Below are 57,671 nucleotides of genomic sequence, written 5' to 3' on the forward strand. Positions count from 1 at the left end.
TTTTTGCGCAATAGGAGTAATTTCCTTGGCACAAAAAGCCGCAACGGAATCACGCAGTGCAATGAGTGTTTCATCTAAACCGAAATTTAAGCTTTGTAGGGTCATTTCTTCATTCGTCCTATGAGTGTATTTATTGTTCCTGATAAAGCATTTTTGTTGTGCTTGATTTTTACAATACATCGAATTTTTAAAAAAGTGAACTAAAATTCACAAATTGATTTACAATTCATTTTATCTGGTTGAGAATAGAATTATGAGTTATAAAAGATCATCGTTGATGCAAGAACGAATGGAACAAAATCGTGAAGCGATTTTGCAATCCGCTCGTGAACTTATTGCTCAAGGGGGGATTAAAGACGCGCAAATTCAAGCAATTGCTGAACGCGCGGGTGTTTCGAGTGGTTTGGTGTATCGATACTTCGATAACAAAAGCCAAGTGTTAATTGAGGTTTTGTCTGAAGCCATACAGCATGAGGTGAAAATTTTAAATCACATTGCTGAAAGTGAGCTCTCGTCAAAACAGAAATTGGACAAGGCGGTAACCACGTTTGTGAAACGTGCCATGAATAGCCCCCAACTTGCGTATTCACTCATGTTTGAACCAGTCGATGCTGAGTTAGAACATGAACGTTTTCGCAGTAAACAGCTGATTAAACAGAGCATCAAAGAAATACTGGCCGCAGGGAAAATTAACGGTGAGTTTGGATTTGAAGATTTAAATACCGCAGCACTTTGTGTGGTCGGCGCCATGACTTTTGTGGTGATTGAGCCTTTAAATCCGTCTCGAAATGTGATGTTTGATCAAAACTATAAAGACTACTTTGTGAAACAAATTGCCGAATTTTGTGTCAATGCAGTTCAGGTTCAGGAGGAAAAATAGTAGCAGGTGTGAACACAAAGGCTTGGTGTTTGAAGGGAAGTAGTCATAGAACAATTAAAGTTGAATAACAAGATTACAATGAATCAAGGAGATCGATTCGATGACACAAGAACGGTTAAGTTATGCCTATGGAACGAGTAGTCAACCCCTATTAGGCATGACGATTGGTGAGAAATTTGATCAGGCTTGTCAGCAGTATGCGGAACAAGATGCTGTTGTCAGCCTGCATCAAAATGTCAGACTCACGTATAAGGAATTACAAGCTCAGGTCAATGCGTTTGCCTGTAGTTTACTAAAACTGGGCTTGAAGAAAGGCGATCGACTTGCGATTTGGTCACCGAACTGTGTGGAATGGACGATCACCCAGTTTGCTGCGTTTAAAGCAGGCATCATTTTAGTCAACTTGAACCCTGCCTATAAAAGTAATGAGCTCGAATATGTATTGAATAAAGTCTCTTGTAAGGGCTTGGTCATTGCATCGCAATTTAAAACCACGAATTATCAAGATATTCTAATGAAAATTGCACCTGAAATTAAAGGTGCTGAAAATAAAGTGTTAAAGGCAGAACGACTGCCACATTTGAAATATATTATTAAAATTGATGAAGAAGAGCATACGGGTTTGCATCGTTTTAGCGATTTGCTCACTCCCCCCAGCAAGAGACAGCTCAATCAATTAGAGCTCGTTGCAAGCGAATCGCAGTTTGATGAAACCATCAATATCCAGTTTACTTCGGGCACCACGGGTAACCCGAAAGGCACAATGCTGACACATAATAATATTTTAAATAATGGTTATTTTGTTGGTGAAGCCATTCACTTAAATCCAGCCGATCGAGTCTGTATTTCTGTACCGCTCTTTCACTGTTTCGGTATGGTGATGGGTAATTTGGCCTGTATTACGCATGGTTCAACCATGGTCTATCCATCGGCGGTGTTCAATCCTTTAGAAACGTTAAAAGCCATTCAGCAAGAAAAATGTACGGCTGCATTCGGTGTACCGACCATGTTCATTGCCATTTTAGAGCATGAACAGTTTGATGATTTTGATCTTTCTAGTTTACGTACAGGCATTATGGCGGGTAGTCCGTGCCCACGTGAAATTATGCAACGTGTTATTGATCGGATGCATATGTCTGAAATTACCATTTGCTATGGTATGACTGAAACGGCACCAGTCAGTGCACAAAGTTCAACATCAGATTCAGTTGAACAACGGGTCGGAACCGTAGGGCGTGTCCATCCACATCTTGAAATTAAAATTGTAGATGAACAAGGCAAAGTCGTACCACGTGGTCAGTTGGGTGAACTGTGTGTTCGTGGCTATTCGGTGATGTTGGGGTATTGGGAAGATCATGAAAAGTCGCAAGAAGTGATTGATTCAGCTCGTTGGATGCATACGGGCGACATCGCAGAAATGGACGAAGCCGGTTTTGTGAAAATTAAAGGCCGGATTAAGGATGTGGTCATTCGTGGTGGAGAAAACCTATTCCCGAAAGAAATCGAAGACTTTTTATATACCCATCCTGATGTTAGTGATGTCCAAGTCATTGGTCTGCCCGATGCACGTTATGGTGAAGAGTTGTGTGCTTGTATTATTTTACATGAGCATCATGAAATTACTGAAGAGTCGATCCGTCAGTACTGTGCGGAACATATTTCACACAATAAAGTTCCACGTTATGTCCGGTTTTTTAATGAGTTCCCAATGACGGCTTCGGGCAAAGCGCAGAAGTTTAAATTGCAGGAATTTATGCGTAATGAACTGGATTTGAAAGAAATCGCATAAGGTTGAAGACGGACTTTCCTTTGCTGGGTTAAAGCCAAAGGAAAGTCCGAAGTGAAAAGCAAAAGGAATAGCATATGCACCTGAGAAATGATTGGACTCGCGCTGAAATACAAGCACTCTACCAACAGCCTTTTTTAGATTTGGTCTTTCAAGCACAGCAAATTCATCGTCAGTACTTTGAAGCGAATGCCATTCAAGTCAGTACTTTGCTGTCGATCAAAACAGGAAAATGCCCTGAAGACTGCAAATACTGTTCACAGTCTGCGCGCTATGACTCAAAGCTTGAAGCTGAAAAAAGAATTGCGGTTGAAAAGGTCATTAGCGAAGCACAGCAGGCGAAAGCCTCGGGTTCTACACGGTTTTGTATGGGCGCGGCATGGCGAAATCCACATGAGCGCGATATGCCTTATGTCTTGGATATGGTGCGCGAAGTTAAAGCTTTGGGTTTAGAAACCTGTATGACGCTAGGCATGCTGAATGCTTCACAAGCCGAACGTTTAAAAGGTGCAGGACTCGATTATTACAACCATAACTTAGACACGTCTCGTGAGTACTATCCAAATGTGATTAGTACCCGTAGTTTTGTGACCGTTTGGATACCTTAAGTCATGTTCGAGAGGCAGGCTTAAAAGTGTGTAGTGGCGGGATTGTTGGCCTAGGCGAAGAGACCAAAGATCGAATTGGGTTATTGTTTGAATTGGCGACCTTACCGATACATCCTGAGTCTGTGCCGATCAACATGCTGGTTCCAATGCAAGGTACGCCTTTGGCAGAAGTTGACAAGTTAGATGTGACCGAGTGGATTCGTACTATTGCGGTAGCGCGCATTATTATGCCGAAAAGCTATATTCGTCTGTCCGCGGGACGTGAATCGTTGTCCGATGCCGATCAAGCTTTGGCTTTCATGGCAGGCGCAAATTCACTGTTTTCGGGTGAGAAATTGCTGACTACGCCAAATACGGCACAAGGCAAGGACCAACAGCTGTTTCAAAAACTGGGTCTACATGCAGAAAAAGCCAAACCGCAACTTGCTGAGTTAACAGTCGATGCCATGGCTGTGGCTTAAGTGCTAGAACTTGCGGTCATGAAAGTGTAGATTTAGGGCGACGATTAAAAGTAGATGAGTGAACAATAAAATGGCGAAAGACTTTCAGAGTCAAACTGTAGTGGATGGTTATGATCAACATATTCGTAAGCTCATTCCAGGTTATGAGTTGGTTCATCTGCAAATTCAAGCCATTTTAAAAACACATTTACCAGAACATGCGCATGTATTGATTGTGGGATGTGGTACAGGTTATGAGCTTTCATATTTGTTGGCGCAGCATCCGACGTGGAGTTTTACCGCTGTCGACCCGTCTTTGACTATGATTGAAAAAGCGCAACAGTTATTGAGCGAGACCCATAGAGATTTAACGCGGGTTCACTTTGTGCATGGTGATACGACGGCATTACAGGAAAGTGCACAGTTTGACGCCGCTTTAGCCATATTGGTGGCACATTTTATTCCACTTGAAGCAAAGTCATTCTTCTTTGCCGACATTTTACGCTGTCTTAAAGCACAAGCTATTTTACTGAGCTATGACCTGATGCGTTCTAGTGATGACACTGAACTCAAGGTTTTACAAACCTTATGTCAGAGCAATGGTTTGACGGTGGTACAGAGTGAAAAAATGATTGAGCGCCTACAACAAGATTTTTATTTGATCTCGGCCAGCCAGATGCAAGAGCTTCTGACTAAAGTTGGATTTCATGAAGTACGAACTTATAGTCAACTGTTGAATTATTATGGTTTTTTTGCACAAAAGTAAGAACCAATGGCAGTGAAAAGATACATTTTAAAGATAAAAATGAAGGAATACACATGGCAGCCTATTATCAACTTTTAAGTCGTGAACAGCACAGTGATGGGAGCTGTACGGCATCTTATCTTTCCAATATTCATGCACAAGGCGCATGGAATCCGCATGAACAGCACATGGCATCTGCAACAGGGGTTTTGTGTGCGGAGTTAGAGCAGTTTCAACCACGTGATGAGATGCGCATTGGACGCGTGAGTTTAGATATTTTTGGACTGATCGCTTTTGGTGAGTTTACCGTGCATACCCGTGTCATTCGTGCTGGAAAAACCATTGAACTGATCGAGGCGGAAATGCAGGCAAATGGGAAGACTTGTATTGTAGCCCGTGCTTGGAAAATGATGAAGCAAGATACCAGTGCAATTGCAGGGCTAGAAGATCAATCGATTGTACATCCTGAAACTTTGCCAGTATGGGATGGGATGAAATGTTGGCCGGGTGGTTATATTCAGAGTATTGAGACACGTGCGGCAGAAGGGCACCGTGCTGGTAAAGGCATTGTCTGGTTACATAATGATTTGGACATGGTGGAAGCTCAGAAAACATCAAGTTTTGTGCGCTTATTGGGTATGGTGGATACAGCCAACGGTATTGTCCCACGTCAAAATCCAGCATCTGGATGGGGCTTTCCCAATTTAGATCTACAACTGCATTTATACCGTTTACCTCAAGGGAAATGGTTAGGTTTGGAAGCGACTCAGCAATATGGTGATGATGGTATTGGCTTAACCAGTGCGGTTTTGCACGATGAGCAAGGGCCATTTGGCCGTAGTGAACAGATTTTGACTCTTCGTAAGTTTTAGTTAGTCAGTGTCAATTTAATAAAAAAAGGATGAATTGCTTCATCCTTTTTTTATTGGCATGCTGTAGGCACTTTAAAATAGTGAAATGAAGATGCGGATCAGTTTAATTGGAGCGGGGCGGGTGGCTCATCATTTGGCCAAAGCCCTGATGTCTCAGCATGAAATCGTCAATATTTATAGCCGAAGCTTCGACAAAGCTGCGGATTTAGCGCAAGTTGCACATGCAAAGGCGGTCAGTCATTTTAAGCAGTTAAATGCTGATGTGGATTTGGTGATGATTGCAGTAAGTGATCAGTCTATTCCGAGTGTGATTTTGGCCTTGACTGAATATCTGCCGAATGTGTTGATTGTACATACTTCGGGGAGTACAGCGCTTTCAGTTTTGTCTACGAAACATGCACGTGCAGGAGTTTTTTATCCCTTACAGACCTTTAGCTTAGAACGTGAAATTGATTGGTCAAATACACCGTTGTTTGTAGAAGCCACTGAAAATACGGATCTTCAAAGACTACATATACTGGCAGAAAGCCTGAGCCAACGCGTGTATAGCTACAGCTCTGCGCAGCGTCTAAGTTTGCATTTAGCGGCTGTCTTTGCCTGTAATTTTAGTAATTATTGTTATGACATGGCGAAACAAGTGGTGGATGCAGAGCAGGTCGATTTTAGTCTGCTACAACCATTGATCTTAGAAACCGCACAGAAAGCTATACAGAATGATCCGAAGCAGATGCAAACTGGCCCTGCGATGCGTCAGGATCAGAATATTCTAAAGATGCATCAACAGATGCTTGCACAAGCTCAACGAGCAGATCTTGCTGAAGTGTATGCTTTAATGAGTCAGCAGATTAGTCAACGTCACCGTTGACATTCAATATAATAAACGAAGAAATGAATCACAAAGAACAAGCAAAGCCACTGAAAACGTGGCTTTTTTTATGCCCTAAGATTCGGTACAGTGTTGCTTAAAATAAATACAAACAAATAGAGGGTATATGCGTTCACATTCATTATTAGAACAAGTGCAGTGGAAAGATCTCGTTCAGTTAGGCCGTAGCGATGTGATTAGTGAGTTATTTATCTCTTTACCGTGGTTGATCGTCTCTTTCATTTTTGCAGGTTTACAGTGGTATGTCTTGGCGCTGTTTTGCTCGTTTATGTTTTTTTTAACAGGGCTCAGACAGGTGCATAACGCCTTTCATTTTGCCTTAGGTATTAGTCGACCTGCGACCCATTGGGTCATGTTTGTTTTGAGCATCGTCATGCTCGGTTCGATGCATGCTGTACAAATTAATCACCTCCGCCACCATCAGCACTGTATGCAGGACGAAGATATTGAAGCAAAAAGTGCAACCATGCAGTGGTGGAAAGCTTTGCTTTTTGGCCCTGTTTTTCCATGGATGTTGCATAAAAAAGCCTTTGAGGTTGGGACTAAAACCCAGAAAAAATGTATGACTGCTGAGCTGGTTGCCAACGTCATTGTCTTGTTTTTGGTTTTTATGGTCTTGGATATCAGTATTTTAAAATACCATGTCAGTGCCATGTTGATTGGGCAATGTATGACGGCATTTTTTGCAGTGTGGACGGTGCATCATGATACGGAAGATCATGTCTATATGGCGCGTACTGTGCGTAATGAGTTTAAACGGATCGTGACCTACAACATGTTTTATCATGTGGAGCATCATTTGTTTCCCGCAGTGCCGACACGACGTTTACATATTTTGGCAAAACGTTTGGATGAACATGATCCAACGGTTGAAATTCGGCATGTGTTTTAAAACATCGGCCATAAAAATAGGGCTCTAGGCCCTATTTTTATGAGATCTAAAATTTATTTAATTTTCTTAAATAAGAAGTCGTTGATCTTATGACCTTCTTCGAGTCCACGACGTTCAAATTTAGTTTGTGGACACCAGTCTGGACGTGGGTAGCTGTTGCCTTTTCCTGCCATATTTTCAAGATTTGGACGGTTATCGAGTACATCAATCATCCATTCTGCATATGGTTCCCAGTCTGTCGCTGCGTGGAATGTGCCACCCATTTCTAACTTTTGCTCAACCAGTGGCATACGGTCATGGGATACGAAGCGACGTTTGAAGTGACGTTTTTTCTGCCATGGGTCTGGGAAGTACAGTTGCACAGCGTTGATGCTGTTATCTGGCATTTCACGTAATACTTGAATGGCATCTGCATCTAAAAGACGAAGATTGGTTAAGCCTGCAATTCCAGCTTCATACACACATTGCGCGATCCCTGGAACATGCACTTCAATCCCGACATAGTTACGTTCAGGGTTGGCCTGCGCCATCAAGACCAATGAACGTCCCATACCAAAGCCAATTTCAACCGTGAGCGGACGCTCTGGATGTTCAAACTGCTGACGTAAGTCGCCTACAGGATATTCCAAAATCATGTGACCATATTGTTCAAGCGCAGTGCGTTGCGAGGTGTTCAGCGGAGATGAACGACGCATAAATGTCACAATTTCGCGGTGTTCATTTAAGTTGTCTAGCTCGACGACTTGCTGGTCTAATTGATCATTCGTCATAATTTTGGCAGATGTAGAAATTCGAAAGCGGTATTGTAAGTCCTGAGCAGGACAAGTCAAATTTTTTACTCAGAATTTATCAAATTCAGCACGCTCTATTTTGATTAGCCTAAAAACTGTCATCATTTATTAATCATGATGTAACGAATAAAAATTAACCTGCCATACGATTTAACCAACTGATAAAAAAATGATGAAAAATTTTAAGCCACAGATATTAAGCCTGAGCCTGATTTTGGCGGGTTGTTCCTTTCCTGCCTATGCACAACTATTATTGAGTCAGTATGTAGATGGAAGCAAAAATAAGAAAGGGTTGGAAATTTATAATCCAGATCCGACGACGGTCAACTTGGCAGAATATCAGATCAAGCAATACGCAAATGGTGAGACCAGTGCAAATTTGACGGTGAATTTGACAGGGAAATTGGCGAGTAAGGCACACTATTTGGTCGGTTATCCTGATTTAAAAGCAGCTCTAGGTGATGCGGTGCAACAGCAGGCGAATTTAGCTTTCAATGGTGACGACACTTTGATTCTTTATCATAATGGCGTTGCGATTGACCGCTTTGGCACAGTGGGTGAACGCCCAAGCACTGGATGGGGTGGTGTTGCAAAGGGAAATAGCTTTAAACGCACTTTATTAAGCAATAATGTTTCTAGTAGGGGGATAGACGTTACCGCACCATTTGATTTGGCATCGGCATGGGAAAAATGGTCAGATCGAGATGCATTTTCCAGTTATCTGGCTGGAAATACGGCACCGCCGCTAAGCACCGTGAGCTGTAGTACGACAGCTACCCCAATTGCGGCATTGCAAAGTGCAGCGCAAGATGTGGAATATGTGGTGAAAGGCGTAATCACGGCAGATTATCGTTATAACAATGGTTTCTCAGGTTTCTTTGTTCAAACCCCAGATACTCAAGCCAAAGCCAATAGCAGTAATGCGGTGTTTGTCTATGTGCCTTCTTCAAGTAGCGTGACAGGTGGTCAAGTAGGGCAGGAAGTCATTTTCAAAGGCAAATTGAAAACCTATCAAAACCAATTACAGCTTCAAGATTTAAGCAGCGATATTAATGTCTGTAATCCTTCGGCGAGTGACTTGGTTAAGCCAATGGCGATCAATTTGCCCTTTGATAATTTGACTGAAATGTCAGGCCATGCACCGAAACGTTATCAGGGCATGTTGGTCAATATTCCTCAAACTTTAACTGTCAGTGAAAACTATGATTATGGGCGTTATGGTCAGTTGGCTTTAAGCCCTGCGCGTTTATATATCCCAACCAATTTATATCCAGCTCATTCAACCGAAGCCAAAACACTGGCACAACAGAATTTACGTTCTAAACTTATTTTGGATGATGGCTATAACAATCAGAACAGAACGCCGTGGTTGCCAAGTGCTTTTAGTGCAAAAAATACCCTTCGTACAGGTGCACAACTGCAAAATGTACAAGGTATTTTGGAATACCGCTATAACCAATGGCGAATTCAACCTGTGCTTGGGGCAACAGCGCCACAAGTCTTAGACGCGACAAACCCCCGTGCAAACGTTCCAGCAAAGGCCACACAACAAGTTCGTGTTGCAGCATTTAACGTACTGAATTATGACAATGGTTTGGCACAAGGTTTTCCGACGGAACGTGGTGCAAGTTCCGAAGCTGAGTTTAAAAAGCAACATCTGAAAATTGTCAGTGCATTAAAAGCGATTGATGCAGATGTTTATGGTTTGATGGAAATTGCCAACAATGGTTATGGCGAGCGTAGTGCAGTTGCATTTTTAGCCCAAGCGCTGGGGAGCGATTGGAAATATGTAACGCCTCCAAATGCTGACAAACTCGGAACCGATGCGATTGCTGTTGCTATTATTTATAATGCCAAGCGGGTCAAACCAATCAATGTTGCAGCGGTCTTTGATGACCAGAGCCAGAAAAACCGAGTCACGATGGCGCAGACCTTTCAAGCCTTATCAGGCGGGAAAACTTTTACGGTTATTCCGAACCATTTGAAGTCTAAAGGTAGCTGTCCAGATGATAAAACCTCAATAGAGGCAGATCAGGGCGATGGTCAAGGTTGCTGGAATCCAACCCGCGTTAAAGCGGTACAAGCGTTAATGCAATGGGTCGCGAAAAATCCAACACAGGTAAGTAAACCGAATGTCTTACTGTTGGGGGATATGAACAGTTATGCCAAAGAAGATCCAATTTTGGCGCTTGAACAAGCCAACTATAAAGTACTGTTGAATGATGAAAAAATTGGTCAGGGGAAAGCAGCTTATAGCTATGTTTTCGGCGTAGCCAGTAATACCCAAGGTTATGGTGGTGCAGGCAATTTAGACCATGCGATTGCTGATGCAGCACTTTATCCTTTGGTGAAAAAAGCATTTGCTTGGCATATCAATGCAGATGAACCGACGGCACTAGACTATAACGAAGAATATAAAACGGAGGAGCAAATTGCTGCATTCTATGCGGACGATGCTTACCGCTCTTCTGACCATGACCCTGTGATTGTGGATTTAGACTTAAACGATGCAGTGGTTAACGATGAGGATAAAACCAGTGCGGGAAGTACAGGGTTGTGGTCTGCATTAGGATTAATTGGTTTGGCCTTGTATGGCAGTCTAAGACGCCGTAAGCATCAGTCTTAATCCGCTTTATTGACAATAAAAGGGCGTCATCGCCCTTTTATTTTGTTTATGATTTGAAACCTTTTATGAGCTGATACGGTCAATGAGGGTGCTGCTGGCTTCATTTAAGCCTAACACCTCGACCACTACACCGTGGGCTTCAAACTTTTCAACTACCGCATTTAACATTTGGACTGAAGTCATATCCCAAATATGAGCATGGCTGAGTTCAATTTCAACCTTCTGAATGTGTTCGTTAAAGTCAAAAAACTGAAAGAATTTCTCTGAGCTGCTAAAGAAAATTTGACCACTCACCACATAGCGACGGGTATGGTTATGCAGTTCAGACTGAACATGAACCGCACTTTCCAGTTTATTGATGAAAAATAATGCGGACAGTAAAACTCCGACAAAGACACCCAAAGCAAGATTATGTGTGGCTAAGACAATGATCACCACACTCAACATCACTACATTACTTTGTAGCGGATGTTTAGAGAAGTTTTTAACCGAGTCCCATTGAAAGGTTGTAAATGCCACCATGATCATAATGGCAACCAAAGCTGCCATTGGAATATAAGACAGCCAGTCTTTAAAAAACACCACCAAACACAGTAAAAACACACCAGCCACTAAGGTTGAAAGCCGAGTACGTGCCCCAGAGCTGACATTAATTACAGACTGTCCAATCATGGCACAACCTGCCATACCGCCCATAAAACCGCTCACAATATTGGCCATACCTTGTCCGCGACATTCTTGATGACGGTCACCTTCAGTACCTGTGACTTCATTCACTACTGTGGTGGTCATCATGCTTTCAAGCAAACCGACGGTCGCTAATGTGATGGCGTAAGGGAAGACAATTTGCAGCGTTTCAAAGTTCAGTGGAATATCAGGCAGTAGAAAAATAGGTAAAGTATCGGGGAAATGACCTAAATCACTGACCATTCGCATATCTGTGCCTAAAAACAGCGCCAAAGCGGTCAGGACGAGAATACAAATGAGCGGTGAAGGAATGGTTTTCCCTACTTTAGGCAGATAGGGAAACAGATAAATTACAGCGAGGCCAAGAGCGATAAATGCATAACCCCAGTGATTCATTTGGCTGAGCTCTGGAAGTTGCGCCATGAAGATTAAAATCGCTAGTGCATTTAAAAAACCATACACCACCGACTGCGACACAAAACGCATCAGTTTGGCAACTTTAAAATATCCCGCAATGATCTGAATGACACCAGTGAGGATGGTTGCCGCCAGTAAATACTGTAAACCATGCTCTTTGACCAGCGTGATCATGAGTAGTGCCATGGCGCCTGTTGCTGCTGAAATCATGGCTGGACGACCGCCAAAAAAAGCAATGCTCACTGCGATACAAAAGGAGGCATACAGTCCAACTTGAGGGTCTACACCTGCAATTGCTGAAAAAGCAATAGATTCGGGAATTAGAGCAAGTCCTACCACTAAACCAGCAAGAACATCGGTACGAATGTTAGAAAACCATTCATCTTTTTTTAGGCTAATCACAGATCAAATTCATTTTAGAGTCAAGGGGGCTATGGTAAAACAACTCTGTTGCAAATTGCAGTGTTGTTACACTTGAAAAAAAATGTAAATTAGACAATATTCAAAAGGTAGACCAAAATTTTTCGTTTACGCTTTTTTGCAATTTACAGGTTTTGATCACTTGAAAGTTTGTTAGAAGCCATTTAAAACAGAGAATAGAGTTATAACAAGGATCAGATATGAAGCTTTATTATGCACCGGGTGCGTGTTCACTTGCGGCGCACATTATCCTCAATGAAATTAATGTTGACTTTGATTTAGTCCGAGTAGATTTAAAAACACATAAAACAGAAAAAGGTGCTGATTATTACGAAATTAATCCAAAAGGATATGTACCCGCTTTAGAGATTAATCCAGGTTTGATTCTGACTGAAAATGTAGCCATTTTGCCATTTTTAGCACAACATGATCCAAAACAAGATCTTATTCCTCCATCGGGTTTGGGGCGTGCCAAAGTTTTAGAATGGTTAGGTTATTTAAATTCTGAATTGCACGATGCTTATGCTGTTTTCTTTGGTGCGCCATTAGATGCTGCTGCCAAAGAAAAAGCCTATGCAGAGATTGATCGTTTACTCAGTTATATCGATAAACAAATTGGTGAGTCGGATCATGACTATTTGGTCGATGATAATTTTGGCCCCGCAGATGCGTATTTATTTGTCCTTACCAATTGGTCAAATGGTATCGAACATGACTTATCACCGTATAAAAATATTATCTTTATCCGTAATAAAGTGGCTGAACGTCAGTCAGTACAAATTGCAATGCGAGATGAAGGTCTAATTCCTTAATTTTGATGCATTGAAGAAGCGCCGAAAGGCGCTTTTTTTGTACTTTAAAATTTATTATTGATATTTAGTCAATAATATTTTGCATATTCACTACTTTTTAGCGCTGAACAGAGTCTCTATAGTGCCTACATAGATTTTGGCTTTTAGGCTCTTCCCATGAAAAATATTTTATTAGTTAACGGTGCGAAAACTTTTGCACACTCGAATGGTCAGTTAAACGATACCTTAACTGAACTTGCACAAGAGGTGTTGTTAGACTTAGGACATCAGGTTCAAGTGACACGCGCCGACAGCGAATATGATGCAAAAGCTGAAGTGGAGAAATTTCTGTGGGCAGACACCGTGATTTACCAAATGCCGGGTTGGTGGATGGGTGCACCATGGACTGTGAAAAAGTATATCGATGATGTCTTTACCGAAGGGCACGGTAGTCTGTATGCCAATGATGGTCGCTCACGTTCCGATGCTTCAAAAAAGTATGGTTCAGGCGGTCTGATTCACGATAAAAACTATATGCTGTCGTTGACGTGGAATGCGCCGATGGATGCATTTAACGACGCTGAACAATTTTTCCATGGGGTTGGGGTCGACGGAGTTTATTTACCTTTTCACAAAGCCAATCAATTTTTAGGAATGCAAACCTTACCGACGTTTATTGTCAATGATGTGATTAAAGCCCCTGAAGTTGAAGCCTATATGGCACAGTACCGTGACCATTTGACGCAAGTTTTTGCTTAATCGGGAGAAGTGACCATGTTAACTGTAATAGCTGAAATTATTTGTCATTCAGAGCAAGATTTTAAAACGGTTCTTGATTCATTCAACAACATCCGTGAGCAAGTATTACAAGAGCCCGGTTGCCATCTCTATGATGTGCATATCGACCATCCTGCTGTTGAGAGTGCATTACAAACCAAAGTACCGTTTTCAATCATGATGTATGAAAAATGGGAAAGCATGCAGCATTTAGAAACACATATGCACAGTGTCAATATGCAGCAACATGCTCAAGCAACTGAAGGTGCAGTTGCTCATGTACAAATTCGTATTTTAGAAGCGCAATAAGCTACGCATATGAGTTTGACCGCGCTTTTCTTCGCTCCGTTTATTTAAACTCCAGTGCTTCATTAAACTGAACCTGTTCGAGTTTCAATGCGTAGCGCTGTTTGAGTGTTGTCCATTGAACTTTGACAGGTTGTGTTGTTTCAGCAAACTCATTTTCACCTGTCGTACTTTTTACTTTACCTGTCATAAAGTTGATACTTCGCGCCGTGATGTCACCTGATGCACGGTGGAAATCGTTGACATCATAACCAATCAGTTTAAATGCACGGTCTTGGTATCGGAAGGTATACGTGTGATTGGTCACATACCACGAACCACAGCTTAACCAGTAGTGCAGATGAACTTTGAGCACGCCTTTTTGAATACTTAATGCTTCAGTCTCACCGAGTGGATCAGCGAGGCAAGGGGACTCTATATCGCCTTCTGTCGGCAAAGTAGTATTAGTCGCCGCAAGTTGATAACCATGCATTTGCTTCAATAAAACCAAAAGCTTTCGTTCATTGATATTGAGGACATCACTCCCTAAGCGATCATTTTTAACAAAATGTTCAGGATTGGTGTCTTCAATAATCAGGGCAATATCCGCTTGACCATCTTGGTTTAAATCGCCTTGGACTTTTTCTAAAATCTTCCAGTTTTTTGGCACAAAAGATTGGTAGCTTGTTTTGAGAGTCGGTTTTTCCTCTACTTTGGCCCAAGCATTGCTTGTGAGTGTTAGGAAAAATAGGGCATTAACTATGAGTGTTGGTCTGATCCATTTTTGCATGGGCATCGCTTCCTCTCATTTTTATATGGTTATAGATGTTTGAAAGTGTCATTGAGTGTATCAAAGCGTGTGGCGAAATGTCCCTACAAGCTAGGTCATCATAAAGAGCTGCCCTTGTGTTGAAATAAATAAAAAAGGACTCAGAAGAATCCTTTTTATCGCTTAAAACAGATTAAGAGATTATTTAAAGAAATAACCTGTTTCTGGTGAGCTTGCGTTGGCCATACGTTTGCGAGGCATACGACCTGCGAGGAAGGCTTCTCGACCTGCTTCAACGGCTTTTTTCATTGCAGAAGCCATTAAAATGGGATGTTGAGCGGCAGCAATCGCGGTATTCATCAACACGCCATCACAGCCGAGTTCCATGGCAATGGCTGCATCGCTTGCAGTTCCCACACCAGCATCTACCAACACAGGCACTTTGGCATTTTCTTTAATAATAGAAATCGTGTGTGGATTCAAAATCCCTAGACCCGAACCAATCAAACTACCTAAAGGCATGATGGCAACACAACCCATACTTTCAAGTTCTTGCGCCACAATTGGGTCATCGGAGGTATAGACCATGATTTCAAAACCATCGTCAATCAAGGTGCGTGCCGCTTTCAATGTTTCAGTAATGTTTGGATATAGCGTTTTTTCATCGCCCAATACTTCAAGCTTGACCAAGTTATGACCGTCTAATAATTCACGCGCTAACATACAGGTACGCACGGCACTATTGGCATCAAAGCAGCCTGCTGTATTCGGGAGAATCGTGTATTTTTCAGGTGGGACCACGGACAATAAGTTTGGTTGGTCGGGGTGTTGACCAATATTGACGCGACGAATCGCAACCGTCACGATTTCTGCGCCACTGGCTTGAATGGCCAAATCGGTTTCTTGCAGGTCCTTATATTTACCTGTGCCCACCAGCAGACGAGATTGAAATGATCTAGAACCAATGATGAGAGGGCTGTCTTGCATGTGAACTCCGTATTAACCGCCACCGACGGCATGAATAATTTCAATTCGATCCATTGCACAAATTGGGGTATGTTCCAATTTACTTTTACTAATAATGTTTTCATTTTGCTCAACAGCAAAACGTTTGCCTTCAAGTGCAAAGGTTTGCACCAGTTCAAGCAGGTTTTTACATTCGGTGTGCTGTAGTTCGCCGTTTAAATAAATCTGCATCGTGCTTATCTCTAGTTGTTTACTTGGCATATTTCATGGCATTCCATGCCAGAACCAACCAACCTGCAATCATCAATGCGCCACCAATTGGGGTAATCGCACCTAGGCCACGCGGTAAGCCCAATGCCATAACATAGAGGGAACCACAGAAAAAGAAGATGCCGATTTGAATCAGTAAAAAGCTGGTTTTGATGGGAAGCTTAGGAAGGACTTTGGCCAAAATGCCGAGCGCCAATAAACCAAGCGCATGGTAAAAAAAGTAATCAGTTGCAGTTTGCCACCAAGCCAATTGGGCTTCAGTAGCACGTGCTTTGAGACCATGTGCGCCAAAGGCACCTAATATAACGGCAAACGCTAAATTCAGCGCTGAAATCGCAATCCACATATGCAATGCTTTACTTATATCACTGTGCGCAACAAAGTAGCATATTTTGAAGAAAGGTTAAAAGACAAAAAGCCTCATTTATTGGTAAAAAGAAAAGGGCATTTCGCCCTTTTCTGTATTGGTATCATCTTAGTTCGATGACATCGCCACTTTAATTTTTTCCATGGCATTTTTTTCAAGCTGACGAATACGTTCTGCGGAAACATTATATTCAGCAGCCAGTTCGTGCAGCGTCGATTTTTCATCATCTAACCAACGGCGCTGTAAAATATTACGTGAACGATCATCAAGTTGTTCCATCGCATCATGCAGAGCATTGGTGCTTTGTTCTTCGTAATCTTCTTCTTCAGCCAAACGCGCTGGGTCGTAGCGGTTATCTTCAAGATAGAGCGCAGGTGCAACATGGGTTGAACCTTCATCGTCATCATCACCCTGAGCTTCAAATGCTGCATCATAAGCAGTTAAACGACCTTCCATTTCCAACACTTGTTCAGGTGTTACATTGAGGTCATTTGCAATCGATTGCGCTTCTTTTAGAGTGAGCTTTTTAGACGATTTTTTTAGACTACGTAAATTAAAGAACAGTTTACGTTGTGCTTTAGTCGTCGCAATTTTGACAATACGCCAGTTACGAATCACATATTCGTGAATTTCGGCTTTAATCCAGTGCACCGCAAAAGAGACCAAGCGTACGCCCATGTTTGGGTCGAAGCGTTTAACGGCTTTCATTAAGCCCAAGTTACCTTCTTGAATGAGGTCGCCTTGAGGTAAGCCGTAGCCTGCATAACTGCGGGCAATATGAACCACAAAACGTAGATGCGACATGACTAAAAGTTTAGCGGCATCTAGGTCTTGGTCATAATAGTAGCGTTCAGCTAGCTCTTTTTCTTGTTCCGCTGTCAAAATCGGGATTTGGTTGACAGTACTAATATAAGCGCCCAAGTTTACACCTGGTGCCGATAATGACAGGGGCATCAATTGATTGCTGCTGTCACTCATGTGTTCTCCTTAGGGATTTCATTTTTACCCAACAATTGAATTTATTTTAATCCAATCTTCCACTGAATAATGGAAAATTGGGTATAGAAATGTAAAATTTTATGCAAATGTGAATAGACTTAGTGTAATTGAAAAGAATTAAGATTCAATGAAGTAGTGAAATTCATGTTCATTAATTTGTTTCAAAACACAAGTTAAATGATGGATTTCGCAATAACGCGTGATATCGATCTGACTGTGCGGATCAGACGATTTTAATAGAAAATGCTGCGCCGGACTCTTCTTAAGTGCGCGTTTAAGCAACAACAGAGGCATAGGACATGGTTGCCCCATTGCATCAATAATGTTGGTATTTTGTTCGATATCACTCATATAGCTTAGTAAGGCTTCACAACATTCAGGATGATAGAAATAGTAGCAAATTCAGTGCCAAAACCCAAATATTTCATGTGTTATAGGCCTATAGTCGCTATATCTAAAATTACAAATAACTAGTTAAAAAATATGCTGAATTAAAAAGACGATTAATCAAAAAAAGGGTATGAATTGTTTTTAACCCATGTTAAGCTCGTCGCGTACTGGGATTTAACACAACCATAAATTGTTTTAAATCCTATTTTACAAATGGATGTAACCGGGATTTTGTTAATAGTTATACAGAATGATTACAAGCTTAGAAATAATAAATATTTTTAAACCTTGTTTGGTCTGCTGTTTGCAACACCGGGTGGTCCTTCTTTTAGATACAATGAGGATTAACTTATGACAGCTCGTGAACAAGGCGTAGTTAAATGGTTCAACGACACTAAAGGCTTCGGCTTTATCCAACGCAATGGCGGCGACGATGTATTCGTTCACTTCCGTGCAATCCAAGGCGACGGCCACCGTTCACTACGTGACGGCCAACGCGTTGAATTCAGCGTTGTAAAAGGTCAAAAAGGCTTCCAAGCTGAAGAAGTACAACCTTTAGACTAATTGTCTGAACGTACTTTAAAACGCCCCAATGTAAATTGGGGCGTTTTTGTTTATACTACAGATCAATTTTCGTGATTTTTCGTCAGAGCGCACTTATATGTCATCAGGTTTTGAAACCTTAAATTTACATCCTCAACTTAAACGAGCTATTGATGCTTTAGGTTTTAAGGATATGACGCCTATTCAGCAAAAGGTTTTAAAATTCACTTTGGCGGGACACGATGCAATTGGTCGTGCGCAAACGGGAACCGGTAAAACAGCGGCATTTTTGGTGAGTGTGATTAACGACTTGCTGAATAACCCAATTCAAGAGCAGCGCTACCGCGGTGAACCTCGCGCCTTGATTTTAGCACCGACCCGTGAGCTTGCACTGCAAATTGAAAGCGATGCGAAAGAACTCACAAAATTCTCAGATTTACATGTCGTGACGCTTTTAGGCGGCGTTGACTTTGATAAACAAAAAGCACAACTCGATAAAAAACCTGTCGATATTATGGTGGCGACGCCAGGTCGTCTGATTGACTTTGTTGAGCAAAAAGAAGTTTGGCTCGACCAAATTGAGTTTTTGGTGATTGATGAAGCCGATCGCTTATTGGATATGGGCTTTATTCCTTCAGTCAAACGTATTGTTCGTTTCTCACCGCGTAAGGAACAACGTCAGACTCTGATGTTCTCTGCAACGTTTAGTTACGATGTTTTAAATCTTGCACAGCAGTGGTTGTTTGAACCTGTAACTGTTGAAATTGAGCCAGAGAAGAAGACCAATGCAGATGTTGAACAACGGGTGTACATGGTCGCAAAGTCAGATAAATATAAATTGCTACAAGACATTCTGCGCGATGAGCCTATTGAAAAAGTGATGATTTTCGCAAATCGGCGCGATCAAGTGCGTAAACTCTATGACAACTTAAAGCGTGATGGCTATAAAGTGGTGATGTTGTCAGGTGAAATCGCACAAGACAAACGTTTGAAAATGCTAGATCAATTCAAAAATGGTCAACATAACATCATGATTGCAACCGATGTTGCGGGGCGTGGTATCCATGTGGATGGTGTATCGCATGTGGTGAATTTCACCTTGCCTGAACAGTCGGATGACTACGTACACCGTATTGGTCGTACAGGCCGTGCAGGTACAAGTGGTGTGAGTATTAGTTTTTTATCTGAAGATGATGCGTTCTATCTACCCGAAATTGAAAAAGCCATTGGGCTAAAACTACCACTGACACGTTTAGAGGGTTATTGCTAATCGTTTGACGTGATTGGTGTAAAAAAAACCGCTCAGATGAGCGGTTTTTTTATGGCATCTTTATTTTGCTTTACACGAAAAAGTCAGGATTGTTTGATAGTCACTGTCTTGATTAATGCCTGAGTTTGTACCCGAAATAGAACCCAGTACAGAAGCGGCTGCTTGGATCATTTTTCCAGTTTCATCGCTCACGACACCCTTTAAAGCACCTTGATATTCGGTTTTTTCATCACTCACAATCGCCGTTGCTTTAGAGCCACACGTTTTAGCTGCTGCTTCAATGGCGTTGTTTTTTGCAATCAATGCAGTTTTACCAATACCCGTAACTTCGTATTGATTGTCAGCTTTTTGGATCGCTAAAGAGTTGCTTGGTGTCGATGCACAAGCGCTTAGAAGTAGTGTTAGTGCTGCTGCTCCAGCAATAGCGATATTCTTTTTCATTTCATACCCCAGTCATGTTTTATTAAATCATTGTTTATTGGAACATAGCTTGTCGGATGAATCATGTAAGAAATGTATGAAAAATGCAGTCTTATCGAACAGTTTAAAAAGTGCTCAGGATTTTAAAATTAGTTTTGCTGAAACTGGGTATTTCATACTGAAGCGCTAGAGCAAACTTTTCAGAGTGTGCTACTCTAAAACGTATTGTTTAATTTGAAAGATTAAGAGCCTAATGACGGAACTCGCGGTAGATATCGTTCACCAGAATATGCATCAACGTCAATCGATTGGCCATTTGGTCGAGCCTGCTCCCAATGCAGAACAATTTGAGCGGGCATTTCAAGCCGCATTGACTGCACCAGATCATCATCGTTTAAAGCCGACACGTTTTATCGTAATTGCTGAAGATCAACGTGAGGCATTTGGTGAGTTATTGTCACAAGCCTTGGCTGATTTGGGCGAAACGGAATCGGCACAGTTAGAGCGTGTTAAAAATCATCCTTTTCGTGCCCCATTACTGGTTTTGGCACTGACTAAATTTCAATCGCATCCGAAAGTCCCTAATTTTGAGCAGACTTTAAGTAGTGGCGCTGCTATTCAGAATTTTATTTTGTCCTTACAAGCTCAAGGTTTTTCGAGTATGTGGCGTAGTGGGGCAGTGGTGGAATCGGTGCATTTCAAACAGGTTTTAGGCCTCAGTGCAGATGATTTGATCTCAGGTATTTTATATATTGGTACGGCAGTTAAAGCGATTCCGCCACGTGCTGAAATTCAAACCCAAGATTATGTAAGTTATTGGAATCAATAGTTCCATTTTAGGATATAAAAATAATGTCAGAGTTAAAGTTTTCAGATTTGGTTGAACCTGTAGCAGTAGATCAAAAAACGGCACTACGTATTACAGTTTTGGGTGGTGGTAGTTTTGGGACGGCCATGGCGAATACCGCGGTTCGTAATGGCTGCGATACCATGATTTGGATTCGTGATGAAGCCGTTGCAGCTGATATCAATGCAACGCATATAAATAAACGCTATTTGCCTGATTTTAAACTTGAAGATGGTTTACGTGCAGTTTCAAATATAGAAGAGGCTGTTCGTGATCGCGACATTATTTTGGTGGCGATTCCGAGTCATTCTTTCCGTGATGTCCTTAAACAAATTAAACCGTTTATTACTTCGCAAGCAGTGGTGTCTTTGACCAAGGGTATTGAAGCGAATACTTTTAGTTTTATGAGTGATATTATTCGCTCAGAGTTACCAGAAGTGCCTTATGGCGTGTTATCTGGGCCAAACTTAGCCAAGGAAATTGTGGCAGGACAACCGGCTGGGACGGTCATTGCAAGCCAGTCTGACTTAGTGCGTTACGCTGTACAACAAGCTTTGCATAGTGCCTTGTTCCGTGTTTTCGCCAGTGATGATGTGCATGGTGTAGAACTCGGCGGTGCGCTTAAAAACATTTATGCGGTTGCGATGGGAATGGCTGCTGCATACAAAGTCGGTGAAAATACCAAGAGTATGATTTTGACTCGTGCTTTGGCGGAAATGAGTCGTTTTGCTGTGAAGTTAGGGGCAAATCCACTGACCTTCTTAGGTTTGTCTGGTGTCGGTGATTTATTTGCAACGTGTAGCAGCCCACTCAGTCGCAACTATCAAGTCGGTTTTGCACTGGGGCAAGGCAAGAGTTTGGAACAGGCGACCACTGAATTGGGACAAACAGCAGAAGGCATTAACACCATTGTACAAGTCAAAGCACGTTCTGAAGAGCTAGATGTGTATATGCCGATTACTAGCGCTTTATACAGTGTTATTTTTGAAAATGCGCCACCAATGACAATTGCATTATCCTTAATGAAAAATGGACACCGCAGTGATGTGGAGTTTGTTTTGCCGCATCATGAGGTTTAAAGTCACTTAAAAACCGAAATAAAATGAGAGTTTAAGTGGATAAGATGACTGAATTGTCATAAAAATTAATTAAAATAATCAGGATTTGAATAAGGATTTTTTATGCAACTGACTTTGGTACGTCATGGCGAAGCTGCGCCACCGATCATGGGGAATGACACTAAACGTCCACTCACCGAACGTGGGCATGCACAGGCAGAGCAAACTGCTGACTTTTTAAAGTCACGCATCCAGCCTGATGTCTTTGTGGTTAGCCCATTGCTGCGTGCGCAGGAAACATTGGCACACATCAAACAGCACTTTGCGGATGTGCCTGTTGTAATTTGCAATACTATTAAGCCCGATGATGATGCAAAAGCGGCTGTGGAATGGTTATCACATTTGCCGTATGAGTCTATTGTGGTGGTGTGCCATATGAATGTGGTGGCGCATATGGCCTCGATTTTGGTGACAGAATCTTTCAATCCTTATGCTTTGGCTGAAGCGCGGATTTATGAGCAAGCAGTTATCGCGGAAGGCTTGTCGACACAAACAAAAGCATTTATACCTAGCATATAAAAACCAATTAAAACGGCAGAATATAATACATGTTGCAAATTTGGATGCCCGAAGCCGATGGAACATGGCACTGGTCTATAGGGGAAAGATGGCAATCTGCTCATACACTTGAGCAATTGATCCAAGATATACAAGCGCATCATGGTGAGGAAGCAACTGTTTTCTTTCCAAGCCGCGATGTGCAAATTATTCAGCAAAATATGCCTAAGGCTCAATACAAGCAGTTGGGGGCTGAAGGTGTGAAGTATTTGCTCGAAGAATATGTATTGAGCTCAATCGATCAGATGAAAGTATTACATCACTTTCAAGCGCCTGAGCAACTCACTGTTTTGGGTATTTCAAAGCATCGTTTAGAGACTTTACAGCATGCCTTGAGTTTGATTCCTGTGAAGCTGGTCAGCCTATTGCCTGATTTTCTGATTTTGCCTGTACCTGACGCAGAACAGATAATCTTAGGCTATGTTGAAGAGCGACTTCTGTTTCGCGCTAATACTTGGTTGGGCGGATCAATTGATGATCTTGCTGTATTTTTAGATTATCAAGCAGTCAACCAAAAATATAAAATTTGTAACTTTAGTGCTTCGCACATGCATAGCTTAAACGCCAGTGTGACGCAGGAGCAGCTTGAGTCTTTCCATTATGAATGGGCGGCATTGCCAAGAGCAAAACAACATCCATGGAATCTTTTGCCGAAGGTGAGAGAGCAACATGTTTCAACGGGCTATTGGAAAGCCTGTGCAGCGGTATTGGCTGCATTGATTGTGACGCAATTGACCTATGATGCGACCCGTTGGTATCAAAATAAAAAGCTTGCAGAGCAAGTGGCTGTTCAGGCGGTCGATCAATTTAAATATTGGTTTGGTGCGAACTATCCTGTGACCGAGCAAACGCTGCGAAGCCAGTTTGAATATCAACTGAATATGAATAAACAAGCTGATGCTCAAGCTTTGTCTTTATTGAGTCGCGTTGGGCCTGTGCTCATGCAACAGCAAATTGTGGCTAATCAGGTGGTGTATGAAGCGAATAGCCTAAATATGCAACTTAAAGCCAACTCGGCAGAGGCTTTACAGACACTTACTCAGCAGCTTAATCAACAAGGTTTTCAGGTTGAATTAGGCAATATTCAGCCGACCACGGGTGGGGCAATTGGAATGGTGAAAATACAATAATGAAAGCCATGCAAAATTTACAAACAGTTGTAGATCAGCGTTTAGAGCTGATCAGTACTTATTTTGATCGTCTTACACCGCGCGACCGTGTATTAGCTATCTTCTTGGTCATTTTCGTATTGGTGAACTCGATAGGGGCTGCACTTTGGTATACCCATGCTGCGGCAGAGAAACAGCAAAAACGCGTGAACCAGCTCAAAGAAATCATGACATGGATGCAGAGCAATGCAGTCACCATGAAATCGAGCTCAGATGGGCAACTGACTCCGATGGAGCAGATTCAACGTATTGCACAGCAGCAAGGTTTGTCGGTTGCTTCGCAGCAGAATGCTGAACAAATTCAGTTGGTGGTAAGCCATGCAAACTATGTGGTGTTGGCCAACTTTTTGACCCAACTAACGCAAAATGGTTTGAGTATTGAAAAAATGGAGTTGGTCTCAGATGCAGGGCAGATTAAATTATCGGCTAGCGTTAAATAATCGCTAAAAATAAAGCCAGACGAAGCATGGTGTTTTAGCTAGGCTATGCCTATAATATGGCGACTTAAAAAGCAGTAGACTTTTACAGATATGTTGTATTCTCTTGCCCGCCCTTTGTTGTTTACTTTAGCACCAGAGCGTGCACATGAGCTAACACTATCGCTATTGAAATCAACGCATAAGCTAGGCTTAATGCGTCAAAATATAGCGGCTAAACCGGTGACATGTATGGGCATCGAGTTTCCCAATCCTGTAGGTTTGGCTGCTGGTCTAGATAAAAATGGTGTTTATATTGATGCACTGGCAGGTCTAGGGTTTGGTTTTATTGAAATTGGAACCATTACTCCACGTCCACAGAAGGGTAATCCTTTACCGCGTTTATTCCGTATCCCACAAGCTAAAGCTATTATTAACCGTATGGGTTTTAACAACGCTGGTGTGGATCAACTGATTGAAAATGTCAAAGCGGCAAAGTTCAAAGGGGTTTTAGGGATTAATATCGGCAAAAATGCGGATACCCCAGTCGAAAATGCAGTAGATGACTATCTCATTTGTTTAGAAAAAGTCTATAACTATGCGTCTTATATTACTGTTAACATTTCTTCTCCAAATACTAAAAACCTGCGTAGTTTGCAAAGTGGTGATGCTTTAACCGAGCTGCTAGAGACGCTGAAAAAACGTCAGTTAGAGTTGGCTGAAGAGCAGCAGCACTATGTACCCTTGGTGTTGAAAGTTGCGCCGGATTTGGAAGCGGAAGATATTCAATTTATTGCGAAACAACTGCTTCAGTTTAAAATTGATGGTCTGATTGTAACCAATACGACTTTGTCTCGTGAAGGGGTGGAAAACTTACCTTTTGGTGATGAAGCGGGTGGTTTATCTGGTGCGCCTGTGTTTGAGAAAAGCACAGCGTGTTTAAAAGCCTTTGCTGAGGTTTTAAAAGGTCAGATTCCTTTGATTGGTGTGGGGGGGATTTTGTCGGGTGAGCAGGCGCTTGCAAAACAAAATGCAGGGGCAAACCTTGTACAAGTTTATAGTGGCCTCATCTATACAGGACCAACCTTAATTCAAGACTGCGTCTCTGCAATGAAAACAACATGAATGCCATTGATATCTTCATATTGATTGTATTGCTCATTGGAGGGCTCAACGGTTTGCGTCAAGGATTTGTTAAAGCCTTTGCGAACTTGATAGGATGGATTTTAGCGCTGATTGTTGGTGCTAAATTTGCAAGCGTCCTAGCACCTTCGATGGTCTCACTCAGTGAAGATCCAGTGGTTCAAAAAATTGCAGCTTTTGCATTTATTGTATTGGTTATTGTGGTTTTGACGTGGATAGTCACGGCATTACTGAATAACATATTGAAGAGTTTAAAACTCGGGCCTTTGAATCGATTAGCCGGCGGTGCTTTTGGTTCATTAAAAGGGTTGTTAATTGTTCTGATTACGATGCAAGGTGTCGGGTCTTGGGTTGAAAGTTCTCCATATTGGAGACAATCCAAATTTGTCCAAACACTTTTGCCTTATGCGCCATGGGCGATGGAGCTTTCTAAAGAGGCTGCAAGCGAGGCGATGTCACATATCAAGTCTAAAGATACGCATGTATCTTCAGATTCTTCACCGAAAATTTCTTCGAAAAATGCTGAGGGACAGGGTGAGTCAACAAATAATCCTTTTTATTAATCCTAGCTTGTCTGCGAGGTTGCTATGTGTGGAGTAGTTGGTATAGCTGGTAAATCAGCTGTTAACCAAATGTTGTTTGATGCATTAACGATGTTACAACATCGTGGGCAAGATGCAGCTGGGATAGTAACCTGCCACGAAGGTCGTTTATTCTTACGTAAAGACAATGGCATGGTTCGTGATGTGTTCCACACTCGCCATATGCGTGCATTACAAGGTAACTATGGTATTGGGCATGTGCGTTATCCTACTGCGGGTTCATCGAGCAGCGCTGAAGCGCAGCCCTTCTATGTGAACTCACCTTACGGGATCACGTTGGCGCATAATGGTAACTTAACCAATGCTGAAGAAATTCATGACGATCTGTTCAAAACAGACTTACGTCATATGAATACGGATTCAGACTCAGAAGTACTGTTAAACGTGTTTGCGCATGAGTTGCAAAAACGCGGCAAATTAATGCCTACAGCAGACGACATTTTTCATGTAGTTAGTAAAGTACATGAACGCTGTAAAGGTGGTTATGCCGTGGTTGCAATGCTTACTGGGCATGGATTAGTCGGCTTCCGTGATCCAAATGGTATTCGTCCACTGATTTACGGTTCGCGTGAAACTGATGCTGGTATGGAATATATCATTGCATCTGAGTCTGTCGCTATTACGGCACTCGGCTTTAAAGTTGAGCGTGATATTGCGCCGGGTGAAGCGATCTTTATCGACTCACAAGGGCAGATGTTTACCAAGCAGTGTGCTGAAGCGCCTGAATACCGCCCATGTATTTTTGAATATGTTTACTTTGCGCGTCCAGATGCGATTATTGATGGCATTTCAGTCTACAAAGCACGTTTAAAAATGGGCGAAAAGCTTGCTCAAAAAATCTTGACGGAGTGGAGTGAAGAGCACGATATCGATGTTGTGATCCCAATTCCAGATACCTCGCGTACCTCTGCACTTGAACTTGCAAATATGCTGGGTGTGAAGTTCCGTGAAGGCTTTATGAAGAACCGCTACATCGGCCGTACCTTCATTATGCCAGGTCAGCAATTACGTAAAAAATCAGTACGTCAAAAGTTGAACCCTGTTGAACTCGAGTTCCAAGGTAAAAATGTACTTTTGGTGGATGACTCGATTGTGCGTGGTACTACGTGTAATGAAATTATCCAGATGGCACGTGATGCGGGTGCGAAAAAAGTCTTCTTTGCTTCTGCTGCGCCGATGGTGAAATATCCAAACGTGTATGGCATTGATATGCCAGCAAAAGAAGAGTTGATTGCATCTGAGCGTACAGTTGAAGAAATTCGTGAAATTATTGGTGCAGATCGTCTAATTTTCCAAGATTTGGAAGACTTAAAAGCAGCTGTGCGCACTAGCAAAGTACCAGATTTACAAGAGTTTGATTGCTCGGTATTTGATGGTAAATATGTTGCTGGTGGTATTGATGAAGCTTATTTAGATGAATTACAGGCGAAACGCCGTGAAACATCGAAAAAGAAAGACAGCTATATTGATGTCAATATTGATGCAGCTTCCGTTGATTTGACGGGTGTGAAAGAAGTCTAATTGATTTAGATTTGAGAAAAGCGGGAGTTTCCCGCTTTTTTCATTTATGATGGATTGATTCAAAAAATGTAAGAAAAGGGATTTACATTGAAGGGTGTAAGTTATTCAATCATAAAGAATAAAAACATGTTGTGGTCTGCAAGTATCTGCTTGCTTGCGGTACTTTTGTCGCTATTTATTTTAAATACTGTGGCTGGACTGCTGGTTTTTTATTTTGATTCGAGTCAAAGCATTTTTTGGCATAGCTTGAGTATTTATATCATTGGTTTATTGCTCTTAGTGATGAGTTATTCCGTGGTGTATGAGCTGTATGTGTTTCGTTCAGGTGGACATAGTCTGGCCAAGCAACTGCGTGCACGACGTCTAAGTTTGATTGAAAGTACACCTGAAGAAAGTATTGCACTGAAAATTACAGAAAAACTAGCGGATACTTTTTTAATTGAAACACCTGCTGTCTATGTTTTGCCCGATGAGGTGGGGGTAAATGCCTTAACCGCTGGTTTTTATCCCAAAGATATTGCGATTATTTTAACGTGGGGCGCACTGCAAAACCTCGATGAACTTGAGCTGACGGGGTTGTTGAATCATGAGTTTAATCAAATTTTATCTGGTGAGACCGCTGAAAATACACGGCTAAAAATTTTATATAGTGCCCTCACCACCTTTAGTCAGTGGGGCAGTAAAATTGCTAAATTGGGATTTTCAACTCATCATAAAAAGTCGCAAAGTTTTGAAACTACTTTTGTCGCAACAGGTGGTGTGATCTGGTTGATTGGTAGTTTGGGGGTGCTGGTTACCCGCTGCATTAAGTTTCTGACGTTGGGGGGGCGTACTTTAAAAAATGATATGAAAACACGTCGTCTGATGCAAAATGATGCCAATATTCAAACCTTGATGCGTATCTATGTGCATCACGCAGGTTCGCAAATTCACAGTGAATATTCTGAGTCGATTGCACACATGTGTTTTGCCAACTCATTAAGTGCACAAAGTTGGATGAATATTCATCCAAGTATTGAAGAACGTATTTATGAAATGAATCCGAATTTGGTTCAAGACATACAGTTAGAAAACCTAGAAAAACTGCGCAACCGTCCGCTATTTGGCTTGTTTCGTTCCTTAGAAGAGCAGTACGCGGATTTTCAAGCCCCTTGGACTTCACCGCAGCCTTTGCCCTTATTAAGACTGTCTCCGATTAGTTTTGCCATTAAAGATGCGATTAAACCGCTTAACCCTGAAGTACGTGCGCATATTGAACGTCCAGAGCTAATTCAGCGTGCTTTACAGACCGCAACAGGTTCACGCGAGTTGATGGTCGCAATTCTCATGATTCGCCAATTCCGTGAGTTTATTCCTGCTGAGGCTGAAGTGAGTCGTGCCATTGTTGATTCATTGTTAAACCTAGATGGTCGTGTTCATATTTCAATTTTTCATGAGGCATGCCGAAATATTGGTGGCATGCCAGCAACAATTGCACGCCAGTTTTTATTAAAGTTGGCTAGGATTATTCAAGAAGATGGTGAAATTGGACTGTTAGATGCGCTGCTACTTGAACGGGTTAAGTTTGAGCTGAATTTGTTGCCTGTACATACACCTGCGGCCCTAGATGAAGTTAAACCGCAGATTGTACGTTTAATTGATGCTTTGTTACATGTGCAACAAATCAATAGCGAAACACAGTTGGAAGTACGAGAGAAAATTTTACGTCGAGTTTTAACTGTGCAAGAGTTAGAGCAGTATGCGGAAATTTCAGATGAGCCGATTGATTTGGCCGAAATTTTAAATGATATGGCGGGGCTGCTACTTCGGGATCGTTTGAGTATTTTGGGGGTGGCTGAAATTTGTCTATGGAACGACCGCATTATTACTCAAGATGAGCAGGATGTTTTGGAGTTGCTTTATTGGCGTCTCGGTTTCGACAGTGAAGAAATTGTTGAACAAATGCAAAAGAAGAATCGCTTGATGATTGTTTAATTAAGTGGTGAATTTTACGTTGAGCATGTTTTTGATATTTGCCTAGTGTCTATGCGAATAAAGTATGAAAAGAACAGCATCTCTAAGCATTTCTCGATAGAATATGCACTGAATGAAGTGTGAAGGTAAAAGATGATCGGGCATCAGCGTGAGGTTTTGGAGAGTTTAGGAATTGATTTGTGGGTTCCTGATTTTTTGCCGTCTCAACAAAATGTAGCCACATCGATCTGGCGAGATCAAAGCACGACTGAGATTGTTCCTGAAATTGTGCGACCTCAGTCTCAGCCCGAAGCCAAAAGCATTCCAGAACATCCATTTATACAGCATAAGCTTCCACATCCAGCGTCTCCTGCTGAAATTGCAACGCAGCCGATTGAACAAGAAGTTGTTACAGTATTAAAAGAAGAGATTGTTCGAGAGGCCATCCATGTTGAGGCTTTTCAGTTGCAAGCTGTTGCCTTGGAGCACTGCGCCTTGGTCATTGAAGCCACACAATTGAGCGTGGAGCAGCAACAGCTGTGGCAAAATATTGTGCAAGCCTTACCTGCGCAAAAGTATGCACTGAATTGGCCTTTTCCTTTGTTGAATTTGCAAGATGGGCGCGGTGTTCAGAGCTATATTCAAGGTTTCTTTGATGGTTTAAGTCAGGGTAAAACTGTTATTGCATTGGGCTCTATACCAAATGCTAATGGTATAAAAGTCACACAAGCAGCAAGCTTACAAGAAATGCTTGATCAGCCATTACTTAAAAAAGCCCTGTGGCACATGATGCGAGCAAAACAACAAAATATGGAATAGATATGAAGCAGAAAGTCGTTGTTTTTAGTCAAATAGATGCAGAAGTATTACAGCGCCTAGAGCAGCGTTATCATGTGGTGGTCATCAACCCGAAAGCAGGTGATGTAAATACGCAAATCCGAGAGCAAGTCGCGGATGCGGATGCCATGATTGGTGCAGGGCGTTTACTGAATCAAAACAACCTAGAAACTGCGAAACAGCTCAAAATTATATCTAGTGTTAGTGTTGGCTATGACAACTATGATTTGAACTACTTAAACCAAGCAAAAATTTGGCTCAGTCACACCCCTCATGTGCTAACTGAAACGACTGCCGATTTGGCCTTTACTTTGTTGATGAGTGCGGCACGTCAAGTGCCTTATTTGGATCAATGGACCAAAACTGGTCAGTGGTCGCGTACTGTCGGGCAGGCACAATTTGGTCAGGAAATTTTTGGTCAAACATTGGGTATTATTGGCTTAGGAAATATTGGTGCGGCAATTGCGCGACGTGGTTTTCATGGTTTCAATATGAATATTTTGTATCACGGGCGCCGAGAAAAATTAGAATTGGCACAGCCCTTAAATGCACGTTTTTGTGAATTAGATGAGCTATTAGAGCAATCGGACTTCGTTGTTGTGGCGGTTGATCTAAACGCGCATACGCAGCATTTGATTGATGCAGAAGCCTTTAAGAAAATGCAATCTCATGTTGTTTTTGTAAATATTTCGCGTGGTGCCGTGGTGGATGAGCAGGCACTTATTCAGGCCCTGGAGCAAAAGCAAATTTTTGCAGCTGGGCTGGATGTTTATGAGAAAGAACCCTTGCAAGATTCAGTGCTGTTTCAGCTGCATAATGTGGTGACGTTGCCGCATATTGGTTCTGCAACGTCTGTAACACGTAAAAAAATGGCTGAGTTGGCTTACCAAAACTTGGTGAAAGCATTGGAAGGTGGTCAACCTCAATATGTGGTGAATCCTGAATTTAGATAAAAATTTGATAACACTTCATTGCATTTTCATTCAATTATCAATGTTATAGTCATTCGATTCCTTTAAATAAAGTCGGGGTGAGGGTTGAAGCGTTTTCTGTGTGCGTGCAGTTTAAGTCTTATTTCGACTGTTGGTTTTGCAGAAGGTCAATTTCTTACGAATGCCCCACAGTTTAATGTGCCTGAGATTGGTTCAGGTGTAGGTTTTATTGATCAATATAATGAGCGCTATATTGGTGAAAAAGTTTATCGTGAAGTACAGCGTCAGCTACCTGTTACGCAAAATCCGTGGCTAGAAGATCAACTGATGAATGCTTTTTCAAGCATTTTGAGCCAAACCCAACTTGGTCAACCGATTGGTCTGGTGGTCATTAATGACCCGCAAATTAATGCCTTTGCGGTCCCGGGTGGTTTGTTTGCATTAAATGCTGGTTTGATTACCAATGCCAATAATATGGATGAAGTTGCCGGCGTAATGGCGCACGAAATTGCGCACGTCACACAGCGCCACTATAGTCGTTCACAAGAGGCGTTTAAGGGGCAGGGATTACTCGCGCTGGCTGGGATTTTGGTTGGTGCTTTGGTTGCGTCTCAAGCTGATGGTGATGTCGGTTCTGCGGTCATGGTTGGTACGCAAGCCGCACTCATGGACAAGCAGTTGTCTTATAGTCGTAACCAAGAGCGTGAAGCTGACCGTATAGGGATGCAGTATATGTATAGCGCTGGTTATAACCCGCAAAGTATGGCTGATTTTTTTGAAGTGATGCACCGTGCAACCAGTCGAGTGAGTTTTTTACCCGACTTTTGGTTCACACACCCACTCACGACTGAGCGAATGAGTGAGGCGAGACTTAGAGCCAATCAGTTGCCTAAAGTGAAATCTACTTGGCGTGATGAAGACTTTGAGATCTTGAAGCTGTATACCATGGTGATCTCGAATCAGGCGACAGAACAGCAACTACAGACGTTGGTGAGTCGTAACAGCTATGCAGCACAACTGGCTTTGGCTAGTTTTTGCCTTAAACAAGGTGACTATAAGCTTGCTCAACAAGTGTTAGATCAGGCCAAGTCGCATCAGAAATTACATAACCTACAAACCTTGATTCAAACTGATATTTTACTTGGACAAAATCGGGTGAATGAAGCTCTAACAGTGATCCAATCACCTGCGAGCATCATGCCTGAAAATCGGGCTTTAAATTATAAATTGGCTGAAGTTTACATTCGTCAGAATCGACCTGAGCTTGCGCAGCCTGTACTTAATCGGTTTTTGAAAAATAATCCGCGTGATGTGAATGCGTGGAGATTGATGCAGCAAGCCGCGAGTTTGGATAAAAAATCGCCAATGCATACCATTAATGTTTTGCGTTATCGGGCTGAAGTGCAGTTCTGGTCGGGTTTTGAAGAAGAAGCGATTAAATCTTTATTGCATGCTCAACGTTTAGCGAAAGATAATGAATCAATGTCAGCGACCATTAAAACGCGTTTAACCCAAATGCAAAAGGATCGACAATTTAGAGCTTAGAAAAGTGGTAGCGCAAATAGAGGGATAAACAGAGACAATTCGAGAATTGTTTTAAATCAGGGAATGAAGAGATAAAAGAAAAATAATAATTTTTATAGAAAGTAGAACTTTGAACTGCCTTTTTTAAGGTCAGTTCAACGTAATCGATTTAAAGATTTTTAAATTAAGCCAGTTTTGCTTTAATTTTTGCTGAAACTTGAGAAAGATCGGCGCGCCCGGCTATGAGCGGACGCAGAGAATTCATCACCTTACCCATTTCTTTCATGCTAGTAGCTTCTTGCGCTGCAATCGTTTGCGCAATCATGGAATCAAGTTCTTCCTCAGTCATAGCTTCTGGTAGAAATTGAGATAAAACCTCAAGTTCGGCTTGTTCCTTACTAGCTAAATCTTCTCGACCAGCGCCTTCAAAGGCTTTGATCGATTCTTTACGTTGTTTAATTTGTTTTTCAATGACCGCAAGAACTTGAGCGTCGTCAAGTTCTTTGCGCTCATCGACTTCGATTTGCTTAATTGCCGCCTGTAGACCACGAATTACCGTTAACTTATCCATTTCTTTAGCACGCATAGTGGCTTTCAAAACTTCAGTTATTTGGCTTTTTAAAGTAGTCATTATTTAGTCCAGGCAGTCAATCACAAATTAATCTTAGTAAAGGCGAGTAGTACGTACTGATTCACGCGCCAATTTCTTTTGGTAGCGTTTAACAGCAGCAGCTTTTTTGCGCTTACGTTCTTGAGTTGGTTTCTCGTAGAATTCGCGCTTACGAACGTCAGCTAAAACGCCTGCTTTTTCGCATGAACGTTTGAAACGACGGATAGCTACGTCTACTGGTTCGCCTTCTTTCAATTTAACTTGTGGCATGAAGAATCCTCATTAAGTTATGGATAAGATCTGGGCGACATTGCCCTGATCACAAGTGAAGGTCAGTATTTTACTCATTTACATCTCATACCACAAGTCTATAATGGTTCACGCAATAGATTTGATACAGGTTATAGGCAGTTTAATGATCGTTTTAGGCTTAGAAACATCTTGTGATGAAACAGGACTTGCCCTTTATGACAGCGAGTTGGGTTTGCGTGGGCAAGTGCTGTACAGCCAAATTAAACTGCATGCAGAGTATGGTGGTGTGGTGCCGGAGTTGGCATCGCGTGACCATGTGCGTAAGCTGATTCCATTGATGAATCAACTGCTTGAAGAAAGTAGTGTAAAAAAATCTGAAATTGATGCCGTGGCATATACGCGTGGCCCAGGTCTGATGGGTGCGCTGATGACAGGTGCGCTGTTTGGCCGAACTTTGGCCTTTGCGCTAAATAAACCTGCAATTGGTGTGCATCATATGGAAGGGCATATGTTGGCACCACTTTTATCGGAAACGCCGCCAGAATTTCCTTTTGTAGCACTTTTGGTCTCAGGTGGACATTCTCAACTGATGGCTGCCTATGGTATTGGGCAGTATGAATTGTTGGGGGAGTCGATTGATGATGCTGCAGGTGAGGCCTTTGATAAGGTTGCGAAAATGATGGGATTACCGTATCCAGGTGGCCCAAATATTTCAAAACTGGCTGAGCAAGGTGATCCGAATGCCTTTGCTTTCCCACGACCAATGCTGCATCAAGGTTTGGAGTTTTCATTTAGTGGTTTAAAAACAGCCGTATCTGTGCAAATGAAAAAATTAGGTGACGAAAACCGTGATGCGGATATTGCAGCGAGTTTCCAAGAAGCCATCGTGGATACCTTAGTTAAAAAATCTGTGAAAGCGTTGAAGCAAACAGGTTTGAAACGTTTAGTGATTGCAGGTGGTGTCAGTGCAAATAAACGTTTACGTGAACGTTTGGAAGCAGATTTAACCAAGATTCGTGCTCAGGTTTACTATGCCGAACCTGCACTTTGTACGGACAATGGTGCTATGATTGCTTTTGCTGGTTATCAGCGCTTAAAAGCAGGGCAGCAAGATAGTTTGGCTGTAACGACAACACCACGTTGGCCAATGACTGAGTTGACCAATCCCAGTGAAGTCTAAGACTTTCATTTGATAGGCTTAAAGCCCGACTAAATGTTGGGCTTTTTTACATTTAGATCTTTACCAAAGGGCTATTAAAAATGCTCTGCTTAGACTTTAAGAATATTTTTGGCTTACCTAAACGTAGCTTAGCACCAAGTTAAAAGTATTTACCCATAGGGTTATCCATAGAAATTGGGGATAAGTATGGAATGTGTAATTTTAGATGACTCATGAAATGTTGAAACTATAAAAATCTAATATGTTTAATTTAATAATTTTTGTAAGATTTTATGAGTGCTTATCAATAAGTGTAAAACCATGAATTGCAATTACAAGTCGTAACATGATTTAGCTTTTTGAGTGCAAAATTATTCATTAGTTTATATGAAAGGCAGATATAGATTTTCTTAAAAAATATCTTGGTCGTATAAATCTCAAAGCTATGACGGTCTGTCTTAGGAACTTTCATTACAACAATGGAAGTACATAATTAGAAGAAAATTTTAGAGGTGTTACCCATGGCGGCTACTAATGGAATGCTAGACCCTGATGATTCGATAATTCTACTGATTGACCATCAAAGTGGACTTTTTAATACCGTACGCGATGTACCTGTACCCGACTTACGCAATTATGTGATTGCAATTGCAAAAGCAGCAACTTTATTAAATATACCTGTAATTACCACGGCTTCTGTACCTGACGGCCCCAATGGCCCTTTAATTCCTGAAATTCACCACTTTGCTCCGCACGCAGTTTATGTACCACGGACTGGACAAATTAATACTTGGGACAATCCCTTATTTGTAGATGAAGTTAAAAAAACGGGTAGGAAGACACTAATTATTGCTGGAACGCTGACCAGTGTATGTATGACTTTCCCTGCTGTAAGCGCTCGTAAAGAAGGTTATAACGTTTATTGTGTTGTGGATGCATCAGGCAACTGGAGTTAAATTAGCTACAGATACATCAATTGCTCGTGTGACCCAAGCGGGCGCAATTCCAACCGATACTTTTGCAATCGTGGCGGAGTTAATGCGTACTTGGAACCGTCCAGAAGGCTCCCGTTTTGCTGAAATTCTTTCAGATCATGTCTACCCAGAATATAAATGCTTAATGGAGAGTTATGCAAAAGCACAAGCTGTGGTTAAAGATGGGCCAGAAACAAACTTAGATAAATATCAATAATCAGATCAAACCTATTTGAACTGATATTTATCCCTAATTTTCAAAGAAATAACCCAAATTCTAATGCGGAATTTGGGTTATTTCTTTGATCAGACTGAACTATTAAAGATAAAAATAATTGAAATAAAATAGATGCTTAAGCGCCGATCAGTATTTTTATACTAAAGCTGTTTTAATTGTTGTGAACCGACCCAGTGTTTAGAAAATTGATACGCGGCACGTCCAGAGCGTTGTCCACGCGCTTGACACCAACGAAGCGCTTCGGCTCGTACCATATCGTCCATGGCGATTTGAGCTTTTGCTAAGTAGTGCTGCACAATGTCCAAATATAAGTTTTGATCCATTGGATAAAAAGACAGCCATAATCCAAAACGATCGGAGAGTGAAATTTTTTCTTCAATCGCTTCTTGTGGATGTAGTTCAGTGTACTGCGGTACGTCGACCCGAGTCACTGGCGTGTTTTCATGCATAAACTCAGGCAGCAAATGACGACGGTTACTGGTGGCATAAATAATAAAATTACTTGAACCTGACTGCAAAGACCCATCTAGCACACTTTTTAAACTGCGATAGTTTTCATCTTCGGCGTTAAACGCCAAGTCATCACAATACACAATAAACTTTTCAGGACGTTCTGCAATCAGCTTTTGAATTTCAGGCAGTTCGGATAAATCATCACGTTCAATTTCAATCAGCCTTAAGCCTTGCTCTGCGTATTCCGTTAATAAAGCACGCACAATAGAGGACTTGCCTGTCCCGCGAGAGCCCGTCAGCAGAACGTCATTGGCAGGTAAACCATTAAGAAACTGTTCTGTATTTTGCAGTACTTTTTCTTTTTGACGCTCAATGCCTTTTAAATCATTTAATTCGATTCGTTTGAGCTGATGAATGGCTTTTAACTCGCCATTTTCCCATTTAAAGGCAATCGCTGAAAAATCAGGTGCTTGTTTAACTTCTGGTAGGCTTTGCTGTAGTTGTTGGAGTACAGTCGATAGTGCTTCTAAGATATTGTTCGGTAGGTCAATGGTCGCCATGATTAATCAGCTTATAATTACACTTGTCGTCGATCTTAACATCCGATCTAGTCGTATCAAACCCTTAAAGCGGTGCAGATTTGCCAATTTTAGGCTTGAAATGGCAATTGTAATGCTCACATAATTTGCACATAGTCAGTTAGACTGACGGTTGAACGTGTCAGTGAAATTTTAGGAAAACAAAAAAAGTGGGTGAGGATGAATATGTTGTTTAAAGATTTCACACGGGAAATCAACCCGCACCAAGCCTATCGAATCAAAAAACTGAAAAACCAATTGGCTCAGGCAGACAACTATACTGAGTGGAAAAGCATTGCGCTTAGAATTGATGAAGAGTCAGGGGCGCAAGAGTGGAAGTATGACAACTGTTCACCTTATTTCGATGCAGAAGTGATTACCCATCGTTTGGGGTTGTTGAAACGTTATCGCCAACAAAAGCGTACGACCGATTTAATGTACCTGCTACGTGAAGGTCTGAGTTATGACATTGCCAATATTGCTCACCCCATGCTGTTTACCGCAACCTATGTCGGCACCAAGAAAATTATTGAAGACTATATTGAAGAAGTTAGTCGAGGTTTAGCATTTGTAGCATCTACGGATTGCCAGTGTTTGGATAAACAGCAAAAAATTGAATTTTTTCAGCACTGCCAAAAGGCCTTTGGGCAACCGGCCATGATGTTTTCAGGCGGTGCAACATTAGGACTGTTTCATACAGGTGTGTGCAAGGCTTTGCTTGAGCAAGACCTCATGCCGAAAGTGCTGTCTGGTTCAAGTGCTGGCGCCATTATGACAGCGATGCTGGGGCGAGCAACGCCTGCAGAAATGCTGAGCATCTTAAATGGTGAAAACTTTTTCACCGATGCCTTTCAGTTTCGGGGTTTTCGTGAAGTCTTAAAGGGCAATGGCGGCTTAGCGGATGTAAAACATCTAAAAAACTTTTTAATTGCAAATTTGGGTGACGTTACCTTTGAAGAGGCCTTTAAGCAGTCAGGCTTGTATAACAATGTTGCGGTTGCGCCTTATGATGCCTCACAAAATCCACGCATTATGAATACCTTTACTTCACCTGACTTATTGGTGTGGAGTGCGGTGCTCGCGTCTTGTGCAGTGCCGATTCTATTTCCGCCAGTCAAGCTCACCAGTAAACGACATGATGGCTTATATACTCCCTATATGTCTTCCACGCGCTGGGTCGATGGTAGTGTGCGTAGTGATTTCCCGCAGGAAAAAATGGCGCGTTTATATAATTTAAACTACACCATTGCCAGTCAAGTGAACCCGCATGTGGTGCCGTTTATGCAGTCGGATGAAGCACGGTTTCGTAAAGATATGTTGAGCTGGCCTGAGCGGATTGTACGCCGACAAGGCAAAGTGATTAGTAAAGGGGTGATGGACTTTGCCCGTGAGCGTGTGGGGATGATTCCACCGATCCGCCGTTTACTGGATCATGGCTATGGCGTGGTCGATCAGCGTTATTATGGTGATGTGAACATTGTGGGGAAATATGGCCTGCGCCATTATAGCTATATGCTGCAAAATCCAAGGCCACACTTGTTTAAACTTTTACAACGTGAAGGTGAACGTGCAACTTGGCCAAAAATCTCAATGATTGAAACACATGCCCGTGTTGGGAAAACCATTCAACATTGTTTAGAGGTCTTAACTGCATTGGATACGGCAGAGATGAATGAATCCGAATTCTTGGCAGTTTGATCGACAAGAATTAAATGCTCTCGCGATGTCACTTCATACTCCGACTCAGCGTTTGGGTTGGGGGCGAAGGCTTTATCGCTTTGAAGTTGCAGGGCAGGGGTATTGGTTAAAGTATCAGTCGCTATCAGAGCATGCGGCGCTAATTAACGGCTTTGACGCTGAACTTAGTTTTTATCAACATGCACTTGCGATGCTGCAACTGCCGAAGTTCTTGCCTGAAGTGCAAATCCTTGAAAATTTTGAGTTTCACTCAGAGCAGGTGAAAGTCGCACTCATCTTAAAAAATGTTCCATCATTACTTATGGCGAATCCCCGTCAGTTAAGTCGAGATCATGTCATTCATATCATCTTTAAAATGCTGAATACAGTTCAAGAATTACATCAGATGGGGTGGATTCATGCTGACTTAAAACCTTCACATTTTTTGTTAGACAGTTCTACATGTAAGTTAATTGATTTTGAGCAGAGCCAAAGAATTGGTGAAATAAGCTGTCAAAAGGCTCTAACAGCGACACCGCGCTATATGGCACCTGAATTATTTCATGGTGAAGCAAAGACCGTACAAACCGACCTGTATGCACTCGGGATCATTCTACTTGAGTGGTTGACTGATCAACGTTTGCAGGCAGCAAGCTACCAAGACTGGGCGTATTTACACTGTCAGTCTTTGAAGATAGCACTTCCAGAATCTTTTCAGGGTTTTAGTCCACTATTACATGGACTTTTAGCTAAGCAAAAAAGCCAAAGATGGCAAAATATCATGGCTGCAAAACGATGCTTAATGACTGAAATTGAATGAGAAAAAGCCAAGCATAAAGTTTTTGTTTCTTATTTAATCAAATGAGTGTGTTTTTCTTAAAAATTGCTTGTCATGCGAAAATGATCTCTATAGTATACACAGCCATTGGGGACGTGGCGAAATTGGTAGACGCACTGGATTTAGGTTCCAGCGCCGCAAGGTGTGAGAGTTCGAGTCTCTCCGTCCCCACCATAAATCATTTGAGTTAGGATGATTTATAAGGCAATAGAGGATTGGTGTAATGGTAGCATGACGGTCTCCAAAACCGTTCGTCAAGGTTCGAGTCCTTGATCCTCTGCCAACTTAAAGTCTAACGCAAAGTTAGCACCCTGATGGGGACGTGGCGAAATTGGTAGACGCACTGGATTTAGGTTCCAGCGCCGCAAGGTGTGAGAGTTCGAGTCTCTCCGTCCCCACCATCAGTAATGAAGCAAGGTATTAAGCCTTGCTTTTTTATTGCCTAAAATTTAGTGAAGAACTGAATAGCTTTTTTATACAGATAGAGCATAAAAATAGATTCAACTGCCGATTTTATGACAGAAAAGCGGGTGATTGCTTATAAAAGCGCTTGTCATATAGTGTCTATCGCTATAATATACACAGCCATTGGGGACGTGGCGAAATTGGTAGACGCACTGGATTTAGGTTCCAGCGCCGCAAGGTGTGAGAGTTCGAGTCTCTCCGTCCCCACCATAAATCATTTGAGTTAGGATGATTTATAAGGCAATAGAGGATTGGTGTAATGGTAGCATGACGGTCTCCAAAACCGTTCGTCAAGGTTCGAGTCCTTGATCCTCTGCCAACTTAAAGTCTAACGCAAAGTTAGCACCCTGATGGGGACGTGGCGAAATTGGTAGACGCACTGGATTTAGGTTCCAGCGCCGCAAGGTGTGAGAGTTCGAGTCTCTCCGTCCCCACCATCAGTAATGAAGCAAGGTATTAAGCCTTGCTTTTTTATTGCCTAAAATTTAATAGATGATTCATATATAAAAAAAGCCCCTTTAAGGGGCTAAATTTTGATTCATCACGCGAAGTAAGTATGGAGCAATTTAGGCTTTCAAATGGTCTTCGAATTCTTCACCGAGCTGCATGGCCAAGTTATTGCCCGCTAGGTCGCAAGTCACCAGTCCATATTCTTTTTTAAAGCTAAAAGTAAAGCCACGGTTGTCTGCTAAGGTTTTAACTGAATAACCTAATTTCTCTAGCCAAATACGAAAGGCGATGAGGTTTTTTGCTTTCACTACTTTTTTCACGAGGATATTCCTTTTTCACTGATAAATTATTAATAGGGATATTTCACGCTTTTTTAAAGGGGATTTTTTTATATATTTTTGTTTTTGTCTCTTTTTAAAGCAATCTAAACTAAGGCGAAAACGTATAGAAAGCATAAATGAGAGTATTTCATTGTTTAAAATAATTTTATCATGATGAAAAATAATAATATTTTTAGATGAGTCTCCATACAATGGAATTATGTGCGTTCGTGATAGAGAAATATTTTGTCGTAAATAGAAATGTAATGATTTTTTTCAAAGGCTGGGTACTTTGAGTCAGTAATGCCATTCATTCTTGCTCGTGATCATTCGATTATGGCATCGTGTGGCTTGAAACTGCATTGGTTGAAATTTTGAGAGCTCAAAGGTTAAGGGTAGAAGCCCCAACTGATCGTTTTAACTCAATAGAAGCATACATACATAATAGGAGACTGCGTTCGTTAGCAGTCTCTAGAAGGGGGGAAGCCAATTAAAATTGATCCTTCAGATCACGTAGTCTTTTAAACTCTTCCACATTTTCTGTACGTAAAAAAGGATTGGTTTCAAGTTCGATTTCAATACTGCTAGGAAGGGTACATTGACCCAAATAGCGCATGGTTTCGACACGGTCTAAACGCTCTTGAATAGCGATATTGTCTGGTTCGACATGGTTGGCAAACTTCGCGTTAGAGAGCGTGTATTCGTGCGTACAATAGACTTTGGTTTCGGCAGGCAAAGCTGCTAAACGATTGAGCGAATGGTACATCTGCTCATGTGTACCTTCAAACACTCGCCCACAGCCCATAGCAAACAGAGTGTCACCGCAAAATAAAGTCTGGATAGATTCAATAAAGTACACAATATGGCCCAGTGTGTGGCCAGGAACTGCTAAAACATCGATATGTAAATCATGAAATGAGAAATAGTCATCATCCATCAATGCATGGGTGATGAATGGAATTTTAGATAATTCCTCACGTGGCCCATACACAGGAATATTCCGACTCGCAATCAGGTCAGCGACACCGCCAATATGGTCTTTATGCCAATGAGTAAGCCAAATTTGAGCAATGCTTAAGCCATGTTCAGTGCAATAATCTTCAACTAATCCAGCTTCAGTTGGATCAACCACCACGACTTGCTTTGATGAGCTGTGTTCCAGCAGCCAAATATAGTTTTGGAGTTGGTTTTTCACATCAATCATATGAACTTGATAAGTCATTTTTCTTCTTCAAAGAGCTGCATATATTCACTCTACTGTAGCGGGTACACGCACTGAATTCCAGTCATGAATCATTTACAGAGCATAGAGGATAGGTGTTTATTGTTCTGTATTTTTCTCTTTCTTGTCATATTGTACTGTTATCTTGACCATAAAAAAACCACGCTAAAAAGCGTGGTTTTTTATGTGTTCAATCTAATTTAGATTAGATTTTACCTACTAGGTCGATTGAAGGAGCAAGAGTTGCTTCGCCTTCTTTCCATTTAGCTGGGCAAACTTCACCTGGGTGAGCGTGAACGTATTGAGCTGCTTTAACTTTACGAAGTAATTCTTGAGCATCACGACCAATACCACCAGCGTTGATTTCAACGATTTGGATTTTACCTTCTGGATCGATTACGAAAGTACCACGGTCAGCAAGACCAGCAGCTTCGATTAGAACGTCGAAGTTTTTAGAAAGAGTCCAAGTTGGGTCGCCAATTAATGGGTATTGGATTTTACCAATAACTTCAGAAGTGTCGTGCCAAGCTTTGTGAGTGAAGTGAGTGTCAGTAGAAACACCGTAGATTTCCACGCCTAATTTTTGGAATTCAGCGTAGTTGTCAGCAAGGTCACCAAGTTCAGTTGGGCAAACGAAAGTGAAGTCAGCTGGGTAGAAGAATACTACAGACCATTTGCCTTTAAGATCTGCTTCAGTTACGTCAACAAATTGACCGTTGTGATATGCAGTAGCTGCGAATGGTTTCACTTCAGTATTAATCAAGCTCATCATTGTCTCCATGATTGGGGTTTGTATTTAATGTTGAATAGGGTATCGAAATTTTTGTTATTGCTGAAACAGTATTTTTACATTACAAGAATCGGAAAAACCGAATCTGACTCCAGACTATTTCAGCGAATGTGATCATTCTGTTCATTTAGCATGATAAATATGATGACCAAATGACAAAATCATCTATTCCGCAACTCGTCTACAGACATGATGTCCCTAGGCTTAAAATTCAAGGGGATATTTGAAAAAAAGTTAAAATTAAAAAATTATGCTGTACTTTCGCTTCGCTGTATTACCACGTAAACTAAGCGATTGATGTTTTTGATGTAGGTATTTTTTCTGTGCAGCGTCCTTTAAATATAGAGCAATTGGTGATGGTCAAAGACCGTCATCGTTTAAACCGACTCAAAAAAGGAAAAGATGCCAACGAAAAGCAATATCAAGCATTATTTGAACAGTCGCATTTAAAAGTTCTAGAGCGTATTGAACGCATTCCGAATATTAAACTGAATCAAGACCTGCCTGTTACGCAGTATGCAGATAAGTTAATTGATGCCATTCAAGAGCATCAAGTGATTATCGTTGCAGGGGAAACAGGTTCAGGTAAAACCACACAGCTACCGCAAATTGCGATGCTAGCAGGTCGTGGTTTAACGGGTCTGATTGGTCATACACAGCCACGTCGTTTGGCTGCGCGTAGTGTGTCCCAGCGTATTGCGGAAGAAGTTGGTGAGAAACTTGGTGAGTCGATTTCCTTTAAAGTTCGTTTTAATGAACAAGGGTCGCAGGATTCGATCATTCGTTTAATGACAGATGGTATTTTGCTGGCAGAGTTGGCCAATGACCGTTATCTCAATAAATACGACACCATTATTATCGATGAAGCGCATGAGCGTTCGCTTAATATCGACTTTATCATGGGGTATCTCAAACAACTTTTGCCTCGCCGTAAAGATTTAAAAGTCATCATCACTTCGGCAACTTTAGATGTAAACCGTTTTAGTCAGTACTTTAACAATGCACCTATTTTTGAAGTAGAAGGTCGTAGCTTTCCTGTTGAACTACGTTATCGCCCTGTATCTGAGATGAGCATTGTCGGTAGTGATGATGATGAGTTTGATGACTTTGAAGAAAACCTGCCTCGTGCTGTCGTGCAAGCTGTAGAGGAATGTTTTCGGGATGCACAAGAAAAAGGACATCCTGAATATGCCGATACTTTAATTTTTGCCAGTACCGAACAAGAGATTCGTGAGTTACAAGAAACTTTGCAAAAGCATGGGCCGCGACATACAGAAATTTTACCTTTATATGCACGCTTGGCCTTAGCTGAACAACAAAAAATTTTTAATCCATCAGGTGGTGGGCGACGCATTATTATCGCCACCAACGTTGCAGAAACAGCGTTGACTGTACCCAATATTCGTTATGTGATTGACAGTGGTTTTGCGCGTATCTCTCGCTATAACTATCGTTCACGCGTACAGCGTTTACCGATTGAAGCGGTTTCACAAGCAGCAGCAAATCAGCGTAAAGGTCGTTGTGGTCGTATTGCCCCAGGTGTATGTATTCGTTTGTATTCTGAGGAAGACTTTCAAAGTCGCCCAGAGTTTACTGAACCTGAAATTAAGCGAACGAACTTAGCTTCAGTGATTTTGCAGATGCAAAGTTTAGGGCTGGGGGCTTTAGAAGATTTTGATTTTATTGAGCCGCCAGATCATCGTTTAGTCAACGATGGTCGTAAGTTGTTGGTTGAACTTGGGGCAATGTCTGATAAAGGTAAAGCCCCTCTTTTGCAAAGAGGGGTTGGGGGAGATTCATCTGAAGACAATCCCCCTCAATCCCCCTTTTCCAAAGGGGGAAGTAAAGGAGATTTAACCAAAATTGGGCAACAAATGGCCAAAATGCCAATTGATCCACGTTTGGCCCGTATGATTTTGGGTGGGGCACATTTTGGAGTGTTGAATGAAGTCTTGGTGATTGTTGCCGCTTTGGCTGTACAAGACCCACGTGAACGCCCAGCGGATAAACAAATGCAGGCAGATCAAAAACATGCGTTGTTCCGTGAAGCCGATTCTGACTTTTTATTTTATATCAAACTTTGGGACGTACTGGTTGCCAACCGAGATATGAGTGAAAACAAACGTCGTACTTTTGCGCGTAATCACTTTTTAAGCTGGTTGCGTTTACGTGAATGGAAGAAAACTCATGAGCAATTGGTCGATTTGGCAAAAGGCTTAAAGCTGTCTTTTAATGAGAAAAAAGCCAGTTATGAAAATTTACACCGTGCGCTTTTAACAGGTCTACTGTCTTTTATTGCCAATAAAACCGATGAACGCAATGTGTTTATGGCGGTACGTCAGCAAAAGGCCCGCATTTTTCCAGCATCTACTTTACATAAGACCAATACGCCTTGGGTCATGGCTTTTGAGATGGTAGAGACTTCACAGGTCTACATTCGTACACTGGCAAAAATTGAACCTGAGTGGATTTTGCTTGCAGCAGGTGATTTGCTGAAGCACCACTATTTTGAGCCGCACTGGTCGAAAAAAGCAGGTGTGGTCAATGCTTATGACCAAATTTCACTATTTGGCTTAATTATTGAGCCGAAACGCCAGATCAACTATGAAAAAGTCGATCATGTTGCAGCACATGAAATTTTCCTTCGAGATGCACTGACGACAGGACATTTGGGCATTACGCCACCATTTTTAAAACACAACCTGCTTAAACTTGAAGAAGTAGAGCGGGTCGAGGATAAGCTACGCCGCCGTGATTTGGTGGTGGATGAAGAGACTATTTACCAGTTTTATGCGGCTAAAATTCCTGAAGAGGTGGCAAGCCGTCGTAGTTTTGAAGACTGGCGCGCAACGGTTGAGCCGCAAAACCCACGTTATTTATTTATCGATGATGATGCGCTGTGGATGAATGACCGTCCAACCACGCAGCAGTTTCCTGATTTTTTACGCAATGGCGAACTGCGCCTTGCTGCCAGTTACCGTTTTGATCCAAGCCATGACGAAGATGGTGCAACAGTAAAAATTCCGTTGCAAGCTTTGCCTCAGGTGGATGAAAACTTGTGGTCTTGGGGTATTCCCGGTTGGCGTCAGGATTTAATGGAGGCGTTACTCAAGGCGCTGCCTAAAGATAAACGACGTCATTTGGTGCCTATCCCTGATACGGCTGCAAAGCTAATGGCGAAAGTAGATGCGATGCATTTGCAGCAGCATATTTTTAGCTTTTTAGCCTTCCAGTTGCGTGGCGAACAAATCTCTGAAAAAGACTTTAGCTTTGAGCGGGTTGAACAGTATTTGTTGCCGTTGATTAAAGTCATTGACGACAAAGGCCGTGTGATTGAACAAGGTCGTGACTTGTCTGAGTTAAAAGCGCGCTGTCGAACAGAAACTCATAGTCCAGTCAAACAGCTCAAAGGTGAGTTCCAAACTTTTCCTGAAAATTTTGTGTTTGAAGCATCACAAAAAGTGACGGGTGTGGTGGTGAAGCAGTATCAAGCTTTAGTCCCGACCAAGGCCTTTGCGGCACTGGAACAAAAGGATGAGTCTGGTGTGGTGATTCAGACCTTTAATGATCAAGCTGAGGCAACTAAACAGCACCGTGAGGGTGTACTCCGTTTGGTGCATATACAACTGGGGGATTTGGTTCGTCAGTTGAAAAAGCAAATTTCCAAACCGTTGGCATTGGCGTATTCACCTTTGGGCGATAAGGTGCAGCTGGAACAAATGTTAGTTTATGCCACACTGCAAATGTCGATCAATGAACTGCCTGTCAACGCACAAGAGTTTGAAAACTTGGTTGCAAATGTCAAAAAAACTTTTCTGACCCATGGGCAAAAAGCACTGGCAGATGTGACAGAGATCTATATTCAATGGCAGGATATACGTCGAAAACTGTTGGTTTTAGATGATGCTGTGTTTGGGAAAAATATTGATGATGTTGAAGATCAGCTGGATTTGATGTGCTTATCAAACTTTGTCTATGTGAAATCTTCCGACATTTGGCTTGAATTTCCTCGATATTTGAAAGCATTGGTCTTGCGTTTGGAGCGCCTGCCCAATAACCTACAGAGGGATAATTCTGCCATTGATCAAGTTGACCCGTGGATGGAAAAATTATTTAAGTTTAAAAATGACACTCGCCTTAAAGAATTGTATTTCATGGTTGAGGAGTTTCGGATTTCTTTATTCTCTCAACCGATGAAGACAAAGATGCCCATTTCTCCGACTCGCTTGCAAAAAGTATGGGAAAAACTTGGAATCAGTTAAGATATAGGTAATTTAAAGAAGGAGTTTTACATGGGCATCCGCATTACAGGTACGGGTCTTTATCATCCCGAAGACATCATTACCAATGAAGAGTTAGTTGAAAGTTTAAATGCTTATGTGGAACAGTATAACCTAGACAATGCTGACAAAATTGCTTCGGGCGAGTTGGAAGCCCGTCGTGGGTCAAGCGCAGAGTTTATTGAAAAAGCGTCTGGTGTAAAACGTCGTTATGTGGTTGAGAAAACAGGGATCTTAGATCCGAAGCGTTTACGTCCATTGTTACATGAACGTTCAAATGATGAACTCTCGATTCAAGCCGAATGGGGCGTGATCGCTGCAAAACAAGCGATGGAAAATGCAGGCGTGACTGCAGAAGATATCGATGTGGTAATTTTATCATGCTCTAATTTACAGCGTGCTTATCCTGCTGTTGCAATTGAAATCCAAACAGCATTGGGTATTCAAGGCTATGCCTACGACATGAACGTGGCATGTTCGGCCGCAACCTTTGGTATTAAACAAGCGTATGATGCGATTAAAGCGGGCGGACGCCGTGTATTATTGGTGAATGTAGAAATCACCTCTGGTCATACCGACTACCGTTCACGTGATTGCCACTTTATCTTTGGTGATGTTGCAACGGCTTCAATCATTGAAGAAACCGACAGAAAAACTGGTTTTGAAATTGAAGACATTAACTTATTCACACAGTTTTCAAACAACATCCGCAATAACTTTGGTTTCCTAAACTTGAGTGAAGTCGATGCAGACATTGAAAATAATCGTTTCGCTCAAGACGGTCGTAAAGTGTTCAAAGAAGTTTGTCCACTGGTTGCCAAAATGATTACGGCGCAACTTGAGAAAAACAACATTGCACCGACTGATGTGAAGCGTTTCTGGTTACACCAAGCCAATGCCAGCATGAATGAGCTGATTCTGAAATTGGTTGTAGGCAAAGAAAATGCTCAGCCTGATTTAGTGCCGATCATTTTAGATGAATTTGCAAATACCTCTTCAGCAGGTGTCATTATTGCGTTGCACCGTACAGCAGACCAAGTCAATGACGGTGAATACGGTGTCTTGTGTTCATTTGGCGCAGGTTACTCTGTTGGTGCTGTGCTTGTGAAAAAACACGTCGTATAAGCCCGTATGTTGCAGGTTGAGCATGATGCAAAATGGATTAAACGCCTGAGTGCTTTATCTAAAGTTTATTTCACACCGACATTTATCGGTGCTGAACAGTTAGATGCATCACAACCTGCAATGTATGTAGGAAATCATTCCTTATATGGTGTGCTTGATTCACCTATGTTGATTGATTATCTCTACAATGAGCATCAAGTGGCTGTGGTCAGTATTGCTGATCATAGCCATTTTTATTTGCCACTGTGGCGCAGTGTGGTGAAAAAATTTGGTGCGATCGATGGCGTCCCAGCCTATGTGCGTGAAGCCATGCAACAGGGCTATTCCATTTTGGTTTTTCCTGGTGGTGGACGCGAAGTTCTAAAACGTGAGGGCGAACAGTACCAACTGATTTGGAAACAGCGCTACGGCTTTTTAAAGCTCGCTCAAGAATTTGGCTATGACATCGTGCCGTTTGCCGCGTTAGGCGGAGATGAAGTCTTTGATATTGGTTTTGATGCAAAAAAAGTGGTTCAGCACCAATATTTTCAAAAGTTGCTACAAGTGCCACAGTTGAGTCGCTTGCTGCGTAAAGGGGAGGTGATCCCATCTTTGCCGAAACATTTGATTCCGAAACGCTTGCCTTTTTATTTTAAGTTTATGCCCAGACAAAGTTTGATGCATATTGAAAACCTAGAACAGTTACAGCAGTTCCGCGACTTGATTGCAGCAGAAATTTATATTGGACTTGCAGACTTAAGAGTATTGCGTCAACAGCAACATGGTGACCGATTTGATTGAGCATTTACAGGCGTAAACTCGGCTTAGTCTTCCTGTAGATCTTTCAACAAATGTGCAATTTTTAAAGTATGGGTCTTATTCCCTTTGACTTCCATAACCTTATTTTCCACCCACCATAAATATTCAAAAATTTCAGTTTCACTGGCTTGTTCACAAATGAAGCGAAATAAACTGGGTAAGTATTCCTCATATTCATCTTGTAGTGCAGGATTACGATAGATTCGCAGTGGATCCCAGTCTTTAATCAGTATTTTGTTAATCGCATGTAATAAAGAAACATGTCGATTTTCCTCGGTAAACATAATACACCCCGCTGTCCTTGGGTTAGTTTGACGTTTAAAAAAGAAGTTGTGATGAAGATTATTTATCTATTGTTTTCATGTTTGAAAAGATCTTAGCGTGTTTTTCGCATCAGTAAATAGCACGCTCAGATAAATGGAAGCTAAAGAAAAATGTTTAATAAAGTGGGCAGTAAAGTTAGATCACAGATTTACTTCAAAATATTTTTCAGAATAAATGTTTTAAAATGGTGCGTAATTACGTATCAAGTAACATATAGTAATAATTTAAAAATCAAGAATTTGTTTGAAGGACGCAATTTTCACTAATGCTGTGAATTTCATCACTATCTAAATTTATATCATCCCATTTTTGCATTTGCTGTGTGAGCCAAACAAAATCCGAAACTTGCGGCTGGGCTTGTTCTGGAATAAAACCACGAATGATGTTCTGAATCAGGTGATATTTTTCGACGTGAACACTTGCTGAACACGCAAAGCGAATGATGTTGTAATCGACCAAGACTTGCCAAACAGGTTCAAGATCCGGCATCTGTTTAAGTTCAACTTGTGCTTTTTGGATGGCTTGGACGAGGGCTGAAAGTGTATTGGGATTGGAGATAGCCCATTCTTGAGTCACAGCCAGTACTTTGTCTGCGACGCGAGGAATAATGTCTGAGCCAGTCGCAATGATTTGGCTATAACCTTGAATTTCCGCTTGTGTGTTCCAAGGTTCCCCAACACAAAAACCATCGATCAATTGGTTTGAAATGGCTTCCACCATATAGGGCGGCGGTAAAGTGCGTAAATGTACGCGTTTGGCAAATTCAGGATTGGCCAACGCCAACCACTCACGTAAACAATAATGATGAATAGACTGCTTAAACACATGGGCAATCGGAAGATACTGTTCATACTGCATGGCGCTAAAAAATTTCTGTGCAGTGGTGGCTGCATCGTCAGTTTTTTTGATATCGAGCGCATAGCATAGTTTTTGGCTTAAGCTGATAAAAGCACTGTTGTAGCTTAATACGAGAGGGGTTTGTAGCGGAATACCGAGTTGATCTTGAGCGAGTGCAGCAGCAGGCAACATGGCAGATAAACAATGCGCGGCGTCTAGAAAACCAAAAGCCAAACGATCTCTTAAGCTTGCCCAAGACGCTTCTTTGACTAAGCTTACGTCTAAGCCTACTTCCTCAAAAAAACCACGTTCTTTAGCCCATAGTAAAGAGACACAGTCTAAAAGTGGGATATAGCCCAGATGAAGTTGTGACTTTTCGAGTTGAGCCATGACTTAGTCCTTGAGTTGAGATTGTAAAAGCTGTTGAGCATCCAACAGACGTCTTGCCATTTCACCGATGGTCATACGGTGGCTCATGGCATTTTTACGTAGCAATTGAAAGGCATCGTCTTCAGATAGCCCATGTAATTGCATCAGCAAGACTTTCGCACGCTCCACATCTTTACGATCGGCGAGTTTATTTTTGGTGTCTTGTAAGTCTGTGAGCAACTTTTTGTGTTTACGAAACTGCTCGATTGAGATTTCTAAAATATTTTCTAACTTTGAAGGATCGATCCCATCCACAATATAAGCTGTCACTCCAGCATCTATGGCACTTTTAATGGTGTCTTTATGGCTATTTTTAGTAAATAAAACAGTGGGTAGGTTAAATTGGCTGACACAGCTTTCAATGATGTCACGTTGCGGATGGTCCATATCTAACAAAATAACGTCAGCACTTAATTGTTCAAGACGACTAATATTGATGTGATCGATAATCAGGCAGGCAACTACATCGAAATCATGTTCGATGAGGGAACTTCGAATATATTGTGCGCGTTCTTGATTGTCATCAATCAATGCAATTTTCAGTTTAGGCATACTGTACAGTGCTCAGGAAAACCTGAAAATGAGATCTAAAAGTGTACAAGCAATTTAAATGCCAAACTTAACAAATGCCAGCTTTATCTCGGATTAGGCAGTCAATCTTTATGGTCGCGATTACAGACAAAGTATGCATGTTGCATATGTTGTGATCGGAGTTTTCATGAAAGAGTTTACGGATATGGATTCAGTAAATTGAAGTGTTGATGTTCACAGTCGATTTGTACATCTAAGGGAGAACTTCTAGATGTCGTGCTTAGAACAAAGCAATGTCGTTTATTTGAGAAAGCAGATGCTCATCGATAATGCAAAATGCACCAAGAGGTAGCAGTGTTTTAAAAAGTCGGAAAAATTAGCTGTTGTGCTTTAAAAATAAAAAGAGCTGACTATATCGAATTATAAGATTATTTTTTAAATAAATTTTTAAAAAACAATATGTTGTTATTTAATTATAAATATTGGCACACTCGTTGCATTATCCTTAATGAGTCAAAGACGACTCTAAATCAAATTTGTAAGACGGCCAACGACGTCCGTTCTGATCGCTTCTACATCCCAAGAGTTTGTGCTGTAGAAAAACTATACGCTCAGTTCAGTCTGGAGAAGGTTATGTCTTCAAATTTACATGCTAAAAAAGCAACAAAAATAAGTCTTTTCAGTTTTAACGGCGCAGCAATGAGAGCCTTCCACATGAGTTGGCTCGCCTTTTTTGTCTGCTTCTTTGCTTGGTTCGCTTGTGCTCCGCTGATGCCAGTGATCGCGGGTGAATTTCATTTAACCAAAGATCAAATTGCCAATATTAATATTGCGGCCGTAGCCATCACCATTTTAGTTCGTCTTATTGTGGGGCCGCTGTGTGATAAATACGGCCCGCGTAAAACCTATACCGCACTTCTAGTACTCGGCAGCATTCCAGTCTTTGGAGTCGCGTCTGCAAATAGCTATGAATCCTTCTTGTTCTTCCGTCTATTGATTGGTGCGATTGGGGCAAGCTTTGTCATCACTCAGTATCACACCAGCATTATGTTTGCGCCAAACGTAGTCGGGACTGCAAACGCAGCGACAGCAGGCTGGGGTAATGCAGGCGGTGGTGCAACACAAGTACTCATGCCATTGATGCTCGGTGCCTTGGTGATGTTTGGTGTAGAGCAAGCGATGGGCTGGAGAATTGCACTGATCGTTCCGGGTGTCTTGATGCTGATCGTGGGTTTGATGTATTGGAAATTTACTCAAGATTGTCCACAAGGCAACTTCAAAGAACTTCGTGCAGAGGGCGTCAGTGTTGGTTCAGATAAAAAAGGTGGTGTAGCGATTCTGATGCATGCTGCGAAAAACTACCGTGTTTGGATTCTATTTGGTGCCTATGCCGCGTGTTTCGGGATCGAAATCTTTATTCACAACATTGTCGCGATGTACTACGTCGACCATTTTAGCTTTGGTTTAAAAGAAGCAGGGATGGCGGCTGGTATTTTCGGTTTACTGGCACTGTTCGCTCGTGCTCTGGGCGGCATTGTGTCAGATAAAGTTGCAACCAAAAAAGGGCTTGATGGTCGTACCAAAGTGTTATTTGGCATGATTTTGCTGGAAGGTCTCTTCCTCGTCCTATTCTCTCAAATGAACACCCCTATCTTTGCGATTCTTGCAATGACAGTCTTTGCATTGTTCACACACATGGCATGTGGTGCAACTTATGCTTTGGTTCCTTTCATTGACCGCGATGCCTTGGGCGGTGTGGCAGGCATTATTGGCGCAGGGGGTAACGTGGGTGCACTGGCAGCAGGTTTCCTGCTCAAAGGTATGTTGGATATTCAAACCACACTGATGATTTTAGGTGGTTTAGTGGTCATCGCTGCAAGTTTTGTTCTCATGATTCGCTTCTCTGTTGAGCATAAAGAAAAGGAACAGCGCTTATTCGAACAAGCAGTTCATGATCGTAGCATTGCTGAAGCGCAAAACTAAATAAATAGATTAAACCCAAGCCTCAAGGCTCAGGCAGAACAAATGAAATATTGCGGAGAAAGAATATGAAAATCATCATGATTGGTCATGGCATGGTTGGCCACAAATTTATCGAATCAGTACTCGAACATGTGGGTGATGATGTTGAAATTACCATCTTGGCCGAAGAACCGCGCTTGGCTTATGACCGCGTACATTTGACTGAATATTTCAGTGGTAAATCAGCAAAGGATTTAACCCTTTGTCGTACAGATTTTGCTGATGCTTATGGCATAGATTTACGTTTAAACACCAAAGCGGTTGCAATTGATCAAAGCCATAAAACGGTGACGACGAATCATGGTGATGTTCTTAGTTTTGACAAATTAATCTTGGCAACAGGTTCATACGCTTTTGTTCCGCCTATTTCGGGTAATGACCGTGAAAACTGCTTTGTTTACCGAACCATTGAAGACTTAGATGCGATTCGTGCTGCAAGTCTCAATGCTAAATCAGGTGTGGTAATTGGTGGCGGTTTATTGGGCCTAGAAGCCGCTAAGGCGCTACGGGATCTAAACTTGGAAACACATGTGGTTGAGTTTGCACCGCGTCTCATGGCGGTTCAAATTGATGACTTGGGCGGAAAGGTTCTACGTGCAAAAATTGAAAACTTAGGCGTAAAAGTCCATACCCAAAAAGCGACTTCATCAATTGAGGAGGGTGCTACGACTAAGCATGTGATGAAATTTGGAGATGGTTCTGAGCTTGAAACAGACATCATTTTGTTCTCAGCGGGTATTCGCCCACGTGATGAGTTGGCGCGTCAAAGTGGTTTAGCGCTTGGAGAGCGTGGCGGGATCATGATTAATGATTATTGCCAAACGTCAAATCCAGATATTTATGCTATTGGTGAATGTGCACTGTGGCAAAACAAAATTTATGGTCTGGTGGCACCGGGCTATGACATGGCACGTATTGCAGCAAAACATGTCACTGAACAAGCTTGTGCTGAATTTGCGGGTGCAGACATGAGCACCAAGTTGAAACTGATGGGCGTTGATGTTGCTTCGGTCGGTGATGCACATGCGATGACACCGAATGCACTCAGTTATTTCTATGCCGACGAAGATACACAAGTCTATAAAAAAATCGTGGTAAATGCCGAAAAGACTAAGCTACTTGGTGCAGTTTTAGTGGGCTGTGCAAAAGAGTACAACGACTTACTACAAATGATGCTGAATGGATTAGTGCTTCCAGAAAATCCTGAAAGTTTAATCATGCCGGGTTATGCACAATCCTCAAGTAAATCTGGCGGCAGTGGAGTTGATTTATTGCCAGACAGTGCAACCATTTGCTCATGTAATAATGTATCTAAAGCCGATATTTGCAGTGCAATTGCCGAGGGTTCAACGTCTCTAGGGGCCCTAAAAAAATGTACCAAAGCAGCTACTGCATGTGGTGGATGTGCACCATTAGTGACCCAAGTTTTAAAATCTGAATTACAACGCCAAGGCGTGACCGTGAATAACCATATTTGTGAGCACTTTGCCTACTCACGTCAAGAGCTGTATCACTTGGTACGGGTTAATGAAATCAAAACTTTTGATGACCTGATCCAACAACATGGTCATGGTTTGGGCTGTGATATTTGTAAGCCAACAGCAGCCAATATTTTAGCGTCGTGTTGGAATGACTTTGTTTTGAAACCAAGCCATGCAGGTCTACAAGACAGTAATGATTACTACCTAGGAAATATTCAAAAAGATGGTTCTTATTCTGTCGTCCCACGGATGGCAGGCGGTGAAGTGACGCCTGATGGCTTAATTGCTGTGGGGCAAATTGCTAAAGAATATGGTTTATATACCAAGCTCACTGGTGGGCAACGTGTCGATATGTTTGGTGCGCAAATTCATCAACTTCCTGAAATTTGGGAAAAGCTCATCGCGGCGGGCTTTGAGTCAGGCCATGCGTATGGGAAATCGCTGCGTACAGTGAAGTCTTGTGTCGGCAGTACATGGTGTCGTTACGGTGTGGATGACTCGGTTGGTTTAGCTATTTTCCTAGAGAACCGCTACAAAGGCTTACGTTCACCGCACAAATTAAAAATGGCTGTTTCAGGCTGTACCCGTGAATGTGCCGAAGCGCAAAGTAAAGATGTCGGTGTGATTGCCACTGAAAAAGGCTGGAACCTGTATGTCTGCGGTAATGGCGGGATGAAGCCTCGCCATGCCGAGTTATTGGCTTCAGATCTTGACACTCAAACTTTAATTAAATACATCGACCGATTTTTTATGTTCTATGTGCAAACCGCAGACCGTTTACAACGAACTTCGGTATGGCGCGACAACATGGAAGGTGGTTTAGATTATCTCAAAGATGTGGTTGTGCATGATTCTTTAGGTCTAGCTGCTGAACTCGAACGTCGTATGAGCCATGTGGTGGGGACTTATCAAGATGAATGGCGTACGGCTGTCGAAGACCCAGAAGTACGTAAACGCTTCGTGACTTTCATCAATGCCAAAGCTGAGCAACAACAAGATCCGCATATTCAGTTTGCAGAAGTTCGTGGCCAGATTCGTCCTAAAACTGCGGCTGAACGAGATCGTAGCCGTATTCCAGTGGTTGAAGCTTAAAAAATTAGGGTATTCAAACTTCTTTCTTCAGCACTCTCTCAAAAGCAAAAATAGAGGGACTAAATGAATGAATAAGTTTAAAAGGATCAAGATGATGACAATTTTAAAAGAAATGAATGAGCTAGATTGGGTTGATGTCTGTGCGCTAGATGATCTAACGCCAAATACAGGCGTAGGTGCACTTATTGAACATCAGCAAATTGCTATTTTTCGTGTCGGTGCTGAAAAGCGGGTATATGCCTTGAGCAATCAGGATCCATTTAGCCAAGCTTTTGTAATGTCGCGCGGCATTATTGGTGATTTACAAGGTGAGCGGGTGGTGGCATCCCCGATTTACAAACAGCATTTTAGTTTGGCGACAGGACGTTGTTTGGAAGATAAAGATCAGAAACTATTGGTTTTTCCAAGTAAAATTGAAAATGGCCGAGTGTGGATTAGTCCGACACCACAAAAAACCTACATCACCAACACAGGTGCATCTCAGGAAAAAATGAAGTTGGTGCTGGTTGGTAATGGCCTAGCGGGGATGCGTTGTTTGGAAGATTTACTCGACATGGCACCAGACCGTTATGACGTGACAGTGATTGGTGAAGAGCCTTGGGGGAACTATAACCGTATTATGTTATCGCCAGTGTTGTCAGGCGATAAAACCATTGACGACATCATGTTGCATCCACATGCATGGTATAGCGACAAAGGGATTCGTTTCATTGCGGGGGATCCTGCGGTACGTATAGACCGTCCTCGTAAGCAGGTCTATACCGAAAAAGGAGAAGTGGTTGATTATGATCGTTTAATTTTAGCGACAGGTTCGAAACCGTTCATTCCTCCAATTGCTGGAGCAGATTTGAAAGGTGTCATTAGTTTCCGAGATATCTACGACATCAACACCATGCTGGATTACTGCAAGACCAAGAAAAATGCCGTGGTAATCGGTGGTGGACTGTTGGGACTTGAAGCTGCATATGGCCTCAAACAACGCGGGATGAATGTCACGGTTTTACATCTGATGGATCGTGTTATGGAGCGCCAATTAGACAGTAAAGCCAGCCAAATGCTACGCCATAGTATTGAACAAAAGGGTATCTCCATTATTACTGAGGCCAATACTGAAGCATTGGTGGGTGTAGATGGTCATGTCACTCAAATTCGCTTGAAAGACGGTACAGTCTTAGCGGCTGATCTTGTAGTTTTTGCAGTTGGTATTCGTCCGAACATGGCACTTGCACAAAGTGCAGGACTGCGCTGTAACCGTGGTGTATTGGTGAATGACACCATGCAGACTTTTGACCCAAGTATTTACGCCGTAGGCGAGTGTATTGAACATCGTAGCCAGACTTTTGGCTTGGTTGAGCCACTTTGGGGGCAGGCGTTCATTTGTGCCTCACATTTGGCGGAGCATGGCAGCTTAACGTTCAAAGCACCAACTGTTCCGACACAGTTAAAGGTAAGTGGCTGTGATGTGTTCTCAGCGGGTAATTTTGAACCGAAGGATGACTTTGAAGACATCATTTTAAATGATGAAAAACGTCAGATTTATAAACGCATTATTATTCAAAAGGATAAGGTCGTTGGTGCGGTGTTGTTTGGGGATACCGAAGATGGTGTTTGGTATGCAGAACTTATTTCGGATCAAACCCCAATTTCCTCAATTCGAAATAAACTGTTATTTGGTAAAGATTTTGCATTAAAAAAAGCAGGGTAAAACCTTCCACTAACCCCTTCTAAAAAGGAGGGGGTGATTTTAAGTATTTGCCATAGATAAAGGAGCGAAGCAGAAATGAATAGTATCCCTGTAATGGAACTGCATAGCTCCACAGAAAAAATGATTACAACCACGCAAACCACCTGCCCATATTGTGGGGTGGGGTGTGGGGTAACAGCAACTGTTGAAGAAACGGCTTTAAGGCAAAAAGTGTCTGTAGTGGGCGATGCTCAGCATCCATCTAATTTCGGAAAGTTGTGCATTAAAGGCAGTAATTTAGCCGACACGGTAGGTTTAGAAACGCGCGTCTTACATCCCATGTTGGGGCGTAAACCGCAACGTGAAGTAAGTTCATGGGATACCGCAACAGATTTAATCGCCAACAAATTTCAACATTATATCGATCAATATGGGCCTGAAAGTATTGCTTTTTATGTCTCAGGTCAACTGCTGACTGAAGACTATTATGTGGTCAATAAATTTGTTAAAGGCTACCTCGGTACG

At 42.0% G+C, this 57,671-nt stretch carries 53 protein-coding genes, 6 tRNA genes and 2 pseudogenes (2 of these 61 cut by a window edge); 42 read left to right on the forward strand and 19 right to left on the reverse strand.

Annotated features, from left to right (window positions below):
- Window positions 1-105, reverse strand: partial view of an isovaleryl-CoA dehydrogenase gene (locus tag ACY3FQ_RS05615; protein WP_234964533.1) — the beginning only. The gene continues 1,068 nt to the left of window position 1, outside the view; the window shows 105 of its 1,173 coding nt (coding positions 1-105); it begins with the start codon at window positions 103-105; its stop codon lies off the left edge, out of view.
- Window positions 106-253: 148 nt separating this feature from the next.
- Here ACY3FQ_RS05615 and ACY3FQ_RS05620 point away from each other — a divergent pair, with 148 nt between their 5' ends.
- The 7 genes and pseudogenes from ACY3FQ_RS05620 (at window position 254) to ACY3FQ_RS05650 (ending at window position 7,109) form a co-directional block, all read left to right on the forward strand.
- Window positions 254-880 (forward strand): TetR/AcrR family transcriptional regulator, encoded by a 627-nt coding sequence (locus ACY3FQ_RS05620; RefSeq protein ID WP_004982268.1) that lies wholly within the window; start codon window positions 254-256, stop codon window positions 878-880.
- A 100-nt stretch (window positions 881-980) separates the two neighbouring features.
- Entirely contained in the window at window positions 981-2,669 is a 1,689-nt protein-coding gene (locus tag ACY3FQ_RS05625) for an AMP-binding protein (RefSeq protein WP_489773688.1), read from the forward strand.
- Between the two features lie 74 nt (window positions 2,670-2,743).
- Window positions 2,744-3,735, forward strand: a pseudogene (gene bioB, locus ACY3FQ_RS05630) (biotin synthase BioB).
- Between the two features lie 70 nt (window positions 3,736-3,805).
- A complete protein-coding gene (locus ACY3FQ_RS05635; RefSeq protein ID WP_348959644.1) occupies window positions 3,806-4,480 on the forward strand; it encodes a class I SAM-dependent methyltransferase in 675 nt (224 codons plus the stop codon).
- Window positions 4,481-4,533: 53 nt separating this feature from the next.
- Window positions 4,534-5,331 (forward strand): thioesterase family protein, encoded by a 798-nt coding sequence (locus ACY3FQ_RS05640; protein WP_107010302.1) that lies wholly within the window; start codon window positions 4,534-4,536, stop codon window positions 5,329-5,331.
- 91 nt (window positions 5,332-5,422) lie between these two features.
- Complete coding sequence (locus tag ACY3FQ_RS05645) at window positions 5,423-6,196, forward strand: Rossmann-like and DUF2520 domain-containing protein (RefSeq protein ID WP_278596549.1); 774 nt, start codon at window positions 5,423-5,425, stop codon at window positions 6,194-6,196.
- 127 nt (window positions 6,197-6,323) lie between these two features.
- Window positions 6,324-7,109 carry a fatty acid desaturase family protein gene (locus ACY3FQ_RS05650; protein WP_489773689.1) on the forward strand — a complete coding sequence of 262 codons (786 nt, stop codon included), beginning with the start codon at window positions 6,324-6,326 and terminating at the stop codon, window positions 7,107-7,109.
- A gap of 53 nt (window positions 7,110-7,162) precedes the next feature.
- On the opposite strand, the gene trmB is transcribed toward ACY3FQ_RS05650, so the two are convergent.
- Window positions 7,163-7,879, reverse strand: coding sequence for a tRNA (guanosine(46)-N7)-methyltransferase TrmB (gene trmB / locus ACY3FQ_RS05655; protein ID WP_489773690.1), 717 nt, complete (start codon window positions 7,877-7,879; stop codon window positions 7,163-7,165).
- 193 nt (window positions 7,880-8,072) lie between these two features.
- Here trmB and ACY3FQ_RS05660 point away from each other — a divergent pair, with 193 nt between their 5' ends.
- Window positions 8,073-10,526, forward strand: coding sequence for an ExeM/NucH family extracellular endonuclease (locus ACY3FQ_RS05660; RefSeq protein ID WP_489774389.1), 2,454 nt, complete (start codon window positions 8,073-8,075; stop codon window positions 10,524-10,526).
- A gap of 63 nt (window positions 10,527-10,589) precedes the next feature.
- On the opposite strand, the gene ACY3FQ_RS05665 is transcribed toward ACY3FQ_RS05660, so the two are convergent.
- A complete protein-coding gene (locus ACY3FQ_RS05665; protein WP_279693307.1) occupies window positions 10,590-12,032 on the reverse strand; it encodes a SulP family inorganic anion transporter in 1,443 nt (480 codons plus the stop codon).
- Window positions 12,033-12,250: 218 nt separating this feature from the next.
- On the opposite strand from ACY3FQ_RS05665, the gene ACY3FQ_RS05670 reads away from it, so the two are divergent.
- The 3 genes from ACY3FQ_RS05670 to ACY3FQ_RS05680 all read left to right on the forward strand — a co-directional run bounded on the left by ACY3FQ_RS05670 (window position 12,251) and on the right by ACY3FQ_RS05680 (window position 13,927).
- Window positions 12,251-12,862: a glutathione binding-like protein gene (locus ACY3FQ_RS05670; RefSeq protein WP_078388936.1), complete on the forward strand. Its 612-nt coding sequence runs from the start codon at window positions 12,251-12,253 to the stop codon at window positions 12,860-12,862.
- Window positions 12,863-13,018: 156 nt separating this feature from the next.
- Window positions 13,019-13,600, forward strand: coding sequence for an NAD(P)H-dependent oxidoreductase (locus tag ACY3FQ_RS05675; protein ID WP_279042994.1), 582 nt, complete (start codon window positions 13,019-13,021; stop codon window positions 13,598-13,600).
- Between the two features lie 15 nt (window positions 13,601-13,615).
- Entirely contained in the window at window positions 13,616-13,927 is a 312-nt protein-coding gene (locus tag ACY3FQ_RS05680; RefSeq protein ID WP_178927663.1) for a putative quinol monooxygenase, read from the forward strand.
- Window positions 13,928-13,967: 40 nt separating this feature from the next.
- Here the strand turns inward: ACY3FQ_RS05680 and ACY3FQ_RS05685 are convergent, their stop codons facing one another.
- The 6 genes from ACY3FQ_RS05685 to ACY3FQ_RS05710 form a co-directional block, all read right to left on the reverse strand.
- A complete protein-coding gene (locus tag ACY3FQ_RS05685; RefSeq protein WP_279732369.1) occupies window positions 13,968-14,693 on the reverse strand; it encodes a hypothetical protein in 726 nt (241 codons plus the stop codon).
- A 180-nt stretch (window positions 14,694-14,873) separates the two neighbouring features.
- Window positions 14,874-15,659: a thiazole synthase gene (locus ACY3FQ_RS05690; protein ID WP_005400610.1), complete on the reverse strand. Its 786-nt coding sequence runs from the start codon at window positions 15,657-15,659 to the stop codon at window positions 14,874-14,876.
- A 12-nt stretch (window positions 15,660-15,671) separates the two neighbouring features.
- Window positions 15,672-15,869 carry a sulfur carrier protein ThiS gene (gene thiS, locus ACY3FQ_RS05695; RefSeq protein ID WP_004696245.1) on the reverse strand — a complete coding sequence of 66 codons (198 nt, stop codon included), beginning with the start codon at window positions 15,867-15,869 and terminating at the stop codon, window positions 15,672-15,674.
- A 19-nt stretch (window positions 15,870-15,888) separates the two neighbouring features.
- A complete protein-coding gene (locus ACY3FQ_RS05700; protein WP_279042989.1) occupies window positions 15,889-16,254 on the reverse strand; it encodes a DUF423 domain-containing protein in 366 nt (121 codons plus the stop codon).
- 129 nt (window positions 16,255-16,383) lie between these two features.
- Window positions 16,384-17,253, reverse strand: a complete 870-nt coding sequence (gene rpoH, locus ACY3FQ_RS05705; protein ID WP_004982243.1) for an RNA polymerase sigma factor RpoH — start codon at window positions 17,251-17,253, stop codon at window positions 16,384-16,386.
- A 138-nt stretch (window positions 17,254-17,391) separates the two neighbouring features.
- Window positions 17,392-17,625, reverse strand: a complete 234-nt coding sequence (locus tag ACY3FQ_RS05710; protein ID WP_004696251.1) for a sulfurtransferase TusA family protein — start codon at window positions 17,623-17,625, stop codon at window positions 17,392-17,394.
- A 390-nt stretch (window positions 17,626-18,015) separates the two neighbouring features.
- Here ACY3FQ_RS05710 and ACY3FQ_RS05715 point away from each other — a divergent pair, with 390 nt between their 5' ends.
- Both ACY3FQ_RS05715 and rhlB read left to right on the forward strand, forming a co-directional pair.
- Entirely contained in the window at window positions 18,016-18,228 is a 213-nt protein-coding gene (locus ACY3FQ_RS05715) for a cold-shock protein (RefSeq protein ID WP_004648643.1), read from the forward strand.
- A gap of 97 nt (window positions 18,229-18,325) precedes the next feature.
- Complete coding sequence (gene rhlB / locus ACY3FQ_RS05720; protein WP_489773691.1) at window positions 18,326-19,477, forward strand: ATP-dependent RNA helicase RhlB; 1,152 nt, start codon at window positions 18,326-18,328, stop codon at window positions 19,475-19,477.
- A gap of 60 nt (window positions 19,478-19,537) precedes the next feature.
- Here the strand turns inward: rhlB and ACY3FQ_RS05725 are convergent, their stop codons facing one another.
- Window positions 19,538-19,918 (reverse strand): hypothetical protein, encoded by a 381-nt coding sequence (locus ACY3FQ_RS05725; protein WP_004982234.1) that lies wholly within the window; start codon window positions 19,916-19,918, stop codon window positions 19,538-19,540.
- Between the two features lie 232 nt (window positions 19,919-20,150).
- Here ACY3FQ_RS05725 and ACY3FQ_RS05730 point away from each other — a divergent pair, with 232 nt between their 5' ends.
- The 12 genes from ACY3FQ_RS05730 to ACY3FQ_RS05785 all read left to right on the forward strand — a co-directional run bounded on the left by ACY3FQ_RS05730 (window position 20,151) and on the right by ACY3FQ_RS05785 (window position 32,538).
- On the forward strand, window positions 20,151-20,726 hold the full coding sequence (locus ACY3FQ_RS05730) for a nitroreductase family protein (RefSeq protein WP_489773692.1): 576 nt from the start codon (window positions 20,151-20,153) through the stop codon (window positions 20,724-20,726).
- A 23-nt stretch (window positions 20,727-20,749) separates the two neighbouring features.
- On the forward strand, window positions 20,750-21,823 hold the full coding sequence (locus ACY3FQ_RS05735; RefSeq protein ID WP_058869931.1) for an NAD(P)H-dependent glycerol-3-phosphate dehydrogenase: 1,074 nt from the start codon (window positions 20,750-20,752) through the stop codon (window positions 21,821-21,823).
- A gap of 102 nt (window positions 21,824-21,925) precedes the next feature.
- Complete coding sequence (locus tag ACY3FQ_RS05740) at window positions 21,926-22,381, forward strand: phosphoglycerate mutase family protein (protein ID WP_005400615.1); 456 nt, start codon at window positions 21,926-21,928, stop codon at window positions 22,379-22,381.
- Between the two features lie 29 nt (window positions 22,382-22,410).
- Window positions 22,411-23,550, forward strand: a complete 1,140-nt coding sequence (gene gspL, locus ACY3FQ_RS05745) for a type II secretion system protein GspL (protein WP_234955762.1) — start codon at window positions 22,411-22,413, stop codon at window positions 23,548-23,550.
- Window positions 23,550-24,029, forward strand: coding sequence for a type II secretion system protein M (locus ACY3FQ_RS05750; RefSeq protein WP_489773693.1), 480 nt, complete (start codon window positions 23,550-23,552; stop codon window positions 24,027-24,029). The genes gspL and ACY3FQ_RS05750 overlap by 1 nt, the downstream gene beginning before the upstream one ends.
- 90 nt (window positions 24,030-24,119) lie before the next feature.
- Complete coding sequence (locus tag ACY3FQ_RS05755; RefSeq protein ID WP_279042982.1) at window positions 24,120-25,130, forward strand: quinone-dependent dihydroorotate dehydrogenase; 1,011 nt, start codon at window positions 24,120-24,122, stop codon at window positions 25,128-25,130.
- Entirely contained in the window at window positions 25,127-25,711 is a 585-nt protein-coding gene (locus ACY3FQ_RS05760) for a CvpA family protein (protein WP_004696270.1), read from the forward strand. Before ACY3FQ_RS05755 ends, ACY3FQ_RS05760 begins: the two co-directional genes overlap by 4 nt.
- A 24-nt stretch (window positions 25,712-25,735) precedes the next feature.
- Window positions 25,736-27,271 carry an amidophosphoribosyltransferase gene (gene purF, locus ACY3FQ_RS05765; protein ID WP_004696272.1) on the forward strand — a complete coding sequence of 512 codons (1,536 nt, stop codon included), beginning with the start codon at window positions 25,736-25,738 and terminating at the stop codon, window positions 27,269-27,271.
- A gap of 87 nt (window positions 27,272-27,358) precedes the next feature.
- Window positions 27,359-29,245, forward strand: a complete 1,887-nt coding sequence (locus tag ACY3FQ_RS05770; protein ID WP_168158907.1) for a M48 family metalloprotease — start codon at window positions 27,359-27,361, stop codon at window positions 29,243-29,245.
- A gap of 132 nt (window positions 29,246-29,377) precedes the next feature.
- The gene (locus tag ACY3FQ_RS05775) at window positions 29,378-30,043 is read left to right on the forward strand and encodes a hypothetical protein (RefSeq protein WP_489773694.1); all 666 of its coding nucleotides are present in this window, start codon (window positions 29,378-29,380) and stop codon (window positions 30,041-30,043) included.
- Between the two features lie 2 nt (window positions 30,044-30,045).
- Complete coding sequence (locus tag ACY3FQ_RS05780) at window positions 30,046-31,014, forward strand: 2-hydroxyacid dehydrogenase (protein WP_348959640.1); 969 nt, start codon at window positions 30,046-30,048, stop codon at window positions 31,012-31,014.
- An 84-nt stretch (window positions 31,015-31,098) separates the two neighbouring features.
- The gene (locus ACY3FQ_RS05785; RefSeq protein WP_279739566.1) at window positions 31,099-32,538 is read left to right on the forward strand and encodes a M48 family metalloprotease; all 1,440 of its coding nucleotides are present in this window, start codon (window positions 31,099-31,101) and stop codon (window positions 32,536-32,538) included.
- Window positions 32,539-32,701: 163 nt separating this feature from the next.
- Here ACY3FQ_RS05785 and ACY3FQ_RS05790 read toward each other — a convergent pair whose 3' ends face one another.
- Complete coding sequence (locus tag ACY3FQ_RS05790; RefSeq protein WP_348959639.1) at window positions 32,702-33,148, reverse strand: GatB/YqeY domain-containing protein; 447 nt, start codon at window positions 33,146-33,148, stop codon at window positions 32,702-32,704.
- Between the two features lie 33 nt (window positions 33,149-33,181).
- A complete protein-coding gene (gene rpsU, locus ACY3FQ_RS05795) occupies window positions 33,182-33,397 on the reverse strand; it encodes a 30S ribosomal protein S21 (protein WP_001136722.1) in 216 nt (71 codons plus the stop codon).
- Window positions 33,398-33,542: 145 nt separating this feature from the next.
- Here rpsU and tsaD point away from each other — a divergent pair, with 145 nt between their 5' ends.
- Together tsaD and ACY3FQ_RS05805 are read left to right on the forward strand one after the other, a co-directional pair.
- On the forward strand, window positions 33,543-34,559 hold the full coding sequence (gene tsaD, locus ACY3FQ_RS05800) for a tRNA (adenosine(37)-N6)-threonylcarbamoyltransferase complex transferase subunit TsaD (protein WP_279739568.1): 1,017 nt from the start codon (window positions 33,543-33,545) through the stop codon (window positions 34,557-34,559).
- 500 nt (window positions 34,560-35,059) lie between these two features.
- Window positions 35,060-35,729 (forward strand): annotated as a pseudogene (locus ACY3FQ_RS05805) (isochorismatase family protein).
- Between the two features lie 161 nt (window positions 35,730-35,890).
- Here the strand turns inward: ACY3FQ_RS05805 and ACY3FQ_RS05810 are convergent.
- On the reverse strand, window positions 35,891-36,763 hold the full coding sequence (locus ACY3FQ_RS05810; RefSeq protein WP_010327089.1) for an ATP-binding protein: 873 nt from the start codon (window positions 36,761-36,763) through the stop codon (window positions 35,891-35,893).
- Window positions 36,764-36,967: 204 nt separating this feature from the next.
- On the opposite strand from ACY3FQ_RS05810, the gene ACY3FQ_RS05815 reads away from it, so the two are divergent.
- From ACY3FQ_RS05815 to ACY3FQ_RS05850, 8 genes are all read left to right on the forward strand, one after another.
- The gene (locus ACY3FQ_RS05815; protein ID WP_004696290.1) at window positions 36,968-38,479 is read left to right on the forward strand and encodes a DUF3336 domain-containing protein; all 1,512 of its coding nucleotides are present in this window, start codon (window positions 36,968-36,970) and stop codon (window positions 38,477-38,479) included.
- Window positions 38,454-39,278 (forward strand): serine/threonine protein kinase, encoded by an 825-nt coding sequence (locus ACY3FQ_RS05820; RefSeq protein WP_489773695.1) that lies wholly within the window; start codon window positions 38,454-38,456, stop codon window positions 39,276-39,278. Before ACY3FQ_RS05815 ends, ACY3FQ_RS05820 begins: the two co-directional genes overlap by 26 nt.
- A 107-nt stretch (window positions 39,279-39,385) precedes the next feature.
- Window positions 39,386-39,470 (forward strand) — tRNA-Leu (locus tag ACY3FQ_RS05825).
- A gap of 35 nt (window positions 39,471-39,505) precedes the next feature.
- Window positions 39,506-39,579: transfer RNA gene (locus tag ACY3FQ_RS05830), tRNA-Trp, on the forward strand.
- Window positions 39,580-39,612: 33 nt separating this feature from the next.
- Window positions 39,613-39,697, forward strand: a tRNA-Leu gene (locus ACY3FQ_RS05835).
- 189 nt (window positions 39,698-39,886) lie between these two features.
- Window positions 39,887-39,971 (forward strand) — tRNA-Leu (locus ACY3FQ_RS05840).
- Between the two features lie 35 nt (window positions 39,972-40,006).
- Window positions 40,007-40,080: transfer RNA gene (locus tag ACY3FQ_RS05845), tRNA-Trp, on the forward strand.
- Window positions 40,081-40,113: 33 nt separating this feature from the next.
- Window positions 40,114-40,198 (forward strand) — tRNA-Leu (locus ACY3FQ_RS05850).
- Between the two features lie 129 nt (window positions 40,199-40,327).
- Here the strand turns inward: ACY3FQ_RS05850 and ACY3FQ_RS05855 are convergent.
- From ACY3FQ_RS05855 to ahpC, 3 genes are all read right to left on the reverse strand, one after another.
- Entirely contained in the window at window positions 40,328-40,531 is a 204-nt protein-coding gene (locus ACY3FQ_RS05855) for a hypothetical protein (protein ID WP_004696295.1), read from the reverse strand.
- Window positions 40,532-41,021: 490 nt separating this feature from the next.
- Entirely contained in the window at window positions 41,022-41,753 is a 732-nt protein-coding gene (gene gloB / locus ACY3FQ_RS05860) for a hydroxyacylglutathione hydrolase (RefSeq protein ID WP_489773696.1), read from the reverse strand.
- Window positions 41,754-41,958: 205 nt separating this feature from the next.
- Complete coding sequence (gene ahpC / locus ACY3FQ_RS05865; RefSeq protein WP_004982189.1) at window positions 41,959-42,522, reverse strand: alkyl hydroperoxide reductase subunit C; 564 nt, start codon at window positions 42,520-42,522, stop codon at window positions 41,959-41,961.
- A 344-nt stretch (window positions 42,523-42,866) separates the two neighbouring features.
- Between ahpC and hrpA the strand changes: the two genes are divergently transcribed.
- From hrpA to ACY3FQ_RS05880, 3 genes are read left to right on the forward strand one after another with little or no spacing between them, the layout of a single operon-like run.
- On the forward strand, window positions 42,867-46,805 hold the full coding sequence (gene hrpA / locus ACY3FQ_RS05870; RefSeq protein WP_489773697.1) for an ATP-dependent RNA helicase HrpA: 3,939 nt from the start codon (window positions 42,867-42,869) through the stop codon (window positions 46,803-46,805).
- Window positions 46,806-46,835: 30 nt separating this feature from the next.
- The gene (locus ACY3FQ_RS05875; protein ID WP_126037143.1) at window positions 46,836-47,948 is read left to right on the forward strand and encodes a beta-ketoacyl-ACP synthase III; all 1,113 of its coding nucleotides are present in this window, start codon (window positions 46,836-46,838) and stop codon (window positions 47,946-47,948) included.
- Between the two features lie 6 nt (window positions 47,949-47,954).
- Window positions 47,955-48,728 carry a 1-acyl-sn-glycerol-3-phosphate acyltransferase gene (locus ACY3FQ_RS05880; RefSeq protein WP_426978603.1) on the forward strand — a complete coding sequence of 258 codons (774 nt, stop codon included), beginning with the start codon at window positions 47,955-47,957 and terminating at the stop codon, window positions 48,726-48,728.
- Window positions 48,729-48,751: 23 nt separating this feature from the next.
- Here ACY3FQ_RS05880 and ACY3FQ_RS05885 read toward each other — a convergent pair whose 3' ends face one another.
- From ACY3FQ_RS05885 to ACY3FQ_RS05895, 3 genes are all read right to left on the reverse strand, one after another.
- The gene (locus ACY3FQ_RS05885) at window positions 48,752-49,030 is read right to left on the reverse strand and encodes a hypothetical protein (protein ID WP_004696307.1); all 279 of its coding nucleotides are present in this window, start codon (window positions 49,028-49,030) and stop codon (window positions 48,752-48,754) included.
- Between the two features lie 271 nt (window positions 49,031-49,301).
- Window positions 49,302-50,297 (reverse strand): ABC transporter substrate-binding protein, encoded by a 996-nt coding sequence (locus ACY3FQ_RS05890; RefSeq protein ID WP_236769285.1) that lies wholly within the window; start codon window positions 50,295-50,297, stop codon window positions 49,302-49,304.
- 3 nt (window positions 50,298-50,300) lie between these two features.
- Window positions 50,301-50,888, reverse strand: coding sequence for an ANTAR domain-containing response regulator (locus ACY3FQ_RS05895; RefSeq protein ID WP_004696311.1), 588 nt, complete (start codon window positions 50,886-50,888; stop codon window positions 50,301-50,303).
- 612 nt (window positions 50,889-51,500) lie between these two features.
- Between ACY3FQ_RS05895 and ACY3FQ_RS05900 the strand changes: the two genes are divergently transcribed.
- From ACY3FQ_RS05900 to ACY3FQ_RS05915, 4 genes are all read left to right on the forward strand, one after another.
- Window positions 51,501-52,850, forward strand: a complete 1,350-nt coding sequence (locus ACY3FQ_RS05900; protein WP_426978606.1) for an MFS transporter — start codon at window positions 51,501-51,503, stop codon at window positions 52,848-52,850.
- Window positions 52,851-52,915: 65 nt separating this feature from the next.
- A complete protein-coding gene (gene nirB, locus ACY3FQ_RS05905; RefSeq protein WP_348959634.1) occupies window positions 52,916-55,462 on the forward strand; it encodes a nitrite reductase large subunit NirB in 2,547 nt (848 codons plus the stop codon).
- 94 nt (window positions 55,463-55,556) lie between these two features.
- The gene (gene nirD / locus ACY3FQ_RS05910) at window positions 55,557-57,167 is read left to right on the forward strand and encodes a nitrite reductase small subunit NirD (RefSeq protein ID WP_279697760.1); all 1,611 of its coding nucleotides are present in this window, start codon (window positions 55,557-55,559) and stop codon (window positions 57,165-57,167) included.
- A 75-nt stretch (window positions 57,168-57,242) separates the two neighbouring features.
- A protein-coding gene (locus tag ACY3FQ_RS05915) for a molybdopterin-dependent oxidoreductase (protein WP_489773698.1) crosses the window boundary here: on the forward strand, window positions 57,243-57,671 show its 5' portion. The gene runs 2,364 nt beyond the window's last position; only the first 429 of its 2,793 coding nucleotides appear in the window; the start codon lies at window positions 57,243-57,245; its stop codon lies off the right edge, out of view.

It is taken from the genome of Acinetobacter sp. AB03, assembly GCF_058107045.1.

Coding starts and splice junctions, on each gene's coding strand:
- ACY3FQ_RS05790 (WP_348959639.1), bottom strand. CDS start 33,148: ATGACTACTTTAAAAAGCCAAATAACTGAAGTTTTGAAAGCCACTATG.
- ACY3FQ_RS05780 (WP_348959640.1), top strand. CDS start 30,046: ATGAAGCAGAAAGTCGTTGTTTTTAGTCAAATAGATGCAGAAGTATTA.
- ACY3FQ_RS05820 (WP_489773695.1), top strand. CDS start 38,454: ATGAATCCGAATTCTTGGCAGTTTGATCGACAAGAATTAAATGCTCTC.
- ACY3FQ_RS05760 (WP_004696270.1), top strand. CDS start 25,127: ATGAATGCCATTGATATCTTCATATTGATTGTATTGCTCATTGGAGGG.
- ACY3FQ_RS05815 (WP_004696290.1), top strand. CDS start 36,968: ATGTTGTTTAAAGATTTCACACGGGAAATCAACCCGCACCAAGCCTAT.
- purF (WP_004696272.1), top strand. CDS start 25,736: ATGTGTGGAGTAGTTGGTATAGCTGGTAAATCAGCTGTTAACCAAATG.
- rpsU (WP_001136722.1), bottom strand. CDS start 33,397: ATGCCACAAGTTAAATTGAAAGAAGGCGAACCAGTAGACGTAGCTATC.
- ACY3FQ_RS05730 (WP_489773692.1), top strand. CDS start 20,151: ATGACGGAACTCGCGGTAGATATCGTTCACCAGAATATGCATCAACGT.
- ACY3FQ_RS05810 (WP_010327089.1), bottom strand. CDS start 36,763: ATGGCGACCATTGACCTACCGAACAATATCTTAGAAGCACTATCGACT.
- ACY3FQ_RS05895 (WP_004696311.1), bottom strand. CDS start 50,888: ATGCCTAAACTGAAAATTGCATTGATTGATGACAATCAAGAACGCGCA.
- ACY3FQ_RS05660 (WP_489774389.1), top strand. CDS start 8,073: ATGAAAAATTTTAAGCCACAGATATTAAGCCTGAGCCTGATTTTGGCG.
- ACY3FQ_RS05680 (WP_178927663.1), top strand. CDS start 13,616: ATGTTAACTGTAATAGCTGAAATTATTTGTCATTCAGAGCAAGATTTT.
- tsaD (WP_279739568.1), top strand. CDS start 33,543: ATGATCGTTTTAGGCTTAGAAACATCTTGTGATGAAACAGGACTTGCC.
- ACY3FQ_RS05700 (WP_279042989.1), bottom strand. CDS start 16,254: ATGTGGATTGCGATTTCAGCGCTGAATTTAGCGTTTGCCGTTATATTA.
- nirB (WP_348959634.1), top strand. CDS start 52,916: ATGAAAATCATCATGATTGGTCATGGCATGGTTGGCCACAAATTTATC.
- gspL (WP_234955762.1), top strand. CDS start 22,411: ATGTTGCAAATTTGGATGCCCGAAGCCGATGGAACATGGCACTGGTCT.
- ACY3FQ_RS05875 (WP_126037143.1), top strand. CDS start 46,836: ATGGGCATCCGCATTACAGGTACGGGTCTTTATCATCCCGAAGACATC.
- ACY3FQ_RS05775 (WP_489773694.1), top strand. CDS start 29,378: ATGATCGGGCATCAGCGTGAGGTTTTGGAGAGTTTAGGAATTGATTTG.
- ACY3FQ_RS05640 (WP_107010302.1), top strand. CDS start 4,534: ATGGCAGCCTATTATCAACTTTTAAGTCGTGAACAGCACAGTGATGGG.
- ACY3FQ_RS05740 (WP_005400615.1), top strand. CDS start 21,926: ATGCAACTGACTTTGGTACGTCATGGCGAAGCTGCGCCACCGATCATG.
- trmB (WP_489773690.1), bottom strand. CDS start 7,879: ATGACGAATGATCAATTAGACCAGCAAGTCGTCGAGCTAGACAACTTA.
- nirD (WP_279697760.1), top strand. CDS start 55,557: ATGACAATTTTAAAAGAAATGAATGAGCTAGATTGGGTTGATGTCTGT.
- ACY3FQ_RS05750 (WP_489773693.1), top strand. CDS start 23,550: ATGAAAGCCATGCAAAATTTACAAACAGTTGTAGATCAGCGTTTAGAG.
- ACY3FQ_RS05900 (WP_426978606.1), top strand. CDS start 51,501: ATGTCTTCAAATTTACATGCTAAAAAAGCAACAAAAATAAGTCTTTTC.
- ACY3FQ_RS05645 (WP_278596549.1), top strand. CDS start 5,423: ATGCGGATCAGTTTAATTGGAGCGGGGCGGGTGGCTCATCATTTGGCC.
- ahpC (WP_004982189.1), bottom strand. CDS start 42,522: ATGAGCTTGATTAATACTGAAGTGAAACCATTCGCAGCTACTGCATAT.
- ACY3FQ_RS05650 (WP_489773689.1), top strand. CDS start 6,324: ATGCGTTCACATTCATTATTAGAACAAGTGCAGTGGAAAGATCTCGTT.
- ACY3FQ_RS05675 (WP_279042994.1), top strand. CDS start 13,019: ATGAAAAATATTTTATTAGTTAACGGTGCGAAAACTTTTGCACACTCG.
- ACY3FQ_RS05715 (WP_004648643.1), top strand. CDS start 18,016: ATGACAGCTCGTGAACAAGGCGTAGTTAAATGGTTCAACGACACTAAA.
- gloB (WP_489773696.1), bottom strand. CDS start 41,753: ATGACTTATCAAGTTCATATGATTGATGTGAAAAACCAACTCCAAAAC.
- ACY3FQ_RS05635 (WP_348959644.1), top strand. CDS start 3,806: ATGGCGAAAGACTTTCAGAGTCAAACTGTAGTGGATGGTTATGATCAA.
- ACY3FQ_RS05885 (WP_004696307.1), bottom strand. CDS start 49,030: ATGTTTACCGAGGAAAATCGACATGTTTCTTTATTACATGCGATTAAC.
- ACY3FQ_RS05685 (WP_279732369.1), bottom strand. CDS start 14,693: ATGCAAAAATGGATCAGACCAACACTCATAGTTAATGCCCTATTTTTC.
- ACY3FQ_RS05755 (WP_279042982.1), top strand. CDS start 24,120: ATGTTGTATTCTCTTGCCCGCCCTTTGTTGTTTACTTTAGCACCAGAG.
- ACY3FQ_RS05670 (WP_078388936.1), top strand. CDS start 12,251: ATGAAGCTTTATTATGCACCGGGTGCGTGTTCACTTGCGGCGCACATT.
- ACY3FQ_RS05890 (WP_236769285.1), bottom strand. CDS start 50,297: ATGGCTCAACTCGAAAAGTCACAACTTCATCTGGGCTATATCCCACTT.
- ACY3FQ_RS05620 (WP_004982268.1), top strand. CDS start 254: ATGAGTTATAAAAGATCATCGTTGATGCAAGAACGAATGGAACAAAAT.
- ACY3FQ_RS05625 (WP_489773688.1), top strand. CDS start 981: ATGACACAAGAACGGTTAAGTTATGCCTATGGAACGAGTAGTCAACCC.
- rhlB (WP_489773691.1), top strand. CDS start 18,326: ATGTCATCAGGTTTTGAAACCTTAAATTTACATCCTCAACTTAAACGA.
- thiS (WP_004696245.1), bottom strand. CDS start 15,869: ATGCAGATTTATTTAAACGGCGAACTACAGCACACCGAATGTAAAAAC.
- ACY3FQ_RS05710 (WP_004696251.1), bottom strand. CDS start 17,625: ATGAGTGATATCGAACAAAATACCAACATTATTGATGCAATGGGGCAA.
- ACY3FQ_RS05880 (WP_426978603.1), top strand. CDS start 47,955: ATGTTGCAGGTTGAGCATGATGCAAAATGGATTAAACGCCTGAGTGCT.
- ACY3FQ_RS05725 (WP_004982234.1), bottom strand. CDS start 19,918: ATGAAAAAGAATATCGCTATTGCTGGAGCAGCAGCACTAACACTACTT.
- ACY3FQ_RS05690 (WP_005400610.1), bottom strand. CDS start 15,659: ATGCAAGACAGCCCTCTCATCATTGGTTCTAGATCATTTCAATCTCGT.
- rpoH (WP_004982243.1), bottom strand. CDS start 17,253: ATGAGTGACAGCAGCAATCAATTGATGCCCCTGTCATTATCGGCACCA.
- ACY3FQ_RS05735 (WP_058869931.1), top strand. CDS start 20,750: ATGTCAGAGTTAAAGTTTTCAGATTTGGTTGAACCTGTAGCAGTAGAT.